This window comes from Phytopseudomonas daroniae, from assembly GCF_004327275.1.
Lineage (GTDB): Bacteria > Pseudomonadota > Gammaproteobacteria > Pseudomonadales > Pseudomonadaceae > Aquipseudomonas > Aquipseudomonas daroniae.
Genome location: NZ_QJUJ01000001.1, coordinates 278,567 through 336,237, shown reverse-complemented (window position 1 = coordinate 336,237; position 57,671 = coordinate 278,567). Strand labels below are relative to the sequence as shown.

General features: G+C 61.7%; 49 protein-coding genes and 3 pseudogenes (2 of these 52 running past the window's edge). 34 read left to right on the top strand and 18 right to left on the bottom strand.

Annotated features, from left to right (window positions below):
- Positions 1-126 (bottom strand): annotated as a pseudogene (locus DNK10_RS01635) (LysR substrate-binding domain-containing protein) (its annotated part extends 303 nt beyond the left edge of the window); the annotation flags it as partial.
- Positions 124-315, bottom strand: a pseudogene (locus DNK10_RS26385) (hypothetical protein); the annotation flags it as partial. The pseudogenes DNK10_RS26385 and DNK10_RS01635, both read right to left, overlap by 3 nt.
- Positions 316-744: 429 nt before the next feature.
- On the opposite strand from DNK10_RS26385, the gene dld reads away from it, so the two are divergent.
- Positions 745-2,436, top strand: a complete 1,692-nt coding sequence (gene dld / locus DNK10_RS01630; protein WP_131190378.1) for a D-lactate dehydrogenase — start codon at positions 745-747, stop codon at positions 2,434-2,436.
- A 341-nt stretch (positions 2,437-2,777) separates the two neighbouring features.
- On the opposite strand, the gene DNK10_RS01625 is transcribed toward dld, so the two are convergent.
- Positions 2,778-3,812: an NAD(P)-dependent alcohol dehydrogenase gene (locus DNK10_RS01625; RefSeq protein WP_131190377.1), complete on the bottom strand. Its 1,035-nt coding sequence runs from the start codon at positions 3,810-3,812 to the stop codon at positions 2,778-2,780.
- 9 nt (positions 3,813-3,821) lie between these two features.
- Complete coding sequence (locus tag DNK10_RS01620) at positions 3,822-4,583, bottom strand: SDR family NAD(P)-dependent oxidoreductase (RefSeq protein WP_131190376.1); 762 nt, start codon at positions 4,581-4,583, stop codon at positions 3,822-3,824.
- Positions 4,584-4,965: 382 nt separating this feature from the next.
- On the opposite strand from DNK10_RS01620, the gene DNK10_RS01615 reads away from it, so the two are divergent.
- The 11 genes and pseudogenes from DNK10_RS01615 (at position 4,966) to DNK10_RS01565 (ending at position 17,481) form a co-directional block, all read left to right on the top strand.
- A complete protein-coding gene (locus tag DNK10_RS01615) occupies positions 4,966-6,450 on the top strand; it encodes an aldehyde dehydrogenase family protein (protein WP_131190375.1) in 1,485 nt (494 codons plus the stop codon).
- Between the two features lie 3 nt (positions 6,451-6,453).
- Positions 6,454-7,968, top strand: coding sequence for a xylulokinase (gene xylB, locus DNK10_RS01610; RefSeq protein WP_131190374.1), 1,515 nt, complete (start codon positions 6,454-6,456; stop codon positions 7,966-7,968).
- 22 nt (positions 7,969-7,990) lie between these two features.
- Positions 7,991-8,662: an HAD-IA family hydrolase gene (locus DNK10_RS01605; RefSeq protein WP_131190373.1), complete on the top strand. Its 672-nt coding sequence runs from the start codon at positions 7,991-7,993 to the stop codon at positions 8,660-8,662.
- A gap of 13 nt (positions 8,663-8,675) precedes the next feature.
- Positions 8,676-9,515, top strand: a complete 840-nt coding sequence (locus DNK10_RS01600; protein WP_131190372.1) for a MurR/RpiR family transcriptional regulator — start codon at positions 8,676-8,678, stop codon at positions 9,513-9,515.
- A gap of 46 nt (positions 9,516-9,561) precedes the next feature.
- Positions 9,562-10,272 (top strand): ribose 5-phosphate isomerase A, encoded by a 711-nt coding sequence (gene rpiA, locus DNK10_RS01595; protein ID WP_131190371.1) that lies wholly within the window; start codon positions 9,562-9,564, stop codon positions 10,270-10,272.
- Between the two features lie 187 nt (positions 10,273-10,459).
- Positions 10,460-11,560 (top strand): sugar ABC transporter substrate-binding protein, encoded by a 1,101-nt coding sequence (locus DNK10_RS01590; protein ID WP_131190370.1) that lies wholly within the window; start codon positions 10,460-10,462, stop codon positions 11,558-11,560.
- Positions 11,561-11,643: 83 nt separating this feature from the next.
- On the top strand, positions 11,644-13,158 hold the full coding sequence (locus tag DNK10_RS01585; protein WP_131190369.1) for a sugar ABC transporter ATP-binding protein: 1,515 nt from the start codon (positions 11,644-11,646) through the stop codon (positions 13,156-13,158).
- Between the two features lie 35 nt (positions 13,159-13,193).
- Positions 13,194-14,192, top strand: coding sequence for an ABC transporter permease (locus DNK10_RS01580; RefSeq protein ID WP_131190368.1), 999 nt, complete (start codon positions 13,194-13,196; stop codon positions 14,190-14,192).
- Between the two features lie 117 nt (positions 14,193-14,309).
- Positions 14,310-15,668 carry a carbohydrate porin gene (locus DNK10_RS01575; protein WP_244216190.1) on the top strand — a complete coding sequence of 453 codons (1,359 nt, stop codon included), beginning with the start codon at positions 14,310-14,312 and terminating at the stop codon, positions 15,666-15,668.
- 181 nt (positions 15,669-15,849) lie between these two features.
- Positions 15,850-16,151, top strand: a pseudogene (locus DNK10_RS01570) (ABC transporter permease subunit); the annotation flags it as partial.
- A gap of 352 nt (positions 16,152-16,503) precedes the next feature.
- Entirely contained in the window at positions 16,504-17,481 is a 978-nt protein-coding gene (locus tag DNK10_RS01565) for a GntR family transcriptional regulator (protein ID WP_131190367.1), read from the top strand.
- A gap of 10 nt (positions 17,482-17,491) precedes the next feature.
- Here the strand turns inward: DNK10_RS01565 and DNK10_RS01560 are convergent, their stop codons facing one another.
- Positions 17,492-19,027, bottom strand: a complete 1,536-nt coding sequence (locus DNK10_RS01560; RefSeq protein WP_131190366.1) for a UxaA family hydrolase — start codon at positions 19,025-19,027, stop codon at positions 17,492-17,494.
- A 231-nt stretch (positions 19,028-19,258) separates the two neighbouring features.
- Here DNK10_RS01560 and DNK10_RS01555 point away from each other — a divergent pair, with 231 nt between their 5' ends.
- The 6 genes from DNK10_RS01555 to DNK10_RS01530 all read left to right on the top strand — a co-directional run bounded on the left by DNK10_RS01555 (position 19,259) and on the right by DNK10_RS01530 (position 25,466).
- Positions 19,259-19,765, top strand: coding sequence for a TRAP transporter small permease (locus DNK10_RS01555; protein WP_131190365.1), 507 nt, complete (start codon positions 19,259-19,261; stop codon positions 19,763-19,765).
- 74 nt (positions 19,766-19,839) lie between these two features.
- The gene (locus DNK10_RS01550; protein WP_207390865.1) at positions 19,840-21,117 is read left to right on the top strand and encodes a TRAP transporter large permease subunit; all 1,278 of its coding nucleotides are present in this window, start codon (positions 19,840-19,842) and stop codon (positions 21,115-21,117) included.
- Between the two features lie 96 nt (positions 21,118-21,213).
- Complete coding sequence (locus tag DNK10_RS01545; RefSeq protein WP_131175967.1) at positions 21,214-22,236, top strand: TRAP transporter substrate-binding protein; 1,023 nt, start codon at positions 21,214-21,216, stop codon at positions 22,234-22,236.
- 197 nt (positions 22,237-22,433) lie between these two features.
- The gene (locus DNK10_RS01540) at positions 22,434-23,351 is read left to right on the top strand and encodes an NAD(P)-dependent oxidoreductase (protein WP_131178892.1); all 918 of its coding nucleotides are present in this window, start codon (positions 22,434-22,436) and stop codon (positions 23,349-23,351) included.
- Positions 23,348-24,196, top strand: a complete 849-nt coding sequence (locus DNK10_RS01535) for a fumarylacetoacetate hydrolase family protein (RefSeq protein WP_131190364.1) — start codon at positions 23,348-23,350, stop codon at positions 24,194-24,196. Before DNK10_RS01540 ends, DNK10_RS01535 begins: the two co-directional genes overlap by 4 nt.
- A 67-nt stretch (positions 24,197-24,263) precedes the next feature.
- Entirely contained in the window at positions 24,264-25,466 is a 1,203-nt protein-coding gene (locus tag DNK10_RS01530; protein ID WP_131190363.1) for an alpha-hydroxy acid oxidase, read from the top strand.
- 128 nt (positions 25,467-25,594) lie between these two features.
- Here the strand turns inward: DNK10_RS01530 and DNK10_RS01525 are convergent, their stop codons facing one another.
- The 5 genes from DNK10_RS01525 to DNK10_RS01505 all read right to left on the bottom strand — a co-directional run bounded on the left by DNK10_RS01525 (position 25,595) and on the right by DNK10_RS01505 (position 31,022).
- On the bottom strand, positions 25,595-26,641 hold the full coding sequence (locus DNK10_RS01525; RefSeq protein WP_131190362.1) for an Ldh family oxidoreductase: 1,047 nt from the start codon (positions 26,639-26,641) through the stop codon (positions 25,595-25,597).
- Positions 26,638-28,158: a tripartite tricarboxylate transporter permease gene (locus DNK10_RS01520; protein WP_131190361.1), complete on the bottom strand. Its 1,521-nt coding sequence runs from the start codon at positions 28,156-28,158 to the stop codon at positions 26,638-26,640. Before DNK10_RS01520 ends, DNK10_RS01525 begins: the two co-directional genes overlap by 4 nt.
- Positions 28,159-28,168: 10 nt before the next feature.
- On the bottom strand, positions 28,169-28,618 hold the full coding sequence (locus tag DNK10_RS01515; RefSeq protein WP_131190360.1) for a tripartite tricarboxylate transporter TctB family protein: 450 nt from the start codon (positions 28,616-28,618) through the stop codon (positions 28,169-28,171).
- A 67-nt stretch (positions 28,619-28,685) separates the two neighbouring features.
- Complete coding sequence (locus DNK10_RS01510) at positions 28,686-29,675, bottom strand: tripartite tricarboxylate transporter substrate binding protein (protein ID WP_165495933.1); 990 nt, start codon at positions 29,673-29,675, stop codon at positions 28,686-28,688.
- A 393-nt stretch (positions 29,676-30,068) separates the two neighbouring features.
- The gene (locus tag DNK10_RS01505) at positions 30,069-31,022 is read right to left on the bottom strand and encodes a LysR family transcriptional regulator (protein WP_131190359.1); all 954 of its coding nucleotides are present in this window, start codon (positions 31,020-31,022) and stop codon (positions 30,069-30,071) included.
- Positions 31,023-31,177: 155 nt separating this feature from the next.
- On the opposite strand from DNK10_RS01505, the gene DNK10_RS01500 reads away from it, so the two are divergent.
- Entirely contained in the window at positions 31,178-32,359 is a 1,182-nt protein-coding gene (locus DNK10_RS01500; RefSeq protein ID WP_131178899.1) for a fumarylacetoacetate hydrolase family protein, read from the top strand.
- An 86-nt stretch (positions 32,360-32,445) separates the two neighbouring features.
- On the opposite strand, the gene DNK10_RS01495 is transcribed toward DNK10_RS01500, so the two are convergent.
- From DNK10_RS01495 to DNK10_RS01475, 4 genes are all read right to left on the bottom strand, one after another.
- A complete protein-coding gene (locus DNK10_RS01495; RefSeq protein WP_131190358.1) occupies positions 32,446-33,855 on the bottom strand; it encodes a M16 family metallopeptidase in 1,410 nt (469 codons plus the stop codon).
- Positions 33,855-35,498 carry a Na/Pi cotransporter family protein gene (locus DNK10_RS01490; RefSeq protein ID WP_131190357.1) on the bottom strand — a complete coding sequence of 548 codons (1,644 nt, stop codon included), beginning with the start codon at positions 35,496-35,498 and terminating at the stop codon, positions 33,855-33,857. The genes DNK10_RS01495 and DNK10_RS01490 overlap by 1 nt, the downstream gene beginning before the upstream one ends.
- Positions 35,499-35,920: 422 nt before the next feature.
- Positions 35,921-36,694: a TerC family protein gene (locus DNK10_RS01485; protein WP_131190356.1), complete on the bottom strand. Its 774-nt coding sequence runs from the start codon at positions 36,692-36,694 to the stop codon at positions 35,921-35,923.
- Between the two features lie 607 nt (positions 36,695-37,301).
- Positions 37,302-38,216 carry an AEC family transporter gene (locus tag DNK10_RS01475; RefSeq protein WP_131190355.1) on the bottom strand — a complete coding sequence of 305 codons (915 nt, stop codon included), beginning with the start codon at positions 38,214-38,216 and terminating at the stop codon, positions 37,302-37,304.
- 159 nt (positions 38,217-38,375) lie between these two features.
- Here DNK10_RS01475 and DNK10_RS01470 point away from each other — a divergent pair, with 159 nt between their 5' ends.
- Positions 38,376-39,023: a TetR/AcrR family transcriptional regulator gene (locus tag DNK10_RS01470; protein ID WP_131190354.1), complete on the top strand. Its 648-nt coding sequence runs from the start codon at positions 38,376-38,378 to the stop codon at positions 39,021-39,023.
- Between the two features lie 6 nt (positions 39,024-39,029).
- On the opposite strand, the gene DNK10_RS01465 is transcribed toward DNK10_RS01470, so the two are convergent.
- From DNK10_RS01465 to DNK10_RS01450, 4 genes are all read right to left on the bottom strand, one after another.
- Positions 39,030-42,578 (bottom strand): molybdopterin cofactor-binding domain-containing protein, encoded by a 3,549-nt coding sequence (locus DNK10_RS01465; protein WP_131190353.1) that lies wholly within the window; start codon positions 42,576-42,578, stop codon positions 39,030-39,032.
- Positions 42,569-43,063: a (2Fe-2S)-binding protein gene (locus tag DNK10_RS01460; protein WP_131190352.1), complete on the bottom strand. Its 495-nt coding sequence runs from the start codon at positions 43,061-43,063 to the stop codon at positions 42,569-42,571. The genes DNK10_RS01465 and DNK10_RS01460 overlap by 10 nt, the downstream gene beginning before the upstream one ends.
- A 510-nt stretch (positions 43,064-43,573) precedes the next feature.
- Positions 43,574-44,023: a MarR family winged helix-turn-helix transcriptional regulator gene (locus DNK10_RS01455; protein ID WP_131190351.1), complete on the bottom strand. Its 450-nt coding sequence runs from the start codon at positions 44,021-44,023 to the stop codon at positions 43,574-43,576.
- A gap of 88 nt (positions 44,024-44,111) precedes the next feature.
- Positions 44,112-45,164: a 2,5-dihydroxypyridine 5,6-dioxygenase gene (locus DNK10_RS01450; protein ID WP_131178908.1), complete on the bottom strand. Its 1,053-nt coding sequence runs from the start codon at positions 45,162-45,164 to the stop codon at positions 44,112-44,114.
- Between the two features lie 318 nt (positions 45,165-45,482).
- Between DNK10_RS01450 and DNK10_RS01445 the strand changes: the two genes are divergently transcribed.
- The 14 genes from DNK10_RS01445 to DNK10_RS01380 form a co-directional block, all read left to right on the top strand.
- Entirely contained in the window at positions 45,483-46,631 is a 1,149-nt protein-coding gene (locus tag DNK10_RS01445) for an FAD-dependent monooxygenase (protein WP_131190350.1), read from the top strand.
- Complete coding sequence (locus DNK10_RS01440; protein WP_131190349.1) at positions 46,628-47,449, top strand: alpha/beta fold hydrolase; 822 nt, start codon at positions 46,628-46,630, stop codon at positions 47,447-47,449. Before DNK10_RS01445 ends, DNK10_RS01440 begins: the two co-directional genes overlap by 4 nt.
- Positions 47,446-48,198: a maleate cis-trans isomerase family protein gene (locus tag DNK10_RS01435; protein ID WP_131190348.1), complete on the top strand. Its 753-nt coding sequence runs from the start codon at positions 47,446-47,448 to the stop codon at positions 48,196-48,198. Before DNK10_RS01440 ends, DNK10_RS01435 begins: the two co-directional genes overlap by 4 nt.
- A gap of 10 nt (positions 48,199-48,208) precedes the next feature.
- Positions 48,209-48,847: an N-carbamoylsarcosine amidohydrolase gene (locus DNK10_RS01430; protein WP_208738773.1), complete on the top strand. Its 639-nt coding sequence runs from the start codon at positions 48,209-48,211 to the stop codon at positions 48,845-48,847.
- A 182-nt stretch (positions 48,848-49,029) separates the two neighbouring features.
- Positions 49,030-50,346 (top strand): MFS transporter, encoded by a 1,317-nt coding sequence (locus tag DNK10_RS01425; RefSeq protein ID WP_131190346.1) that lies wholly within the window; start codon positions 49,030-49,032, stop codon positions 50,344-50,346.
- Between the two features lie 104 nt (positions 50,347-50,450).
- On the top strand, positions 50,451-51,527 hold the full coding sequence (locus tag DNK10_RS01420) for a nucleoside hydrolase (RefSeq protein WP_131190345.1): 1,077 nt from the start codon (positions 50,451-50,453) through the stop codon (positions 51,525-51,527).
- 224 nt (positions 51,528-51,751) lie between these two features.
- The gene (locus DNK10_RS01415) at positions 51,752-52,927 is read left to right on the top strand and encodes an XdhC family protein (protein WP_131190344.1); all 1,176 of its coding nucleotides are present in this window, start codon (positions 51,752-51,754) and stop codon (positions 52,925-52,927) included.
- A complete protein-coding gene (locus DNK10_RS01410) occupies positions 52,924-53,490 on the top strand; it encodes a nucleotidyltransferase family protein (RefSeq protein WP_131190343.1) in 567 nt (188 codons plus the stop codon). The genes DNK10_RS01415 and DNK10_RS01410 overlap by 4 nt, the downstream gene beginning before the upstream one ends.
- Before the next feature lie 90 nt (positions 53,491-53,580).
- On the top strand, positions 53,581-53,985 hold the full coding sequence (locus tag DNK10_RS01405) for a GFA family protein (protein WP_131190342.1): 405 nt from the start codon (positions 53,581-53,583) through the stop codon (positions 53,983-53,985).
- A 158-nt stretch (positions 53,986-54,143) separates the two neighbouring features.
- A complete protein-coding gene (locus DNK10_RS01400) occupies positions 54,144-54,608 on the top strand; it encodes a response regulator (protein ID WP_242674612.1) in 465 nt (154 codons plus the stop codon).
- Positions 54,609-54,725: 117 nt separating this feature from the next.
- The gene (locus DNK10_RS01395) at positions 54,726-55,049 is read left to right on the top strand and encodes a hypothetical protein (RefSeq protein ID WP_131190341.1); all 324 of its coding nucleotides are present in this window, start codon (positions 54,726-54,728) and stop codon (positions 55,047-55,049) included.
- A 678-nt stretch (positions 55,050-55,727) separates the two neighbouring features.
- Complete coding sequence (locus DNK10_RS01390) at positions 55,728-56,411, top strand: 2Fe-2S iron-sulfur cluster-binding protein (RefSeq protein WP_131190786.1); 684 nt, start codon at positions 55,728-55,730, stop codon at positions 56,409-56,411.
- Positions 56,411-57,394 carry an FAD binding domain-containing protein gene (locus tag DNK10_RS01385; protein ID WP_131190340.1) on the top strand — a complete coding sequence of 328 codons (984 nt, stop codon included), beginning with the start codon at positions 56,411-56,413 and terminating at the stop codon, positions 57,392-57,394. The genes DNK10_RS01390 and DNK10_RS01385 overlap by 1 nt, the downstream gene beginning before the upstream one ends.
- 154 nt (positions 57,395-57,548) lie before the next feature.
- Positions 57,549-57,671, top strand: the 5' portion of a protein-coding gene (locus DNK10_RS01380) for a xanthine dehydrogenase family protein molybdopterin-binding subunit (RefSeq protein WP_131190339.1). The gene runs 2,100 nt beyond the window's last position; the window shows 123 of its 2,223 coding nt (coding positions 1-123); the start codon lies at positions 57,549-57,551; its stop codon lies beyond the right edge, outside the window.

The window sequence follows — 57,671 nt, the reverse complement described above, 5'->3', positions numbered from 1 at the left end:
GATGATGGTGCGCATGGGGCTTGGGTGCTGTTGCAGCACCCAGGTCATATCCTGCAGTTCCTCCCAGCTCAGGTGCATTGCGTTGGCCATCGGATGCTGGGCGCCGGCGACCACGCACAGGGTTTCGGGCTCCGGGGTCAGGTCGCCCACTGCCACCGGCAACACCGGCCGTGGCAGGCCAGCCTTGGTGCATTCGCGGTCGAGTACCGCGAGGTCGCTCACCGAAGGCTGCTGCAACACGTAGAACACCGGCTCGCTGCGGTCGAGGTTGAGGGTGAAGGCCGACTGGTTGGTGGTATCCGAGCGCACCCACAGGAACCGTCGAGCAGGCGTCGCACCACTTTCACCTGCACCAGGTCTGCACCAGGTCGCCGATCTGATGGCCGATGAATATTTCTAACCAGTCGGGCTGCTCTAGGAGTTTTCGCTCAGCCTGGATCCATAGTTGACGTTCACGGGTGTCAGCAAACAGCTCAGCGTGTGAAAAACGTCCCTGCTTTGGCACAGCCTAGAGAGCACCAAATTCCTCAATGAGTAGCAATTGCTTGCAGCCTGCGCCTGGAATCAAGTCCGTGGGGCGGGGCTCACTCTGCCACTTCGTGGCTTGTTATCACTTACCGTGCCGTTGAATCGATCATGATTGGTTATCGATTCATGGGAAATTGTCATTGGCGGCTATCGGGGAATCTCACTAAATATGAACATATTTGGCGCTCGACTATAAACAACGGAAGGTCTCACATCATGCAGCAGTCGTTAACCCTTCAACGCTTGGGCGAGCTGGTCGGCAGCGATAATCTGATCACTGACGACTACCAAAAAGCCTATTACTGTAAAGGCTTTCGTTATGGTCGAGGCGAGGCGTTGGCGGTCGTGCTGCCGCAAACCTTGTTGCAGCTGTGGAGCGTGTTGAATGTCTGCCAGCAAGGTGGGGTCATCATTCTGATGCAGGCCGCGAACACGGGTGTTACCGGTGGTTCGACCCCCCAGGGGGACGACTATGACCGGCCGGTGGTGATCATCAGCACCCGCAAAATCAAAGGCATGCAAGTGATCGATGATGCCAGGCAGATTATCGCCTTTCCTGGCAGTACGCTGACTGAGCTGGAGGACGGCTTGAAACCTTACGGCAGGGAGCCGCACTCGGTGATTGGCTCGTCCTGTATCGGAGCCTCGGTAGTGGGGGGCATTTGCAACAACTCAGGTGGTTCACTGTTGCAGCGCGGGCCCGCCTTTACCGAAAAGTCGCTGTTTGCCCGGATCACTGAAGACGGCAATATTGAACTGGTGAACCATTTGGGTATTGAGCTTGGGGATACACCCGAGCAGATGATCAGCAGTCTCGAAACGGGTCGCTATAGCACTGGCACTGCAAGTGACTGGGCTGGGAAAATCTGGGCGGACGATTATTACGCAGTGATCAAGGATGTCGACGCTCAGACGCCGACGCGGTTCAATGGCAACCCTCAATATCTATACGAAAGTTCAGGCTGTGCGGGTAAGGTGATTGTGTTCGCAGTTCGCCTGGCCACCTTCGAAGCAGTGAAGGCGGAAAATACCTTTTATATCGGAACCGATGATGAGCAGGAACTGCTGAGCCTGCGTCGCTTCTTAATTGAAAACCTTGACCATCTGCCAGTACAGGCAGAATACATCGACCGCTCTGCTTTTCGCCTGACCTTGCGTTATGCGCGACATATGTATTTGTCCATCAAGCGTCTAGGTCCGGCTGCATTGCCTGGACTCATGCAGAAGAAAGCGATGTGGGATGCCCGGGTCAAGCGCCTGAAGTTGTTGCCTGCCAACATGATTGATCGGTTGATTCAGTGGGGGAACCGGCTAATCCCAGCCAATGTGGCGCCACGCTTGCTGTCGTTTCACCAACGCTTCGAGCACCACTTGATGATCAAGGTCGACCGGTCTGATACTCAACAGTTGAATACTTTATTGTCATCGTTTTTTGCTGAGCGCAGCGGCGACTGGTTCCAGTGCAGCGACACAGAGCAGGCAGATGCCTTTTTGATCCGCTTCGCTGTTGGTGGTGCTGCGATATTCTATTGTGATTATCATGGTATCGACGGTGACAGTCGGCTGATTTCCCTTGATGTAGCGCTACGCAGGAATGATGATCACTGGATGATCCAGTTGCCTGCGGAATTGAAGGCGCAGGTTCTGGAGGAAACCTGCTGTGGCCACTTCTTCTGCCTGGTGAATCATCAGGACTACATCCTTAAGCCCGGTGTTGACGGCGTGAAGTTCAAGGCAGGCGTGCTCGAGCATTTAGACCAGCGCGGGGCGAAGTATCCTGCAGAGCACAATATCGGCCACCTGTATCAAGCGTCTGAAGAACATCGGCGACACTTCGTCAAGCTTGATCCCACCAATACGTGTAACCCCGGTATAGGTCGAACCAGCAAGTTGAAGCACTGGGCTTGAATCTCCTGAAACAGGCCGTAATGTTGATTGACGCCACCACTTTAATGGGGCTGCGATAGGCACGGATAATGTCGTGCTTGGACTGCTATCGAGCAGTCGCATGATCGTCAAGGGCGTAATGGCTACTTTGCCCGTACAGCCAGTTCGCTGGAGGTACGGGCTTTTTTGCGGTTCACGGAATGCCGGGGGCAGCCTGCCCTTCGGGCTTGGGCTTTTGGGGCTGCGAGATTATCTATATGAGGGGGCAATGCTGAAAAGGCGTTGTCTTCGATACATGATGAGTGCTGGAGCGAGATGCCTCTCATTCGAGGCATCTCGCTCCAGTGGTGCGCAGGTTGTGTTCAGAATGTGATTTGCAGCTTTATGTCCTGCGGATGCGCCCGGTCGGCCCGTTCGAATGCTTCGATCGACCGTTCGAATGGGTAGGTCGCGGTAATGAGTGGCTTTACGTCGATCTTGCCGCTCGCCATCAACGCGATAGCCCGCTCATAGACATTGGCGTAGCGGAACACGGTAACGATCCGGATTTCCTTCACCATCAGGGCGACGATGTCCAGTGGCACTTCGGCCGTCGGCATGCCGACACAGACGATGGTTCCGCCTGGGCGCAGGCAGTTCGCCAAATCGGTAAAAGCCTTTGCGGCGCCGGAGCATTCGAAGACCAGATCGACGCCGCGACTTTCCGTTACCGCCGTCACCTGGGCACTGAGGTCGCTGGTGTCAGGGGAGAGCGCCTCGATTCCGTGGTATTGCGCCACGTTCTTCAGCTTCTCTGCGGCAGGGTCGAATATCAGTACCCGTGCGCAGCCTGCGGCCAGGGCGCAAAGTGCAGTGAGGATCCCGATAGGGCCTGCGCCCATGACCAGGGCCACATCTCCTGGCTGGATACCTGCTTTGGTGACTGCCTGCATGCCGACCGCCAACGGCTCAACCATGGCACCCTCGGCTTGGCTGATGGTGTCGGGCAAGCGGTAGGTCAGCGCCGCGGGGTGGATCACTTCCGAGGTCAGGCAGCCGTGCACCGGCGGCGTTGCCCAGAAGGTCAGCGACGGGTCGAGGTTGTAAAGGCCGATGCGGCTCGGACGGCTGGAAAAGTCCGGCACGCCGGGCTCGATACAGACCCGGTCGCCGGGATGCAGGTCGTTTACCTCTTCGCCGCATTCGGTGATCGTGCCGGCGGCCTCGTGGCCAAGAACCATCGGTGCATCGACCACGAATGGGCCGATACGGCCGTGCCGGTAGTAATGGACGTCGCTGCCGCAGATCCCGACCACGTCCATGCGCACACGGACATCCCTGGGGCCAAGCGTAGTGGGAAGCTCGATCTCACGAAGGGTGAGTTCGCGTGGTCGCTCAAGAACAAGTGCTTGTGCCATCGTTACACCTCATATGCAGGTATAGCCAGCATCGGCTGTGATGATCGAACCCGTCAGCAGGCTGGAGGCATCCGAGGCCAGGAACTGCACCACGGAGGCCACTTCGTGCGGTTGCCCCATCCGCCCGGCGGGCGTCAGGTCGAGCCAGCGCGATATCAGCCCCGGTTGACTTTCCAGTCCATGCAGCAATGGCGTTTCTATATAGGTCGGGGCCACTGCGTTGACACGAACGCCGCGCGTTGCCCACTCCACAGCCAGGGATTTGGTCAGGTGGTGCACGCCAGCCTTCGATGCGTTGTAGTGGCACTGGGGCTGCGGCACGTTGACGACCTGGGCGGACATCGAGCCGATATTGATGATCGAGCCGCGCCCCGCCTCGAGCATCCGTCGGCCGAAGCCCCGGCAGGTACGGAATACGCCGGTCAGGTTGACGGTAATGACCTTGTCCCATTCGGCGTCGCTCATCTCCTCGGCCGGGGTGTTGATCACGATCCCGGCATTGCAGACGAGTATGTCCAGGGCGGGCAGTTTGGCCGCCAGGCTGTTGATCGCGTTGCTGTCGGTAACATCCAGGGCCTCGGCCCGGGCGCTGTAACCCTTGCTGTTGAGCGCTTGTGCGGTGACTTCGGCACGCTCGCGCTGAATATCGGTGCAGATCACTTCTGCACCGGTTGCGGCCAGCCCTTCGGCGATGGCTGCACCGATACCCTGGCCTGCGCCAGTTACCAGTGCGAGCTTGCCGGCCAGGCTTTGTTTTTCGCGGTATTCCATCATCTACCTCTCAGATCAGTGGGCAATGCCGGGGCGGCGTGTGATCCATGCGATCCCTGTTCAGAGGTAGCCACGTGCGTTGATGGGCATGTAGCAGCATGGGGGACTCCTCTGGGGGAATATCTAGTAATGCTACGTTTCGGATTTGAGCATGGTCAAGCCGTCCAGGCTCAAGAAAAAACCTTTCGAGTGAAATTCAGTGCGATTTTTATTCAAATTGTTGAAGTATAAGAAAAAATAATTTCTTTATCATCGTTTTCAGTAGTTGGCTGACGTGTTCATGCTGAAATTGTATTGAGAGGAGTCTTGCAAAAAACTAGTAATACTATATTTTCGGCTCAAACCACTTGGTTCAACCGCAGAGGAAGGCGACGGAGATCCCATGTACAAAAACAATTCTCTCTTCGACTCGATTGCCGCGCTGGAAGGCGCTTTGTTTATCAATGGGCAATTCCGCAAGGGCGCGGGCTCACGCCTGCCGGTAGAGAACCCGGCTACCGGGGACGTGATTGGTCATATCGCGGCTGCGACCCCGGACGAGATCGAGGAGGCTGTTGCTGCTGCGCGCCATGCGTTCCGCCCCTGGGCCAGCGAGCTGCCAAAGACCCGTGCCACTGCCTTGCACCGTCTGGGCGACTTGATTGCTGCGGATGCGTTGAACATGGCGCAGATCATGACGGCTGAACAAGGCAAGCCTGTGAACGAGGCGAAGGGCGAGATCCTCAAGCTGGCCGAGGCCTGTCATTTCTATGCCGAGGAAGCGACCCGCGTGCACGGCGAGATCATTCCGAACGATCAGCCGGGGTTTCAAAGTCTCGTCGTCCGTGAGCCGATCGGCGTAGTGGGGGCGATCACGCCCTGGAACTACCCGGCCGAGCTGGTCGGCTGGAAGTTGTGCGCCAGCCTCGCCTCAGGTTGCACCATCGTTATCAAACCCGCTGAAATCACCCCCTTCACGGCACTGGCGATTGCCCAGAAATGCATTGAAGCCGGTATCCCGGCCGGTGTCGTCAACGTGCTGACGGGCAAGGGCTCGCAGGTTGGCCAGGCGCTGGTCGAGCACCCTGACGTCAGCAAGATTGCCTTCACCGGTTCCAGCGCGGTTGGCCTGCATATCCAGCGAAGCTGCCCGCAGGTCAAGCGTCTGTCGCTCGAACTCGGTGGCAACTGCCCACTGCTGGTGACCGCCAGCGCCGACGTGGATGCTGCGGTCAAGGGAGCGGTACGCCGCAGCTTCCGGAACTGTGGGCAGATCTGCATCGCGATCAACCGTATCTACGTCCATCGTTCGATCTATGACGCGTTCGTCAGCAAGATCGGCGCGGCTACCGATGCGCTGACCGTGCATGACGGCCTGCAAGACCCGGCGGCCGACCTGGGCGCGATGGCCTCGGCCGAGCCGTTGGCCAAGACCCGTGCGCATCTTGAAGATGCGCTGGGCAAGGGCGCGCGCTTGGTGGCGGGAGGCAAGGCGCCAGAGGGTGAGGAATATGCCAAGGGGCACTTCTTCCGTCCGACGGTGGTTGCCGATTGCACCCACGAGATGCTGGTGATGAGCGAAGAGACATTTGGTCCGCTGGTGGGCATTGCGCCCTTCGACGACCTTGACGAGGCGATCAGCCTGGCGAACGACACGCCCTATGGGCTCGCCGCTTATGTCTATGCGCGCGACCTGGTCGAGATCCATACCCTGTCGGCGGGGCTCGACTACGGCAATGTGGCAATCAACAACGTCGACGCCGGCATCATGAATGCGCCCTATGGGGGGCGCAAGCAAAGTGGTGTGGGGTATGAGCACGGTCGCGAAGGGTTGCTGGAGTATTTCAACTTCAAGCATGTCCGTCTGCATCACGGCGTCAGGGGGTGAGCCATGCAGGCACTCCTGGGAATCGATATCGGCACCTCAGGCTGCAAGGCCTTGCTGATGGGCGTCGATGGGGCGGTGATTGCCGCCGATACGGCGACTTATCCATTGTCTCAACCTCGCCCCGGCTGGACTGAACAAGACCCTGAGCTGTGGGTCGAGGGCGCTCGACGGGCTGTTGCGGGTACGCTGGCCAAGGCTCCCGAGGTCGAGTTGCTTTGCGTAGGGCTGTCTGGGCAGATGCATGGGCTGGTGCCACTCGATGCCTCGCATCGGGTGCTGCGTCCAGCGATCCTGTGGAACGACCAGCGTAACGGCGCGGAGTGTGAGCTGCTCACCGAAGCGGCAGGCGGGCTCGAAGGGCTGCTGGCCGCGACCAACAATCGTATGTTGGTCGGTTATACAGGCGGCAAGATCCTCTGGATGCAGCGGCATGAGCCTGAACTGTACGCGCGCCTGGCTACTGTACTCAACCCCAAGGACTACCTGCGTCTGCGCCTGACCGGCGAGGTTGCCAGCGAAGTCTCGGATGCCTCGGGCACCGGGCTGTTCGATGTGCGCTCGCGGCAGTGGGCGAGCGGACTGATCGAGAAGGTAGGGATCAATCCTGCGTTGTTGCCGCCGGTATTCGAGTCGCAGGTGATCTCTGGTCGGATCTCGGCAGCGGGCGCCGATTCGTTCGGCCTGCCGGTGGGTACGCCGGTCGTCGGGGGCGGCGGCGATTCGGTCATTCAGACGATCGGTTCCGGTGTGATCGCGCCGGGCGAGTTGCAGACAACCATTGGCACCGCGGGTATCCTCGCGGCGGCATTGGATGCGCCCCAGAACAACCCGGATGGTCGCTTGCAGATTTTCTGCAACGTCGCGGCGGACAAGTGGCACTGCATGGGCGTTTCGCTGAACGCCGGCGGTGCGATGAACTGGTTCCGCGACAAGCTCTGCGTCGGCTTCGATGGCATCGCGCCTTCGTTCGAGCAAGTCGTTGCCGAGGCCGCGCTCAGCCCGGCCGGGGCCCATGGCCTGTTGTTCCTCCCTTATCTGAACGGCGAGCGTTGCCCGCACCCGGATCCCACGACGCGTGCGGCCTTTGTCGGCCTGAGCGCCTGCCACACCCACGGCGATATGGCGCGTGCGGTGATGGAAGGTGTGGTTCATGCGCTGCTGGACATGCACGCCTTGATGAAGCCATTGGGCATCGATGGACGCCTTGTGAAAGCGTCCGGCGGCGGTGCGCGCTCATCTCTTTGGCGACAGCTTCAGGCGGATATCTTCGGCTGTGACGTGCTCACCACCGAAGGGGCGGCTGAGGGGGCGGCGTTTGGCGCAGCGCTGGTCGCAGGGCTGGGGGTGGGCGTCTGGCCCGATGCCGGCAGTGCGGCGCGCAGTTGCCGCGCTATCACCCGCGAGCAACCCGATGCTTCGACGGCAGAGGTCTTTGCCCAGGCGCACCGCATCTACCGCACTCTTTATCCGGCGCTCAAAGAATCCTTCGTAGAGCTTGGCGCCCCCATTTTCGATTAGTCATTTTTCAGGAGTCTGTTTCATGTCCGTCTATTCCGCGCTTATTTTCGATCTCGATGGAACGCTAATCGACAGCGCGCCTGATATCGCGAAAGCCCTGAATGTCGGCTTCGCCTTGAACGACTGGCCTGAACTTGATCCTGACCATGTCGAGCAGTTCATCGGCAATGGGCCACGGCGACTGATCGTCGATATCCTGGATGATCTCGGTATCGCGTATGACGAAGCGGCGGTAGAGCGTGCTTTCGACGGATACCTGCGCGCTTACCTGGATGATCCGGCGGGGCGAACCCGGTTTTTCCCTTATGTACGTGAAGATCTTGAAGCGCTGCATGACGCCGGTATCCGCCTGGGCATCTGCACCAACAAAAACCATGCGGTAACCGGCAAGGTGCTGGAGCAGCTTGGCTTATCATCGCTGTTCGACGTTGCGCTGGGTGCCGATGCGGTACCGGCTTGCAAGCCGGATCCGGGGCACTTGCTGGCGGTGGCCGAAGCGATGGAACTGGTGGCGGGTGACTGGGCTTATGTCGGTGACACCCGTGTGGATCAGAAGGCTGCCGAGGGGGCGGGGGTTCCGTTTTTCGTGGTGCCCTGGGGCGGCGGCCCCAACGTCGAGACTTCGCAGGAGCAGCGCTTGAGCCGGTTGGCCGATCTGTTGCGACGGGCTCCTGCCATCCATGCACCCCGATAACCAGGTAGGGAATATGACCGTCAGTTTGTTGCAACGCATTCTTCTTGAAAGCAAGAACATGCACCGGGCCGAGCGCCGTGTTGCCAATTTTGTTGCGACTTCACCTTCGAAAGTCCTGCAGATGAGTATGGCTCGGCTTTCGGAAACCTGTTCGGTCAGTGATCCCACGGTCATGCGCTTCTGCCGCCGCTTCGGCTTCGAGAGTTATCAGGAGCTGAAGCTGCATCTTGTGCAGAGCCTCATGCCCGCGGCGCCCTTTGCCTATGAACAGATTATTCCCGATGACAGCATCGACAATATTGTCAGGAAGACTTGCCGCAACTCATTGAATGCGATCCAGAGACTGGCCGAGGATCTGCTGCCTGAGCAGGTTGCAGACGCTGCCCAGTACTTGCAGGCCGCCAGTTGGATCGGGATTTATGCCACCGGGATTTCCGAGGTCAACGCCTTGGACGCGGAGCATAAGTTCCAGCGACTGGGCCTGCGCTGTCAGGCGCTGCTGGGAGCCAAGCGTCAGGAGATGCATGCGCAAAGTGCGCGTCCAAGCGAAGTAGCATTGATCTATTCGCAGTCAGGCCATACCCGGCAAATGGTCGAGGTGGCTACGGCGGCACGCCAGGGTGGGGCGAAAGTGGTGTCCATCGCAGCCGATGATAGCCCGCTTGCACGTGCGTCCGATGTGTTGATCGCGGTCAAGCCCTACGACCACACCGAGCTTATGACACCTCTGGCTTCACGGCTCAACCATCACCTGGTCACGAACATGCTGGTAACCGCCATCGCCATCGCCAGCGGCAGTCAGTTCCCTGACCAGCTGACAGCCCTGGACTCATGGCAAACCGACAAGATTTGATCCCCAATAACCTGCGCGAGAAATCGCGTAACAGAGGAGTAATCAGATGAGCAACCAGCAGAACGAAGCCAAGAAGGTCGCCGCGCGCCGGGTAATCCAGGAGTTCGTGCAAGATGGCATGAAGTTGGGCTTGGGTTCAGGGACGACCTCGCATTTCTTTGTTCGCGAACTGGGCAAGTATGTCGCAGAAGGCTTGAAGCTGACGTGCACCACGACCTCCCGTTCGACGATCGAGGTGGCACGGGAAGTGGGTATCGAGATCACCGACCCGAACGATATCGGCGAAATCGACCTGACAGTCGACGGGCCGGACGAAATCGACCGTCAGTTCAACATGATCAAGGGCGGTGGTGCCTGCCTTCTCTGGGAGAAGATTATCGCGCACGCTTCGAAACGGATGATCTGTGTATGCGATGAAACAAAAATCGTTGATTGCCTGGGGCAGTTTCCCCTTCCGGTCGAAGTCGTACAGTTTGCCTGGAAGCAGACCGAGCGCATGGTGGCTCGGGTACTGGCCGAGCACGGTATTACTGAAGTTTCGATCAAGCGTCGCGTGCGCGATGGACAACCGGTTGTAACGGACAGTGGCAACTTTATTCTGGATTGCCATTGCGGCGCAGTCATCGAGAATCCGGCACCTTTGGAAATCGAGCTTAATCGTATTCCGGGTGTGGTCGAGAACGGCCTGTTTACGCGTGAGGCCGTCGGTATGGTAGTTGGGTGCTTCGACGGTTCTTCTTACGTTCGTATGCGCTAACACTTTAAAAGTTTATAGGTACTTTTAAAGGCAGTTCGGCGGGGCTTGCCATAGCCCTTTTGTAAAAAACTGAATCGCGGGTGTGGGTATTTTGTCTAGTGGCCTTCTTTGGTTGCAGGGCTAGGCCGCGCCTGAGTGAAAGAAAAATACAGTATTAAACCTACAACAATAAGCTGGAGATCATCCCATGACAAAAACAAAGCAGCCTGGAGTGAGTCGTCGTAGTGTATTGGCTGGCGGTATGGTACTAGGGCTTGGCGTTGGAATGGGGGCCATGCTGGGGCGCAGCGCATTTGCGCAAAGCCGCCTCTCTATCCCTTATTCGAACAAAAGCCTCGACTACTACTTCTTCGTCATCCAGGAAGAGGCGGTGAAGCGCGCCGTTCAGGCACATTCAGGCGGATTTCAGGCGACCAATGCCAACTTCGACAACACCCGCCAACTTGAACAATGGCAAAGCCTGCTGTTGTCTGGGCCTTCGGCAATCATTTCGGATCCGATCGACAGTCAGGCCATTGTTTCTGCGATCCGGCGCTACAACCGGAGAAATATTCCGGTGGGCATAATCGACACACCGGCTGATGGTGGGGATGTGGCAATTACTGTCAGCTTCGACAACTTCCAGGGCGGTGTGATGGCTGCCGAGGAGATTGTAAATCGACTGATCAAGAAGTATGGCAGCCCGAAGGGAACGGTGCTGAATTGTTATGGTGCCCTGGCTTCTGTAGCTTGGCGTTTGCGCAAAGAAGGCATGGATTCGGTATTTGCCAAGTATCCGGACATCAAATATTTGGCCCGGCCTACCGAAGGTCAACTTGAAAAGATGCTTTCGGTGACCCTCTCGACACTGTCCGAATATCCTGATCTCGATGCAGTTCATGCGCCTTCGGATTCACCGTCGCGCGGCATCGTTACGGCGCTTCAGCAAAAAGGCTGCTGGAAGAAAGTTGGAGAGGACGGGCACATCATCTTCGTCAATATCGACGGTGAGCCAATCGCCCTGAAATGGATTCAGGATGGCTACATGGATGCCTGCATCTCTCAAGACCCGGTGGCGTACGGTGAGATTGCTGTCGAAATGATCGTCAAGCATTCCCTCAATGGCGAAGCCGTGCCGCTGGGTACCTACCAGAACCCGAAATATTTCTGGGAGTCGGGCGAGATCGTTCAGGGCAAGACTGGCCCGACACTCATCATCCCGGCCTTCGTGATCAATGCTGAAAACGCGAGCGACCCACGCCATTGGGGCTCGGTCGCCGAGACGCAGTGGGGCATACCTTATACCTGATCGTCTTCTGGGCCCCGATTGCCGTTGCAGAGCGACGCTCTGCTTCGGCATTTATCCGACAAGGTGATGGTGAGAATAACAAAATGACCTTACACAAGAAGCGCGACGAGAGTGTGTTGGACGACACGATCCTGAGGGTCGATAACGTCACCAAAAGCTATGGGCCAGTACACGCACTGCGCGGTGTCACGACTGAGATCCGACGTGGATCCATCCATGGCTTGCTCGGAGAGAACGGGGCGGGGAAATCAACCTTGGTGGGCATTATCTCAGGACAGGTCAAGCCCACCTCTGGCCGGATCCTCATGAATGGCCAGCCGCTCGAACACGTAGACGTCAAGGCGATGGAAGAGGCCGGTGTATTCCTCGTCACACAGGAGCCGATGATCATCGGCAACATGAGCGCGGCGGAGAACCTGATGCTGGGGATCTGGCCGACCAGGCACGGGCTCGTCGACTGGAAGACGTTGCGCGCCGATGCGGCCAGGATGCTCGAAGGCTCCGGTATCGAGGCCGATGCGCTGGCCGGGCATCTGGACGCTGTGGCGCGGCGCAAGCTGAACATTCTGCGGGCGATGTTCTCGGGGGGCAAAGTCATCATCCTCGATGAGCCGACTGCTGCGCTGACCGTGACCGACCGGCGCGAGTTGTTTGACTTCATGCAGCGCCTGAAAACGGAAGGTGTGACCTTCATTTTCATTTCGCACTACAACGACGAGATCCTGGAGATCTGTGACGCAGTGACGGTACTGCGTGATGGAAGCCTGGCCGGTGGCTCCGATGATGTCGGCGCCTTGTCCTCGGAACGACTGACGGAGCTGGTGATTGGGCGAGAGGTAGCGCTCTTCCAGCGCAAACGGCGCGATCATTCAGGCAAGCCGCCGGCTGTTTCGCTGCGTGGGGTGGCAGGGAAGTACCTGACGCTGGAAAGCCTCGATATCGGGCCGGGTGAGGTGGTGGGTTTCACCGGCCTGCCGGGGGCCGGCGCGAAGGAAACCGCTCGCGCCATCTTTGGTTTGCATCCTGCCGCCGGAACCATCTCCATCAATGGCGATAGCGCCCGGGCTTTGCCGCGAACGCCGCGCGCGGCCCTGGATGCGGGCATCGCTTATCTCTCCGATGATCGCCGTCGCGATGGTGCCGTCGGGCAAATGTCCATCGGCACGAATATCGCGCTTTCCTCCCTGGCATCGCGGACCAGGCTTGGCTTTATCGACCAGGGGGCCGAAGCCTCGGTCATCGCGCACTATTTCTCAGCGATGGGTGTGAAGGCGCTCAACCCCGACTATGCGGTGGATACGCTCAGCGGCGGCAACCAGCAAAAAGTCTGCCTGGGCCGCGTGCTCGCCACCAAGCCTCGCCTGCTGATGGTCGACGAGCCGACGCGTGGCATTGATATGGGCGTCAAACAGGATGTGCTGCGAATCATCGACGAGCTGAGCAACGCTGGCGTCGCAGTGATCATTGTTTCGACCGATACCGACGAACTGGTTCGCGCGGTCGATCGGGTCTGCATTTTCGAACACGGCAACATCAAGGAAACATTGACGGGAGAGGACATCACCGTCGAGCGCCTGCGCGCATCGGTGCAGGGATGACACATCAGGATAATAACAAGACTGGAGAAACGGGAATGGGCAATGCAACTAGAGTCAGCAACGGGCTGGCGCCAGCCACCAGCAAGATGAACGGCCAGGCCGTGCTCGGCTGGGTTTTACACAATGTCGTGTGGATCTGGCTCATCGCACTGGTGGCAATATTCGGTGCCTTCAACGAATTCTTCCTTACGCTGATCAATCTGCAGAACGTGATGGTGCAGGCGACGGTTCTGGGCACATTGGGATTGGCGGTGGCTTTGCCGCTGCTGGTCGCCGAGATCGATCTGTCGATTCCTGCCAATGCGGGCTTTTCGTCGGCGGTGGGTGCGCTCGCCTATTCCGAGCTGGGTTTGCCATGGTTCGCTGCAGTTGCAATCGGCCTGCTGGTCGGGACGCTGATCGGCTTCTTCAACGGACTGTGCATCACCCGCTTGAAAATGGTTTCGCTGATCGAAACGCTGGCGATGATGATCATTCTGCAGGGTGCGCTGCTGGCGTTGACGCAGGGCAAGACCCTCACCAACCTGTCGGACGGCTACGTCTGGATCGGGCAGGCGACCATCGGTGACTGGCCCCTGATGCCGGTGGTGTTTTTTCTGGCGATGGTCGTGATCGGCGTCGTGCTCAAGCGCACGGTGCTGGGGCGGTCGATCTATGCCGTGGGTGGCAATCCGGTTGCCTCGAACTCCGCCGGGATCCGGGTCGCGCGGGTCAAGATCATTACCTACACGATTTCAGGTTTCCTGGCCGCGCTGGCAGGCTTTCTGCTGGCCTCGTGGCAGATGGCGATCACCTCGAACCAGGGCTCGAGCTATCTGCTCTACGCGATTGCAGCGCCAATCATCGGCGGCATCAGTGTCTTCGGCGGGCGCGGTAACGTGAAAGGTGTACTGGGCGGTGTGTTGCTGCTGACCGTCATCCAGGTGGGTCTGGCCATCGTGAATGTCCCTTCGTTCTATGTCGGCATGATTGGCGGGGTGATGATCTTCATCGCCGTAGCGATCGATGCTTTCCGGGTTCGTTACTTCGGTTAACCCAATCGTTGCCGAGGGAGTTGCAGTAACACCGCGATAGTACCGCTGCGGCCTGTCACGGCAGGGTGCGGTGGTGAGTCGCGCACCAAACACAATAACAACATAGGTCGTCACACGATGAAAAACGCTGATCTGCGCGGCGGGTACGCTTGCGCCTGGTTCAAAGGGACTGTGTTCACCGCCATTGCCCTGACGGGGAGCCAGGCGGCCCAGGCTGCCGGGATGTTCGACCCGGATGCGCCGGGTATGACCGGGGACTGGGGCGGGACTCGCACCGAGCTGCTGGAGAAGGGCTACGACTTCACCCTCGATTACGTCGGCGAGCTGGGCTACAACGTCCATGGCGGTTACAACCACGACCGCACCGCACGCTGGAGCGGCCAGTTCACCCTGGGTGCCAAGCTGGATCTGCAGAAGATCCTGGGCTGGGAAGACACGACCTTCAAGCTGGCCATTACCGAGCGCGAAGGCCGTAATATTTCCAATGATCGCATCAGCGATCCACGGGCGCCCATGTACTCCTCCAACCAGGAAGTCTGGGGGCGGGGGCAGACCTGGCGATTGACCCAGATGTGGATCAGCAAGTCTTTCTTCGAGCGCAAGCTGGATCTCAAGTTCGGCCGCTTCGGTGAAGGCGAAGACTTCAACAGCTTCCCCTGCGACTTCCAGAACCTGGCCCTGTGCGGCTCGCAGATGGGTAACTGGGCGGGCGCCAACACCTGGTACAACTGGCCGATTTCGCAGTGGGCCGGGCGGGTGAAATACCAACTGACGCCGGAGCTGTTCGCCCAGGTTGGGGTGTTCGAGCACAACCCCTCGCTGCTGGAGACGGGCAACGGCTTCAAGCTCAATTTCAGCGGTGGCAAGGGCCTGATCATGCCGGTGGAGCTGGTGTGGAAACCCACCGTCAACCAGCTGCCGGGTGAGTACCGGGTCGGCGCCTACTACAGCACCGCAGATGCCGATGACGTGCGCAGCCGGGAAGTTCCGGGCGATGTGAACACCCCTCTGCGCAGCCGGGACAGCAAGTCTGGTTACTGGCTGGTCGCACAGCAGCAGGTTACCGCTCATGACGGTGACCCGACGCGGGGCCTGTCGCTGTTCGCCAACGTGACCGTGCAGGATCGGGAAACCAGCCAGGTGGGGCATTTCCTCCAGGCGGGGTTTACCTACAAGGGGCTGTTCGATGCGCGTCCCCAGGACGATATCGGCTTTGGTGTCGCGCGGATCCACACCAATTCGCGCTATCGCGACAACCAGCGCGCGCTGAACGCCGCCAACCTGCAGAGCGACTATGACAACCCGGCCTACCAGCCCCTGCAGGGCAACGAATACGACGCCGAGCTGTACTACGGCATCCACGCCACCCGCTGGCTGGTGATCCAGCCGAACGTGCAATACGTGCGTAATCCGGGCGGGGTCAGTGAAGTGGACGATGCGTGGGTGTTCGGGGTGAAGGTGCAGAGCAGCTTCTGATAACCCTCAGGCTTGGGTCAGTTCGATCCAGGCCGTGAAGCTGTTCTGATCTGGATGAGCCTAGGGCGTTGGTGCACCGCAATGGAGGTGTACCAACGCAAGTGATAGATCAAGTGATAGGCCAGTACTGGGTTATGTTGCTGCTGCTTGATCGCCTGTAGCAGGCGTTTCTCGACATCCTGCTTTCGTCAATCTGTTCCGCTCGATCCCCTTTCTGATCCTGATGGTCGCGCTGATCCCGTTCATCCGCTGGATCGTCGGCACCAACTGGCCGCCGTGGTGCCGCTGACCATCGCCGCCACGCCGTTCTTCGCCCGCATCGCCGAAGTCAGCCTGCGCGAGGTCGACCACGGCCTGATCGAAGCGGCCCAGGCCATGGGCTGCCGCCGCTGGCATATCGTCTGGCACGTGCTGTTGCCCGAGGCGTTGCCGGGTATCGTCGGCGGTTTCATCATCACCCTGGTGAGCATGATCAACACTGCCAATGTCGGTATGAGCCGGGCGGAAGGCGATAAGGCGGTAGCTGCCTCTCGTAGGATGGCGGTCACCTGCGCGGCCCGCCCCATCCTACGGGCCGACAAGCCGTAGTGGACGCGGAACCTGAGGAGCGAACCGGCCGCTCCCGCCTTTAAACTGCTGCACAGACTCACCGAGTACGGCGTTTCATCTTCGATGCATGATCGAGTGCGCCTTGAGCAAGAAGGGTGTTGATGCAGGGTACATTGCATGCAAAGTCATGGGGCGTGACAATGGCGAACGACCATCATGTCGATACTCCTGAACAGGTGACGTAATAGAGGGGTATTCACAAACCATTCGCAGTGAAAACAACAAGATGAAAAAGCACCTTAATAATCAGTTGTACGAAGTCATCTCCTCGAGCATCAAAAAGGGTGCATTGCCAAAAGGTACCTTGCTGTTGGAAGGGCCTCTGGCAGAGCTGTTTGGTGTAAGCCGTTCACCGGTACGCCAGGCACTCGTCAATCTGCATGAGAAAGGCCTGATCTGCACCTTCGACGGGCGCGGTTATCTGGTCGGGGCGGAGCCGGGTAAGGTGCTCAGGCGCAAGCTGGAAGCCAGCGATTTCAAACTGAGCGAAGGAAATACCCAGGCACCGCGCAAGACCGAGACCTGGAAGGCGGTCTACAACCAGATTGAGCGCGACCTGCTGCACCAGTCGTTGTTCGGCTCCTACCACATCAATGAACTGGAGCTGTCACGCCATTATTCGATCAGCCGCACAGTGTCGAGCCAGGTTCTGATCCACCTGTCGCTGATGGGCCTGGTGGAGCGCGACGAGCGCTCGCGCTGGCTGCTCGGGCAGTGGGACGAGGAGCGCCTCGGCGAACTGTATGAGATGCGCCGGCATCTGGAGCCCTATGTACTGATGCGCGCTGCAGAGTTCTTGCGACCGGAACAGCTCAAGGGCTACATCGAGCGCTTGCACCAGGCCATGGCCATCTACCCGGACATGGATAGCCGGCAGTTCGATGACCTTGAAAGCGACCTGCATATCGAAACGTTGGGGCGCTGCCCGAACCGGCAGATGCTGCAGGTTTTGCGGCGCACTCACTCCCTGTTGCTGTCGGGCAAGCACATTCTGCTCGACAAGAGCTATTTCCCCGACGAAGAGCCTTTCTTCCGCGAGCACCTGAGTATTTTCGAGCATCTGCAGGCGGGGCGTGCCGATCTTGCAGCGCAGAGCATGGAAGAACACCTGATTGTCGCCGAGCGCAAGGTCAAGCAGCGTTTGGCATACTTCAGGGAGCACAACCGTATTACGGCTGTGCCCTATCTGGAGCTGTTTTCCTGAGGAGAGGCGATCAGGTGACCGCGCCTACCTGCCAGGGGACGAACTCGTTGTCGCCATAGTTGTACTGCTCGCTTTTCGACGGCGTGCCGGAGGCGATCTCGATGAGGATGTCGAAGATCTTCTGCCCGGCCTCGGCGATGCTCAGTTCGCCGTCGATGATGCCGCCGCAATTGATGTCCATATCCTCTTCCAGACGCCGATACATGTCGGTGTTGGTGGCCAGCTTGACGCAGGGTGCCGGCTTGAAACCTGACACCGAACCGCGCCCGGTGGTGAAGCAGATCAGATTGGCACCGGAGGCCACCTGTCCAGTGACGGACACCGGGTCATAGCCGGGGCTGTCCATGAACACGAAGCCGTGCTCGGTGATCGGCTCGCCCCACTCGTACACACCGTTGAGCGAGCTACTGCCGCCCTTGGCCGCAGCACCCAGGGATTTCTCGAGGATGGTGGTCAGCCCACCGGCCTTGTTGCCCGGTGACGGGTTGTTGTTCAACTCGGCACCGTTGATGCGGGTGTAGTTTTCCCACCAGGTCAGCCGGTCGAGCAGTTTCTGCGCCACCTCGTGGCTGGTGGCACGGGCGATCAGCAGGTGCTCGGCCCCATAGATCTCCGGGGTTTCGCTGAGAATCGCGGTGCCGCCATTGTGTGCCAGCAGGTCGGCAGCGTAGCCGAGTGCCGGGTTGGCGGTGATGCCCGAGTAGCCATCCGAGCCGCCGCATTGCATGCCGACCATGATGTGCTCGACGCTTTCCGAGGTGCGTTCCAGACGACCGATGGCTTCCAGCATGCCGGTCACCTGCTCGATGGCGCGTTCGATGCTGGCGCGGGTGCCGCCGACGTTCTGAATGTTGAAGACACGGAAGTTCGGCCCTTCGCTGAGGTTGTAGCGCTTCATCAGTGAAGAGATCTGGTTGGTCTCGCAACCCAGGCCGATGATCAGGGCGCCGGCGATATTGGGGTTGCTGGCATAGCCCCAGATGCTGCGTTCGAGAAACTTGAAGCCTTCCGATTCGGTGTTTATCGCGCAGCCGCTGCCGTGGGTCAGCGCTACCACGCCATCGATGTTGTAGCGCTTGAGCAGCTCCGAGCCGTTGAAGTGCGTGGCCACCGCACGCGACACCGTGGCCGAGCAGTTCACCGTAGAGAGGATGCCGATGTAGTTGCGCGTGCCGACGCGGCCGTCCGGACGGCGATAGCCCATGAAGCGGCGGCGCTGCTCCGATGGCAGCACCAGGGTGCGTTCGATGGCTGGCGGCAGTTCGTTGCTGGCGTGGCTCTGCGGCATCACCACGTTGTGGGTGTGCACATGGGTGCCGGCTGGAATGTCCTGACTGGCGATGCCGATGACCTGGCCGTACTTGAGCACGGGCTGGCCGGCGGCGATGGCGCGGTGAGCGATCTTGTGTCCGGCGGGGATGTCTTCAAGCACCTCAAGGTCGAGGCTTTCGACTCGGCTGCCGCCGGCCAGGGCGCGGCGTGCGACGGAGACCGAGTCCAGTTCGCTGAGGGTGACCACGGTCGGGGTATTGGTAATGAGCTGCATGACAGGGTCTCGTTGTTGTTGTGATTGAGGTGCCGCGATGGTCGCAAATATGTACATTGCATGCAATGTTTTTAAATGCTAACGTGCCTCCCAGAAGGGTCGGTAATGCCCCCCTGATAAGAACAACATCAAGGTGTACTCATATGGTTAGTGCCATGGCTCTGCGTTCAACGTGCCCCCATCGTGAAATAGCCCCAATGCTGGTCGGCCCCTCTCGCCTGGAGGTGGTTCATGGCTAGGTGGGTGGAGTGGTATTTCAACGGCCTCAAGGTATTGGCCGTGTTCTTCCTGCTGGTGATGCTGGTGCTGGTCTTTGGCAACGTCATATTGCGCTATGGCTTCAATACCGGGATCTCGGTTTCCGAGGAGCTGTCGCGCTGGGCCTTCGTCTGGCTGACGTTCATCGGGGCCATCATCGTGCTGCGCGAGCGGCAGCACATGCGCGTCGACACCGCATTGCGCAAGATGCCGGTGTTCGCCCAGCGAGCCTGCCTGTGGCTGGGGCAACTGCTGATGCTGATGTGCTCGATGCTGTTCTTCTGGGGCAGTTGGCAGCAGGTGGAAATCAATATTCATACCCCTTCACCCGCCACGGGTCTGTCCATGGGCCTGTTCTACGGTGCCGGTATGGTCTTCGGCCTGTGCGCCAGCCTGATCCATCTCTATGAGATGTACCGCCTGCTGCGCGGTGAAGGCTTACCCGAGCCGCCGAGTGACCCGAACATCGTGCCTCACTGATTACCGAGTCCGCGCTGCGCCAGCCCGGTGTAGTGCCTAGCGATTAGAAAAATAACAAGCGGAGTGATCTCATGATCATCATTGGTCTGTTCGTGCTGACCCTGATCGGCGCGATGGCTATCGGTGTGCCCATCGCCTATGCCCTGATTCTGTGTGGCGTCAGCATGATGTATTACCTGGATCTGTTCGATGCGCAAATCATTGCGCAGAACCTGATTCACGGTTCCGACAGCTTCCCCCTGATGGCGATTCCCTTCTTCATGCTGGCCGGCGAGTTGATGAACGCCGGCGGCCTGTCCAAACGCATCGTCAATATGGCGATCACCAGTGTGGGCCATATCAAGGGCGGCCTCGGCTACGTGGCGATTCTGGCTGGCATACTGCTGGCCAGCCTGTCCGGCTCCGCCGCCGCCGACGCGGCCGCCCTGGCCGCCTTGCTGGTGCCCATGATGGTGCGTGCTGGGCACAACAAGGCCACCTCGGTCGGTCTGATCGCCTCGGCCGGGGTCATCGCCCCGGTGCTGCCACCTTCCATCGGTCTGATCCTGTTCGGTGTGGCCGGTAATATCTCGATCACCAAGCTGTTTCTCGCGGGGATCATTCCCGGATTGATGATGGGCGTATCGCTCTGCGTGGCCTGGTACTTCATATCCCGCCGCGAGCAGGTGGAGATCAAGGCCAAGGCCACTCGCGCCGAACGCCTCAAAGCCTTCGGCGAGGGCGTCTGGGCGCTGATGCTGCCGGTGATCATTCTGGTGGGGCTCAAGTTCGGCATCTTTACCCCGACCGAAGCCGGCGTAGTGGCAGCGGTGTACGCCTTCCTGGTGTCGGTGCTGGTGTACCGCGAAATGAGTTTCGCCGACCTGGCCCGGGTGCTGCTGGCCTCGGTGCGCACCACCTCCATGGTGATGTTCCTGGTGGCAGCGGCCATGGTTGCCGCCTGGGTGATCACGGTCACCGACTTGCCTAGCGAAGTGATCAACCTGCTCGAGCCGCTGATGGACAGCCCGCGCCTGCTGATGGTGATCATGGTGCTGATCGTGCTCGCGGTAGGTACTGCCATGGACATGTCGCCGGTGATCCTGATCCTCGCGCCGGTGATGCTGCCGGTGGCCGTGGCCGCCGGTATCGACCCTATCTATTTCGGTGTGGTGTTCGTCGTCACCTGCGCCGTCAGCCTGATCACACCACCGGTGGGCCTGGTGCTCAACGTGGTGTCCGGGGTGACCAAGCTGGATCTGCTCGATACCGTGCGCGGCTGCCTGCCGTTCCTGCTGGCCGAGTTGGTGGTGCTGGCGCTGATTACCCTGATCCCCGAGCTGATCACGGTGCCGATGCGCTGGATGTTCTGAACCGTCAGGTCGCCCGCCTGGCGGGCGACTCCCGTATGGGTCGTTGCATGGCCCGCTCAATGCTCTGCTAGAGCGCTTTTCGACAAGAGGTAGATCATGAAAACAATTCCAAAATTGATCGGTGCAGTGTTCTGTGCCAGCACTCTGCTCAGCGGTTTCGTGCAGGCCGAGGAAGAGATCAACAAGCGTACCTTCAAGGTGGCGTTCGTGCAGGCCAAGGATCACCCCCATGGCCTGGGTGCGCAGAAGTTCGCCGAGCTGGTCAAGCAGAAAAGCGACGGCAAGATGAAAGTCATGGTGTTCGCCAGCGGCACTCTGGGCGGCGATGCCCAGGTGATCTCGTCGATTCAGGGCGGCACCGTCGACATGGCCATGGTCACGCCCGGCCTGCTGACCGGTATCAACAAGGGCTTCGGCGTATTCGGCCTGCCCTTTACCTTCAACAACTTCGAAGAAGTCGACGCGGTACTCGACGGCCCGCTGGGCCAGGGTCTGCTGGATACCCTGCCCAACAATGGACTGATCGGCCTGGATTACTGGGATCATGGCTTTCGCCACGTGACCAACAGCAAACGCCCGATCACCAAGCTGGAAGACCTGGCCGGTCTCAAGCTGCGCATCATGCAGATTCCTTCGGCGGTGGAGAGCTTCAACCGTCTGGGCGCCAACGCGGTGCCGATGTCCTTCACTGAAATCTACACTGCGCTGGAAACCCACACGGTCGACGGTCAGGAGAACCCCCTGGCTTCGATCGAGGCGTCGAAGTTCTATGAAGTGCAGAAGTACCTGTCGCTGACTGGCCACTTCTATGATCCGTTGGCGGTGATCTTCAGCAAGAAGGTCTGGGATCGTCTCAACGAGCGTGAGCGCACCATCGTCTCCGAGGCCGCTCGCGAAGCCGGAATCTACGAGCGCCAGGTGTCCCGCGAGTCGAGCAGCAAGGCCCTGGCCTACCTGTCCACGCTGGACAACATGACGGTCAACGAAGTGTCGCCTGCCGAGATCGAGCGCATGCGCGAACACCTCAAGCCGACCATCGAGAAGTACACCGAGGTGTTCGGCGCTGAGCTCGTGGCTGAGCTGAACAAGACTCTGGCCGACATCCGCAGCAAGAACTAAGAACCTGTCTACGATCTGCTGCGCGTCGGCTAAACGGCGTTGAAAATGGCCTCGGAATGCTCATTTACCACTCGTAAACTCCGCTTCCTCGGCCATTTTCGCCACCGTTTATCTCTAGCTCGCGAGATCGTAAATAGGCTCTGAGGCACATACCGCAGCTTGCCCCGGTCTGGCCGGGGCATTTGGAACCCATGCTCATGACGCAAACTACCGTAGGTTTTATCGGCCTGGGCCTGATGGGCCAGGGCATGACCAGCAATCTGCTGAACAAGGGTTTTGCCCTCACTATCATGGCTCACCGCAACCGTGCGCCGCTTGAAGCCCTGGTCGCCCGGGGCGCGGTGGAGGTCGAGGACGCCAGCGCCATGGCCCGTTGCAGCGACCTGGTGCTGCTGTGCCTGCCCGGCAGCCGTGAGGTGCATGCCGTGTTGCAAGGCCCGCGCGGCCTGCTGGCCGGCCTGCAGCCTGGGCAACTGGTGGTCGATTGCAGCACCGGCGACCCGGCGCAAACCCCCGAGATCGCCGCCCTGGTGCGCGAGGCCGGTGGCCGTTACATGGACGCACCGGTCAATCGCACGCCCAAGGAGGCCGCCGAGGGCCGACTCAATGGCCTCGCCGGGGGCGCCGACGCCGATGTCGAGCAAGCTCGACCGGTTCTCCAGACATTCTGTGAAACCCTGCATCACCTCGGCGCGGTCGGCAGTGGTCACAAGGCCAAGGTGATTCACAATTTCATCGCCCAGGGCAACGCCGCGATTCTCGCCGAAGCCTTCTGCGCCGCAGCGAAGAACGGCCTGGAGTTGCGCGCCTTCGCCGACATCTGCCGGCTCAGCGGCGGCTACAGCCGCACCTTCGAGCGCATCATCCCCTTCGTCCTCGAGGGCGATGACAGCGGCCAGAAGTTCGCCCTGGCCAACTGCGAGAAGGACATGCGCTATTACACCGATCTGGCGCGTTCCACTCCCGCCACCGGGCCGGTGGCCGATGCGGTGTACCAGACCTTCATGCTGGCCAAGGCGCTCGGCCATGGCGACAAGTACGTGCCGCACCTGTTCGACGTGCTGGGCGAGATCAACGGCGTACGCGTGCGTGCCCATGAGGAGAGCAAGGCATGAAGCTGTTGCGTCATGGCCAGCCCGGTCAGGAAAAACCGGCAGTCGTTGCCGCTGATGGCAGCTTGCGCGATCTGTCTGCGCATGTGCCGGACATCGGCCCGCGCACGCTCGACCCACAGGTGCTGGATGAGTTGCGAGCGCTGGATCACGCCAGCCTGCCCCGGGTCGAGGACGGCGTGCGTATCGGTACGCCCATCGCCAATATCGGCAAGCTGGTCTGCGTTGGCCTGAACTACGCCGACCACGCCAGGGAATCCAACCTGCCGGTGCCCAGCGAGCCGGTGCTGTTCATGAAGGCCACCAGCGCCATCTGCGGGCCGAACGATACGGTGATCATCCCGCGCGGCGCGCAGAAGACCGACTGGGAAGTGGAGCTGGGCATCGTCATCGGGCGCAGGGCGCAGTATGTCGAGCGCGAGCAGGCGCTGGATCACGTGGCCGGCTACTGCATCGTCAACGACGTCTCCGAACGGGCCTACCAGCACGAGCGGGGCGGCTCGTGGGACAAGGGCAAGGGCTGCGACACCTTCGCCCCCATCGGTCCGTGGCTGGTGACGGCCGACGAGATCGCCGACCTGCGCGACCTGGACATGCACCTGAGTGTGAACGGTGAAACTCGCCAGCAGGGCAACACCCGCACCATGATCTTCGCCATCGATGAGATCGTCAGCTACATCAGCCAGTTCATGACCCTCGATCCAGGCGACGTGATCTGCACCGGTACCCCGCCCGGCGTCGGCGCCGGGATGAAGCCGCCGCGGTTCCTCAAGGCCGGCGACCGCATGCGCCTGAGCATCAGCGGCCTCGGTGAGCAGTGTCAGGACGTGGTTGCCTGGCAGCGCTGATACTGCCGAGAGGGCATCCGAACAAGCGCGTCTCGAGGCGCGCTTTTGGCATTAGCCTGGAGCATTTATGAGACGTTTCTATACGGGCCGCGATTATCGACGCGCCCAAAGCATTGATGAGCTGCGGGCGATGGCGCGCCGCCGGCTGCCGAACTTTTCTTTCGAGTACGTCGAGGGCGGCGCCGACGATGAAGTGACGCTAAGGCGTAACCGCAGCGTGTTCGAGGGCATCACCCTGCAACCGCGCACGCTGATCGATGTCGGCCAGCGTGACCTGAGTTGCCATTTTTTCGAGCGCCCCTCGAGCATGCCCTTTCTGATCGGCCCGACCGGCTTCAATGGCCTGCTGACCGATCGTGGCGATTGGCACCTGGCCCAGGCGGCCGCCCGTGCCGGAATTCCCTTTGTGCTGAGTAATGCCTCGACCATCGCCATCGAAGAAATCGCTGCCATTGACGGGGCGCGCACCTGGATGCAGATCTACCTGTATCGCACCCGCCAGCATGTCGCCGATCTGGTGGCACGCTGCAAGGCTCTGGAACTGGAGGCCATAGTGGTCACCACCGACAGTGCGATTCTCGGTAATCGCGAGTGGGATCGGCGCAACTACCGCCGGCCGCTGAAGCTCGACCTGCGCAATGCGCTGGACGTCGCGGCCCATCCCGCCTGGATTTGGGATGTGCTGGTACCCCATGGCGTGCCACGCTTCAAGAACCTGGGCAATCTGTTGAAGCCGGGGCAGGACTCGGTAAAAGGTGCGGCCAGTGCCATCGGCCAGGAACTGGACGCTACCCTGAGTTGGCAGGATATTGCCTGGTTGCGTGACCTGTGGCCCGGCAAACTCATCGTCAAGGGCCTGATGCATCCGGACGATGCGCCCCAGGCGATCAAGTACGGCGTCGATGGCGTGGTGCTGTCCAACCATGGCGGTCGCCAGCTCGACAGTGCGGTGTCGGCCATGGAGGTGCTGCCCGGTATCGTGCAGCAGCTCAAGGGTCGCGTCAGCGTGTTCCTCGATGGTGGCTTCCGCCGCGGCACGGACATTCTCAAGGCGTGTCTGTTAGGCGCCGATGGGGTGTTCCTCGGGCGGGCTGGCCTGTATGGCCTGGCCGCGGGCAAAGGCCCGGGGGCCAGCCACGCAATCGAGATCCTGCGCAGCGAGATGGATCGCTCCCTGGGGCTGCTGGGCTGCCGCGAGCTGGCGGATCTGACGCCGGAGCTGATTCACGATCCCGTCTGGCGCGGCCTGGCCGAAGCCAGCCGTCGCTAGTTTCCCACTGCCTCGCACCCACCCACGAATCTGCTGGTGCGAGGCAGTTTTTTCTTCCACCTTGTAGCCCACCTTCCCGGACAAGAAAAAGGGGCGGTCATGCCGCCCCTCGGGGTTGGTCGTGCGTTTCAGAATGGATAGTCGTGCCCGGCCTCGCTGGCAGCTGTACGCAACGCCGCCAACACATCCTCCGGCAGCTCCAGCCCCTGCTCGAAAGCCTTCGCCCGCCGCGCGATACCGGCGTGGCCCGGCATGCGCACCGGGTTCTGCGGCAGGCGCGGGCGGCTGTCCAGGCAGGCGCCGACGAAGTGATCCATCTCCGCCTTGAGCTCGTCGACGCCGCCGAACAGCGCCGGGTCGAAGGTCAGCACGGTCACCGCCGCGCCCCATTGCTTGACCCCGTCCTTGCGGCCGAAGCCGCCGAGGCCGGCGGTCAGCGCCTCGACCAGGGTGCCGAGGGCGAAGCCCTTGTGGCCGAACTCCAGGCTGCCCAGCGGCAGGATCGCCCCCGGCGGCGTGCCGAAGTAGGCAGAGGCGTCGCGGGTCGGCTGGCCGTCCTGGCCGATCAGCGCGGCATGTTCCAGTTGGCCGCCGGCCTGGTGGGTCTTATTGACCAGGCCGTTGGTGATGGTCGACATGCTGACGTCGATAAGGATTGGCTTGTCCCCGGTTGGAATGCCGATGCCCAGCGGGTTCGGCGTGTACACCGGATCGAGCCCGCCATGCGGCGCCACCGAGGCCACGGCCGGGTCGGAGGTCAGCACCAGCGGAATCAGATCCTGCTCGGTGTAGCGCTGCAGGTAGGCGGCCAGGCAAGCGATATGGTGCGAGCGGCGAATGGTCGCCACGCCAATGCCGAAGGTGCGTGCGGCCCGGGCGGTGAAGTCCAGCGCCTGTTCGACGCAATACGGGCCGAGCAGGTAGTCGGCGTCGTAGAACACCGCTGCCGGGGTCTGGCGGACGATCCTCAGGCTCTCGGCATTGCCCTTGGCCTGGCCGTTGCGCAGATCCTTGAGGTAGCCCTGGGCCAGTTTCACGCCATGGGTGTGGTGGCCGAGCAGATCACCTTCGACCAGTACTCGGCTGACCACCGTGGCTACGTCGGGGCTGACCTTGGCGTCGAGGAACAGTTGTTCGACGAAGCGCTCCAGCGCTTGGGGGGCGATACGGCTCATTCTATGACTTCCTTCGGAACCAGAGGGGCGTTGCCGCGCTTGCGCCAGAGCCTGGCCAGCAGCGGGAACAGGGCGATGAGCAGGACGAACAGGGCCAGGCAGGCGCTGATCGGCCGCTCGACGAAGGCCAGCAGGTTGCCGTCGGCCTTGATCATCGAGGTCATGAAGTTGGTTTCCAGGATGTTGCCCAGCACCAGGCCGAGGATGGCCGGAGCGAGGGGCACGTCGGCGGTGGCGATCAGGTAGGCGACGATGCCGCAGACCAGCATGATCCACACGTCGGTCAGGCTGTTGTTGATAGCGAAGGCGCCGACGATGCAGAAGCACAGGATGATCGGCATCAGCACGCGCAGCGGTGTCACGGCGAACACGTGGGCGCTGCGGATGGCCAGGTAGCCGATCGGCAGCAACACCAGGTTGGCGACGAAGAAGGCGGTGAATAGGCCGTAGGCCATGGCGCTGTTGTCCATGAAGATGGTCGGGCCGGGGTTCATGCCCTTCATGTACAGCACGCCGATGACGATGGCGGTGATCGAATCGCCGGGAATGCCGAACACCAGCGCCGGCACCCAGGAGCCGGCGACCGCCGAGTTGTTCGCCGAGCCGGCGTCGACCAGGCCTTCGATGTGGCCCGTGCCGAAGGCCTCCGGGGTCTTCGAGCGCTTCTTGCTGATGGCGTAGGCGATCCACGCGGCGATATCGGCGCCGGCCCCCGGCAGGATACCGATGAAACCGCCCACGCCGCTGCCGCGGATCACGCTCTTCCAGTAGCGTTTGAGGTGCATCGGCACCTTGCCGAAGACGTTGCCGTACTGCTTGGGGATGGTCTTTCCGGCGTCGTCCTTGTCGTGGTTGCTATAGAGCTTCATCACCTCGTACATGGCGAAGAAGCCGATCATCACCGGGATGAAGTTGATCCCGGCCATCAGATCCGGCACGTCGAAGGTGAAGCGTGGCGCGCCGGTGACCATGTCCAGGCCGATGGTGGACAGCAGCAGGCCGACCATCAGCGAGAGGAAGCCCTTGAGCGCCGAACCGGTGGAGATGAACACCGCGCTGCTCAGACCCAGCACCGCCAGCCAGAAGTATTCGAAGGAACTGAAGTTGAGGGCGAATTCGGCCAGCGACGGCGCCACCATCACCAGCACCGTAGTGCCGAACAGACCGCCGATCACCGAACAGGTGAGGTTGACGCCGAGGCACTCGCGGGCGCGGCCCTGACGGCCGAGCGCGGCGCAGTCGCTGACGTAGGCGGCCGAGGCGGGCGTGCCGGGAATGTTCAGGTAGGCGCCGGGAATATCGCCGGCGAAGATCGCCATGGCCGAGGTGGTGATGATCGCGGCGATGGCCGCGGTCGGTTCCATGGCGAAGGTGACCGGTACCAGCAGGGCCACGGCCATGGTCGCGGAAAGGCCGGGAATGGCGCCGACGAAGACGCCGAAGATCGCCGCGGCGAGGATCACCAGCAGCGTCTGGAAATTGAGCACCAGCAAGATGCCGTCGAGTAATGCGTTCATGAACTGTGCCTCAGAAGCCGAAAGGCCCGGCAGGGAGCGGAACCTTGAGCATGTGGCCGAAGGAGAAGCTGATCACCGCGGTGGCAGCGACGCTGACCAGAATTGCCGGCAACCAGCGCACGCCGCCCTGGAACAGCAGCACCAGCATGATCAGCAGCATGCTCAGGGCCGCGCCGATCACTTCGCTCAGGTAGATGTAGGCCACCACCATCAGGCAGGGCACCAGCAGGCCGGGGTGGGGCAGGGCGAAGCCGCCGCCGCTGGCGGATGCGCTCTGGCGCATCTTGCGCAGGGTCGCGACGCTCAGCAGGGCGCCGCCGATCACCATGCCGGCGGCGATCAGGCTGGGGAACAGGTTGGCGCCGTACTGCATGCCGGGGACGGCGGGGAAATCCTGTGCCAGCACCCAGACGGTAATGCCCAGAGCGATGAAAACGAGACCGAAGGTTAGATCTTTCATGGGGAATTCTCTTACCGCAGAACGGAGACGAACGACGCCCCGCAGGGCATCGTTGTAAAGGAACGGCTTACTTCTTCATGCCGATCTTTTCGATGATGCCGCCCATGTAGGTATTGTTCTTTTCGAGGAACGTGGAGAAGTCGGCGGCGTTGCGCCACTCGATGCCAAAGCCGAGCTTGTGCATGTAGTCCTGGTACAACTCGGAGTTGTAGGCCTTCTCCAGGGCCGCTTCGAGCGTGGCGACGATCTCCGGTGGCAGGTTTTTCGGCCCGGCGATGCCGCGCCATTCACCCAGCGAGTAATCGCTGCCCAGGCTTTCCTTGAGGGTCGGGATGTCCGGGAAGGCCGGGTTGCGCTCGGGCGAGAGGATCGCCAGGCCCTTGGCCCTGCCGGCATCGATCATCGAGCGGGCTTCGGGCACCGAGGTCGGCACCAGCTGGATACTGCCGGCGGCCAGTTCGACCATGGCCGGGGCTGCACCCTGGCTGGGAACGAAGGTGATCTTGTCCGGCTCGATGCCCTGCTCCAGCAACAGCCCGGCGAAGGCCACGTGCCAGATGCCGCCCAGACCGGTACCGGAGGCCTTGATAGTGCCTTTTGGCTGGGTGCGAATGGTTTCCAGCAGGTCGCTGACGCTGTCGTAAGGCGCGTTCGCCGCCACCTGCACGCCCGGATAGTCATAGTTGGTCATGGCGATCGGGGTGAAGTTCTCGTAGGTCAGCTTGGTCAGCCCCTGCCAGTGCATCATGTTCAATTCGCCAGTGATGAAGCCCAGCGTATAGCCATCCGGCCTGGCGCTGGCCATCACGCTATGGCCGACCACCCCGTTGCCACCCGCACGGTTGACCACGTTGATGGTGACACCGAGCTCCTTCTCCAGCGCCGCGGCGATCCCGCGTGCGGCGGCATCGCTGCCGCCCCCGGCGGCCCAGGGGACGATCAGTTGGATGGGCTTTTCCGGATAGGCTGCCATGGCCATGGGGGAGATGAGCAGCGTGCAGAGCAGGAGGGATTTGCAGGTATGCCGCGAAGCGCGCGCAGCCAGGTAGGAAAGCATGCTTGTCACCTATTGAAATTATTGTCAGTGATCACGCCGATGCAGTGAGTGCCCGGTCGCGATAGCCCATGCCAGAGCGGTGGACATGGCTTGCACACTATTGTCTGGCAAGCCGGGCTGTCTAATGAGGCTTGGTAATCACGCCATAACGAGAGGTTATTCCGAGGTGTTCAGTACCTGGCGCAGTAGGTAGGGTGGGTTAGCGACGCCGGGCACGGACTGACGGGTACCGCTGTCGTGGTGCGTCGCGGATGGCCGCCCCGCGTAACCCACCAGGCGGTGGAAGGTGTTGCACCCATGGTGGGTTACGCCGCCCCGGAAACCGCGAGTTGCCCGACATATGCAACAGGCGGCTAACCCACCCTACGAGAAACCGTTCGACCGCCAGTCGATCTATGGTGTGACAGCAGGATTGTCCAGCACCTGGCGCAGAGCCTCGCAGAACTGCGTTGCATTGGCCGACAGCGGCTCGTCCTTGCGCCGGATCAGGCCGTAGCCGAGCGACGGTGTCTGCAGCGGAGGTTGCAGCAGCACCAACTGTCCCAGGGCGACCTGCTGCAGGACGATGGCCTCGGGCAGCAGGGCCAGGGCCTGGCTATGGCGCAACAGGTGCAGGGTGGACTGTACGGATACCGTTTCCACCCGGTTACCGGGGAAGGGGATACCGGCATCGCCGAAGGCCTGTTCGATCATCCGCCGCAGCGGGGTGTTGGGTGGATAGACCACCCAGGGCCATTGCTCCAGGTTCCTGGCACTGGGGGCTGTCTGTCGGGCCAGCGGATGGGTGGGGTCGGCGCACAGCAGGAAGGGTTCGCTGGCGACCTCCTGGTAGCTGAAGTGCTCCTGCTGGCGCGGTTCGGTAAAGCGTCCGATGACCAGATCCAGCTGTTTGTGCAGGAGCATCTGCAGCAACTGGTCGCTGGTGTGTTCGAACAGTTCGATGGTCAGCAGGGGACGTTGCTGTTTCAGCTGCAGCAGGGTGCTCGGCACCACCTGGGCGGTCGCGGCAACGATGGCGCCGATGCGCAGGTGGCCATAGCCGCCCTGGCGCAGGCTTTCCAGTTCCAGGGCGAAGTGTCGGCAGTCGTTCAGGGTGCGCCTGGCGTAGGCGATGACGATCAGGCCGAGTTCGGTCGCCACCAGTTCGCGGGGTTGGCGGTCGAACAGGAGGAAGTCGAGCATCTGCTCGATCTCGCGCAACATCTTGCTCACGGCCGGCTGGCTGAGCCCCATCCGTTGCGCGGTGGCGTGCATGTTGGTGGTGTCGGCGAGGGTCTCGATCAGTTGCAGATGGCGTAGACGCAGCCAGTTATGCAGCGTGGGAAGCTTGCTCGGGTTCGCTGTCATGGGGTTACCAGGAGGTTCGTGGTGATAACCAAGGCGTATCGAGTGTTGACGATTCGTCATTGGTCACCGATGCAAATGCTTGGTTATGGTCGCACAGCATCAGTCCTGTCCTCCATTGACCCATGCGCCCACCCACATAATAAAAGAGCTCGTATATGGCCCGTCCTGTAATCCTGACCCCCGACAACACGCTGCCTGAAGATGGTCTGACCGGTACTCTGATCGGGCGGATCTGGCTCCCCGGTGCGATTGCGGGGCCTGTCCCCGTGCTGTTGCATGAGCATGGCGTTTTCGACCTCAGCGCACTGTCTCCCACACTCGCCGGACTGTGCGAGCGGGAGAATCTTCACGCGCATGTGCACGATAGCCGCATGCCGCGAGTCTGCAGTGTGGCCGAGTTGCTTGCCAATAGTGGCAGCGAGCGCGATGAGACACGCCCGAGCCTGTTGGCACCAGCCGACCTGCAGGTGATCAAGGCGGCAGGGGTGACCTTCGCGTCGAGCATGGTCGAGCGGGTGATCGAGGAGCGCGCCGGCGGCGATCCGCAGCGTGCCGAGGAAATCCGTGGCCAGGTGCGCGAAATGATCGGCGATAATCTGCGCAGCCTGGTTCCGGGTTCGGAGAATGCAGCGCGCCTGAAGGTTCTGCTACAGGAGAAAGGGCTGTGGTCGCAGTACCTCGAGGTGGGTATCGGCCCGGATGCCGAGGTGTTCACCAAGGCCCCCGTACTGGCTGCCATGGGCAGCGGTATGGACATCGGTATTCACCCGAAGTCAGCCTGGAACAATCCGGAGCCGGAGGTGGTGCTGGTGGTCAACAGCCGGGGTCGAGTGATCGGCGCCACGCTGGGTAACGACGTCAACCTGCGCGATTTCGAAGGGCGCAGCGCGCTGTTGCTGAGCAAGGCCAAGGACAATAACGGTTCCTGCGCCATCGGGCCGTTCATTCGCCTGTTCGACGCCAGCTTTGGTATCGACGATGTACGCAACTGCGAGGTGGATCTGCGAGTCGAGGGCGAGGACGGTTTCGTGCTCAACGGCCGTAGCAGCATGAGTCAGATTAGCCGCGACCCGCTGGATCTGGTGGGCCAGACGTTGAACGCCAACCATCAGTACCCCGATGGATTCCTGCTTTATCTGGGGACACTGTTCGCACCCACTGAAGATCGCGACCAGCCGGGCAGCGGCTTTACCCATAAACTGGGCGATCATGTCAGCATCAGTTGCCGCCAGCTTGGCGGTTTGCATAACCGTGTGCAATACAGCGATCAACTGGCCGCCTGGCAGTTCGGCTTGTTGGCGCTTATCAGAAACTTGGCGGAGCGTCGGTTGCTTTGAGCTCGTCTGCGTACCGTCGGTTAGGCGTAGGCCGGATGCTGAGTCAGCGCCAATGGCGCTGATGAATCGCTCGTAAAATTCTTCTTCTAGTTCGTCCGGGGCCCTTTGCCTCTGCGTGACATCCTGCACAGGCCCAGAGCGACCAGCAGCAGAAACAGCGCCAGACCGGCAGCGCCCGCGTACAGTCCCGTGGTGCTCAGCAGCGGTTTTTCCACCCGCTGGTAGGTGGGCTGTTTCAGGAGCAGATTCAACGCTGCGTCGAGCTGTGCGGTGTGGATCTGGCGCAGCTCCTTGGCCGGGTCGGCGAAACGGCCTTCTTCATAGTCGCTCAGCGAGTTCCAGTAGTAGTCGGCGAGAGCGCTGTTGCCCTGGGCTGTCCAGTTCTGGCGGGCGAGGGCGACGTTGCGCAGGCGCTCGACGGTTTCAGCGTCCAGGCCGTCACGCGCGAGCTTGTGCAGCAGGTCGTGCAGGCGCTGCACGGTTTCCTCGACATCGCTGCGTGCTACCTCGGCATTGATGCTGAAGAAGCTGCTGCCGGCGTAGGCACTACGTTCGACGCTCGGGCCATAGGCCAGGCCGTGCTCGAGACGCAGATCGCGATACACCGCCCATTGCAGGTAGTCGCGCAGCAACTGCCAGGTGGCGTGGTCGAGTACGCCGACCCAGGGTTCGGCAAAGATCAGATGTACCTTCGCCGTCTCACCGACCAGGCCATTTCTCAGCGTACGTTCAGGGTCGGCGTTACCGGTGCTTTCCGGCAGTTCGCGCAGTTCTGGCATGGGGCCGGGCGGCAGTTCGCCGAAGCGGCGTTCGAGGTAGGCGGGCAGGCGTCGATCCAGGTCGCCGACCATGATCAGGGTCATGTTGTTGGCGACGTACCATTCGCTGCGCAGGCGCTCCAGAGCGTCGGTATTCAGATGCTCGAGCGAGTCGGGTTCGGCACAGGCCAGGCCAAGTTCCGCAGCCAGTTGCCCGGTGGCGTCATCAGCGCCGACAGAACTGTCGAGCAGCCGCTGCCAGGCTGCAGGATGTTCACCGTTTTCATGGCTGATCACGCGCTTGGTCGCCTCGATACGCGCTTCGCTCAGCTCGGTGTTGAACAGCGCGGCGAGCAGCAGGTCGAGGGCGGCGCGCTGATTGGCTGCCGGCACCTCGAGGACGAAGGTGGTGTCGCTGTCGCGGGTGTAGGCGTTCCAGTCACCGCCCAGTGCCTGCATGCGTTCTTCCAGCCCGGCTTCGCCGCTGTCGTCGATGCCGCTGAACAGCAGATGTTCGAGCAGGTGCGGCAGCTCCTTGTGGCGGCAGTCGAACTGATCGAAACCGACGCCGACCACCAGGCGAATGGATACATGGCCCCGTTCACTGGTGGGCTTGAGGATCAGCTGCATGCCGTTATCCAGCGGGTAGCCTTCCACCTTGAAGCGATCCGCCGCCAACAGATGGCTGCACAGCAACAGGTTCAGAAGCAGCGTTAGCGTGCGGCCGGTCGAGAGCACTACTCGCCACCTTCTTCGGCGAGCAGGGCGCCGGTTTCATGGTTGCCGAGTACGGCGTAGGCGCTGGCGCAGAACAGAGAATTGAGGCGTTTCATGTCGTCGATCAGTTCCAGATGCAGAGAGCTGGTTTCCAGACTCTTGACCACTTGGTGGTGCAGACGTTCGACATGTGAGTGGGCCACCCGGCGCTCCTGGATACGGAAGCGCCGCTTCTCGCGCAGCAATTGGCGAGCAGCATCGGCGTCAGCGGAAAAGAACACCGACAGGCCCAGGCGCAGGTTGCCCAGCAGGCGCTCGTGCAGTTCGGTGAGCTCTTCCAGGCCGCTATCGGAGAACGCGTGGCGCTGGGAGGTTTTCTCGTCCTGAATCTTGCCGAGCATGCGTTCGATGATGTCGCCGGCGCGCTCCAGGTTCGCCGAGAACTCGATGATTTCGGCCCAGCGCTGGCTGTCCTGTTCGCCCAACTCCTCTTGCTGTACCTGGGCCAGGTAGAGTTTCACGGCGGTGTAGAGCGCGTCGATATCGTCGTCGAGACGGCGCAGATCCTTGCCGAGAATCGGCTGGCTGCCACGCAAGGCGTCGAGCAGATGGCCGAGCATACTGTCGACCAGGTCGCCGATGCGCAGGGTTTCGCGAACCGCGTTGGACAGCGCCAGGCTTGGCGTGGACAGCGCCGTGGGGTCGAGGTGACGGGCCCTGGCGACGGCGTTCATGTCCGGGCGATCCGGCAGTAGCCAGTTGCAGAAGCGCGCCATGAGGCCGAGGGTCGGCAGCATCAGCAGGCAGCGCAGGGTGTTGTAGAGCAGGTGGAAGCCGATCACCAGTTCCGCCGAATGCCACTCGAGGCTGTCCAGCCAGTGCACCAGTGGATCGAGTACCGGAATCACCAGCAGCAGGCCGATCAGCTTGTACAGCAGGCTGCCCAGGGCCACGCGACGCCCGGCCTGACTCTGCATGCTGGCGTTGAGAAAGGCCAGCACGCCGCTGCCGATATTGGCGCCGATCACCAGGCCGATGGCCACCGGCAGGCCGATTACCCCGGAGCCGGTCAGCGTGGCAGTCAGCAACACGGCAGCCAGGCTGGAGTAGGAAATCAGTGCGAACAGCGCACCGACCACGGCGTCGAGCAGCAGGTCACCGGTGAGTGAGGCGAACAGTACATGGATGCCCTTGGCCTCGGTGATCGGCGTGGCGGCGGCGACGATCAGTTGCAGGGCCAGGATCATCAGGCCCAGGCCGATGGCCACGCGGCCGAGCTGGCCGGCGCGGGTCTGCTTGCGGGAGAGGAAGAACACCACGCCGAGGAAGATCAGCAGCGGCGACAGCCAACTGAGGTCGAAGGTCAGTACCCGCGCCATCAAGGCGGTGCCGACGTCGGCACCGAGCATGATCGCCAGCGCCGGGGTCAGCGCCATCAAACCCTGGCCGACGAAGGAAGTGACCAGCAGTGCCGTGGCGTTGCTGCTTTGCACCAGGGCGGTCACGGCGATACCGGCGACGAACGCCATGGGCCGTTTGCCGACGTTATGGCTGAGCATGCGACGCAGCTGCGAGCCATACACCCGCAGGATGCCGGTACGCACGATATGAGTGCCCCAGATCAACAGGGCAATGGCGGAAAGCAGATTGAGCAGAGTCAACATCACGCATCTCCCTGATACGCAGATTCGATCCCGTGACTTGGGATACTGCCGGTGACGGGCCGGTGCAGGCGTCAGTCACATACGGGCATACGGTTTGTCGAACAAGCCTTCAATTTGACTGTAGTTGCAGAGCGATGCAGCGCCTCGGCTGAGTCGAGTCGCTGCGTGGCATGTCGAACGCAGTTCAGTTGTCGGCAGCTGCTGACATCAGCCTCATGCAACGCGGTGATAGGCACTTGGAGGGACGACCGCCGACTAAGTTCGTAGAGGATTTTCGAGCGGGCATGCGGCCTGCCGCCCGGTTCCTGCACAGGCAGGGCGCGGCGCGGCAAGCCGGAGGTCGGTGTGCGCCTTTTCTTATCAGCCACGAAAAACGGAGCCAGTACAGACTCCGTTTTTCATGTTGCATCAGCGTAAGCCGATTACTGGCCAGGAACATCCTTGCGCAGTTTCACCGGCTCTACGTCGTCCAGGCCTTCCTTGCGGCGGCGGGCGGTACGCAGACGGATATTCAAGGCTTCCACGCCCAGCGAGAAGGCCATGGCGAAGTAGACGTAGCCCTTCGGCACGTGAACTTCGAAGCTTTCGGCGATCAGTACGGTACCGACCACGATGAGGAACGACAGAGCCAGCACCTTCAGGCTCGGGTGCTTCTCGATGAAGTCGCTGATGGCGCCAGCGCAGAGCATCATCACCAGTACGGCAACGACGATGGCGGCGACCATGACCGGCACATGGGAAACCATGCCGACCGCGGTGATCACCGAATCCAGCGAGAATACGATATCGATGATGGCGATCTGGATGATGGTACCGATGAAGTGCTTGGCCGCGCCCTTGGGCTGATCCACGCTTTCTTCTTCGCCTTCCAGGCTGTGATAGATCTCGCTGCTGCTCTTCCAGAGCAGGAACAGACCGCCGAAGAACAGGATCAGGTCACGGCCGGAGATGCCCTGGCCGAAGACGTGGAACAGGTCGGTGGTCAGGCGCATGATCCAGGTGATGGAGAGCAGCAGCAGGATACGCGTGACCATGGCCAGGGCCAGGCCGAAGAAGCGGGTGCGCGCCTGCAGGTGTGCCGGCATGCGACTGACCAGAATTGCGATCATGATGATGTTGTCGATGCCCAGAACGATTTCCAGAGCAGTCAGAGTCAAGAAAGCAACCCAGATTTCCGGGTTGGTCAGCCATTCCATTAGAGGTTCCTTGCAGGTGATTGAATGCCTGGCGCTGATGCGGCCAAGAGGCCGAATTCTAGCGCCAGTGGTGTGAAAATTTCGTCAAAATGTTCGCGCGTCAGCTACCAAATAGTGGAAATACACCCAGTACCAGTGCGGTGACCAGGATGGTCATGCACAGCAGTGCTGCCCACTTCAGGGTGAAACGTTGCAGGTCGCGAACTCGATCTTCGCCAGGCCGATCAGCAGATAGGCCGCAGGTACGGGCCGAAGGTATCAGGGATGACCGCCAGCAGGCTCTTGGACATTTATTGCCCACTAGGAAATCTATATCTGGTAGCCCGTAGGTTGGGTCGGGCCGTGCAGGTGAAACCCATCAACTGCCGATGGGTTGTACCCATCCTACGACCTACTTGCGTACTCGTGAAGTTCGGGGTGAACGACATGCGTGGGCTGCTACAAGGCGTAAGCAGATGTAGGGTGGATGACGCTCTTTTCATCCACCAGCCCGTAGGATGGGTGAAACCCATCAATTTCCGATGGGTTTCACCCATCCACGACCGTCCGCTTGCGCCACTTTGCTGCCTAAATACCAGAAACCTGCCTTGAAGATCATGAACAGGTTCTAAAGCACGCGCTCCAGGAGATAGAGCATCCCTACCAGCGAAGCGGCGGCGAGCAGATGCTGCAGGGTGATGATGCCCGCCATCAGATTTCCATCGCCGCCCAACTGGCGAGTGAGCACGTAAGAGGTTGGCGCGGTAGGCAGGGCGAAGAACAGTACCAGCACGGTGCTCTCCATCGCAGGCAGTTGCAGTGCATAAGCGACAGCGAAGGCCAGCAGCGGCATCAGCAGCAGGCGCAGCAGGCTGTTCCAGGCCAGGGCTGGAACTTCGCCGCCCAGCTGTTCCGGTTTCAGCGCCGCGCCGACGCACAGCAAACCCAGTGGCAGGCTAGCGGCGGCGAGCAGGCTCAACAGGCGGTCGCTGCCGCCAGGCAAACCCAGGCCACTGAGGTTGACCAGGGCGCCGGCCAGACAGGCGAGGATCAGTGGGTTGCGGATGATCGGCAGCAACAGGCTGCGCACGCTGACGCCGCGCTCGGCGGTCAGTGACCAGACCGACAGTACGTTGACCGCTGGCACCATCAGCGCCAGCATCAGCGCGGCCAGGGTCAGGCCTGGCTGGCCGAACAGGCTGCCCACTGCAGCCAGGCCCAGGTAGGTGTTGAAACGCAGGATGCCCTGGCTGAATGCGCCGAAGCGCGACGCCGGCCAACCACGCAGACGGCGTACGATCAACAGTGCCAGCCAGGCGATACCCAGGCCGAGCAGCACGGCCAATGCCAGACGCGGCAGTTGCGGGTTGTCCAGTGGCGCGGTGGCCAGGCTGTTGAACAGCAGGGCAGGGAACAGAATGAAGTAGTTGAGACGCTCGGCGCCGGGCCAGAAGGCTTCGCTGGGGAAGCCGCGACGACGCAGTTCATAGCCGCTGACGATCAGCGCGAAGAGTGGCCAGAGGGCCAGAAGCAGGTCAGTCACGGGAGCCCCCGGTGGTGGTGGGCGCCTATCTTCGCCAGCGTTTGCCGATCATGCAAGCCGTCGAGGCGGTGGGGTAGACGCGTCGTAGCCAGGTGAGCGTCTTGGAGCGGATGTTGCCGATGACGCATACTTCGCTTCCCTTTCCTCTGCGGAGTACCCATGGACAAGCCCAAGAGCGGCACCCGGGTCGCCCAGGCCGATCGCAGCCGTGCGGCGATTCTCAAGGCCGCCGTCAGCCTGTTCAGCCGCCAGGGCTATGCCGGAGCCCGCACCGAGCAGATCGCCAGCCTGGCCAAGTGCAACGAGCGGATGATCTATTACTACTTCGGCAGCAAGGATCAGCTGTTCGTCTGCGTGCTGGAGTCCATCTACGAGCGTTTCAATCGCGCCGAGGCGCGTCAGTGCTTCGACCTGAGCCGACCCGAGGAGGCCGTGCGCCAGATGGTTACCTTCATCTGGGGCTATTACCTCAAGCACCCGGAGTTCATCACCATCCTGGGCACGGAAAACCTGCTCAAGGGCGTGCACGCGCGCAAGTCCGGCAACCTGCGCGCGCTGTCCGGCAAGGCCGTCGGCGTGCTGCAGCCGATCATCCGGGCAGGGCAGGAGCAGGGGCTGTTCCGTGAGGATATCGAGCTCAACCACGTCTACCTGATGATTGCCTCGCTGTGCTACTTCTACAACTCCAACCTGCACACCCTCAGTTGCTTTCTCGACGACGGCCTGGCCACTGCCGAACAGAAGCAGCGCTGGCTGGATTTCATCTGCGATCTGGTGCTGCGTGGCCTGCGCCGCGTGCACGGTTGACGGTGATCAGTGGCTGCCGGGGTTGGCGCGGACATGGGCAACTTTCTCGGTCAGGCCGTTCCAGGCCGGGCGTTCGCTGGCGAAGCGGTGGCGTAGATAAGCGACCAGCTCCGCCACCTGGCGATCACTGAAGCTGTCCTTGAAGGCCGGCATGTAGCCCAGCTCCGGGGTGGCTGGTTTGTCGATGCCATGCAGGATGACGTTCAGCAGGTTGTCCGGTATCGCGCTATGCACGTTGCTGTTGACTGCCATCGATGGGCTCACGCCGAACAGCTTGGGGCCGAGACCATCGCTGTGGCAGGCCTGGCAGGCACCTTCGAAGGTACGCTGGCCGCGGGCCAGCGCCAGGGCATCGGGTGCATTGGCGGTGCTTGCGGTCGTTGTCTGCGGTGCGGGCGCATCGAGCGATATCAGGTAGTTGGCGATGGCCTGCACATCGCTTTTGGGCAACATCGCCAGTTCGCTGACCACTGGCCCCATGGGCCCTGCTGCCACGCCATGTCGCTCGGAAAAGCCGCTACTCAGGTAGTCGCTGAGTTCGGTCTCCGTCCAAGGTGTGGCGTTGCTGCGCAGGCCGCTGAGTGCCGGTGCTTCCCAGCCGTCGACCATGCCGCCGGCGAGAAACGACTGACCGCCTTTTTCTGCCCCCAGCAGGTTGCGTGGCGAGTGACAGGCCGCGCAGTGGCCCAGGCCGTTGACCAGGTAGGCGCCACGGTTCCATTGCTCGCTGCGCGTGGTGTCGGCCTGGTACTCGCCACGCCCGAGAAACAGCGCGTTCCAGCCGGCCATCAGTGGGCGGATGTTGAACGGGAAGCTCATCCGGTTGGCCTGCGCCGGCTGCTTCACCGGTGCTTGCGACATCAGGTAGGCGTATAGCGCCTGCATGTCGGTGTCGTTGATGTTGCGAAACGCCGTATAGGGAAACGCCGGGTACAGGTGGCGGCCATCACGGCTGATGCCCTCGCGCATGGCCCGTTCGAAGGCGCCGAAGGACCAGGAGCCGATACCCGTTTCACGATCCGGGGTGATGTTGGTGCTGTACAGCGTACCGAAGGGCGTATCCATGGCCAGGCCGCCGGCGTTGGTGACGCCGTCCGGGGCGGTGTGGCAAACCGCGCAGTCGCCAGCGGCCGCCAGCAGGCGACCGCGCTCCAGGGTGGCGGCAGACCAGGTTGCCGATGCCGCTGGCGCCACTGGAGCGATTTCCGCACGCCAGGGCAGGGCGGTAGTCAGCAGCCCCAGCGTCGCGCCAAACACCCCGGCCAGTCCGCCGAGCCACCATTTGCCGCGCTTGCTGGCGGCGGATGAAGCTGGCGTTGCAGTGCCGCCTGCTTCGCCACCATTGAGTGCGGCGCGAACCCGCTCGGCGGTGATCGGCAGCTCGCGAAAGCGCAGGCCGGTGGCGTCATAGATGGCATTGGCGATGGCCGCCGCGCTCGGCACCGAAGCCGATTCGCCGCTGCCCATGGGCGGCTCCGTCTGCCTTGGCATCATCATCACGTCGATGGCGGGCACTTCGGGAAAGGTCAGGATCGGGTAGGTGCCCCATTCGGTGCTGGCGACCCGGGATTCCTCGAGCTGCACCTGCTCCTTGAGTACCCGGCTGGTGGACTGCACCACATTGCCGTGGATCTGATGACGCACGCCCTCGGGGTTGATCATCATGCCGGCGTCGTGGCCGATCACCACGCGGGTAACCGCCACCTCGCCGGTGCGCTTGTCCACGGCCACATCGGCGACCCAGGCCGCCCAGGCGGCGCCGAAGCCGGGAAACTTGCTGTGGATATAGCGGGCATAGGCGAAGCCGCGACCGCGCAGCACGTCACCCTCGGCAGGCGTCTGCTGTGGTTGGGTTCTGGGTTGCCAATCGGCGCGTTCGGCGGTGGCCTGAATCAGATCCCTGGCGCGAGGGTCGTCCAGGTGCTGCAGCCGGTATTGCACGGGGTCTACCCCGGCGGCGAATGCCAGTTCGTCGATGTACGACTCGTGGGCGAAGCTGTTCGGCATGGCGGAAACGCCGCGCATCCAGGATGCACGCACCAGCGGCGCCATGTCGTTGATGGTAACGCGCATGTGCTCATAGTCGTACGGCGGGATCGAGGTGCGGTCACCCATCTCGAACATCATCGGCAGCGGTTCGACACGGCCGGTGAGCAGCAGCGCCAGGGTCGGCGCACCGTTGGACGGATAGCTGGTCTGGAAGTCATAGGCGCTGATGCTGCCATCGGCGTTCAGGCCGCCGTCCACCTCCATCAACTGGGCCGTGCCCTTGGGCTCCCACAGGTGTTCCTGCTCTCGGGTCAGTTGAACCCGTACCGGCTTGCCCACCGCGCGTGACAGCAGCAGGGCGTCGGCGCAAACATCGTCGGCGCAGTTGCGTCCATAGCACCCCGCAGCTTCCATGCGGATCACTTCGATCTGGTTTTCATCGCACTCCAGCAGCCAGGCCAGATCGGCGCGCAACAGATGAGGATTCTGGGTGCCGGACCAGACCCGCGAGTGCTGCTCGCCGTAATCGGCCAGGGCGCAGGATGGGCCGATCGAGGCGTGCAACTGGTACGGCCACAGGTAGCTGCGGGTCAGCCGCTGATCGGCACTGGCCAATGCCTGCTCGACATCACCCTTGTCCAGCACGGTGCGGGCGATGCGCGGGTTATCGCGGATCGCCTGGGCCACATCGCGCATGTCGGGCAGCTTGTGCGTCCAGGGCTTCCACTCGATCTTCAACTGCTGCGCGGCGCGGATGGCCTGTTCCTCGCGCTCGGCGACCACGCCGACGAAGTCGCGAATCACCACCACGGCGACGATGCCGGGGATGTCGGCGATGGAGTTTTCGTCGACCGCCAGCAGGCTGTTGCCGACGAACTCGCCGCTATCGTAGCCGGCGTACGGTGGGCGCACCACTCGGCCATGCAGCATGCCGGGCAAGCGCATGTCGTGGACGTAGGTGAGTTCACCGGTAGCCTTGGCCGGGATATCCACACGCGCGGCGCCCTGGCCGACCAGGCGATACTCGTTCGCCGGTTTGAGGGGGGCGTCGCCGCTGATGTGCAGGCGGATGTGCTGGCCGGCGACCAGTTCGCCGAAGCTCAACTGGCGGCCGTCAGGGTGGCGGAAGTAGCCGCGTTCCAGGGTGAGCTGCTCGCTGTTCGTCTGCCAGCGCTCGCTGGCCAGTTGGTTCAGGTGCCGCCGTGCTTCGGCAGCGGCATTACGCAGCGGTACGGCGCTGATCTGGATGGTGGCGCTGGCGATGGTAGCGCCCTGGTTGGGCGCGCGTTCGGTGTCACCGAGCACCATCTCCACCTGCTCCAGATCCAGGTTCAGTTCCTCGGCGACGATCTGCGCCAACGAAGTGCGGATGCCGGTACCCAGGTCGACGTGGCCGTTGAAGGCATACACCTGGTCTTCGCCCGTGATGGCCAGGAACAAACCCAGCTCCCTGGGCTTGGCTTCGGCACTCTGGCCTTTGGGCATGGGCCCGGAGGGCGGCTGGATGGTATCGACCACCAGCAGTACATCCTGGCGTTCGAGCCATTGGTCACGAGTCAGGCGCATGGGGTTTCTCCGTGCGGGGCGGCGGGGCGGCCAGCGGCGCGCAGGGCCGCGCGCATGATTTCGACATGGGTACCGCAGCGACACAGGTTCGCCGAGAGCTCGTTGCGCAGTTCTGCGTCGCTGGGATTGGGGTTGCGATCGAGCAGGGCCTTGAGGGTCATGATCATGCCGTTGAGGCAATAGCCGCACTGCGCTGCCTGCTCGGTGATGAAGGCCTGCTGCACCGGATGGGGACGCTCGCGGCAGCCCAGGCCTTCCAGGGTGGTCACCGAGCGGCCTGCGGCACCGGCCACGGGGAACACGCAGGAGCGAGTGGCGCGACCATCGACGATGACCGTGCAGGCGCCGCATTCACCGAGGCCACAGCCGTACTTGGGGCCATTGAGGGCAAGGTCGTTGCGCAGGATGTACAGCAGCGGAGTCTGGGGTTCGGCGCTCAGTTGCACCGTTTTCCCGTTCACCTGCAGGGTCAGGTTCTTTTCCATGGGATGCCTTGCTACGTCGTCGGCCCATGTCCCGTCGTTACCGTTGTACTCAGGGAAAGGGTTTTTTGTTCATTAAGTGCTTACTACATGAAACTCTGATCATGTAGGCAAGGAACGGGCCAGCGGCGAGGCGGCAGAGGGATAATGGCCGGCGGGCGTTTACTCATGGACGTCCGCAAGAAGGCGCAAACGGCCATTCGTGGACGACGCTTCACCTACGCGGCCCGACCCGTCCACCGCTCTGCGATCGCAATGGTGGATGAAAAGAGCGTCATCCACCCTACGTCCGCTATCGACTTGTAGGTCGTAGGATGGGTGAAACCCATCGGAAATTGATGGGTTTCACCCATCCTACGGGCTACATGAAACCCTGATCATGTAGGTAAAGAACGGGCCAGCGGCGTGACCTGGACGGACGAGCGGCAGAATGCGTGAAACCACGCCGCATGGCATGGCACTGATCGATGGGGTTGGCTGCTGATACCGCGCCGCGGATTGGTGCGGCGGGGGTCAGTCGCTGCTGTCGTTCATCTTGCGCAGCAGGTAGAGGATGGCGATACGTTCGCCCGGGTTGAGGCTGCCCATGGTCAGCTCGCTGATCTGCTGGGCACAGGGAATCATCTCGGTCAGCAGGGTCTGGCCGGTGTTGGTGAGTTCGACGATGACCTTGCGACGGTCGTCCGGGTCTGGCGACAGGGCGACCAGATCACGAGCTTTGAGGCGCTCGACGATGCCGCGGATGGTGGCCTGATCGACGGCGGTGGCCTTGATCAGTTCGGCCTGAGAGCTGGGGCCGTGATCGCGCAGGGCACACAGGGTGACGAACTGGATGGAGGTGAGCTGGGCGTCGCAGGCGTTCTGCTGGAAGATCGCCGTATGGCGCTGGTAGGCCTTGCGCAGCAGATGGCCGATCTGCTCGGTCACCTGATAGCTGTCTGCTGGGAAATCGTCGGTCGACATGAGAGAGGTTCGGTTCGAGGCGCAAGGTGCCGAGTATAACCGCGTAGCGTTGTTACCGGGGAGCGGCTCCCGCCGCCCCCGAAACGGATCAATGGGCTCTGGAGGCTTCGGGATACACCACGTCGCCGGCCAGCACCACGGCCCGGTCATCCAGGTAGATGTCGCAGTTGCGCAGCGGGATGTCCAGGTGGCACGGCGTCTTGCGGGTGCCGCCCACTTCGGTGTTCGGGCCGGTGGAGAACAGGAAGTTGCCGTAGAAGGCGCGAGCGTCCATGCACATGCCGTCGTTGCGATCATGCAGGCCCATGGCCGTCCACTGGGCACGGGGCTGGAGGCCCCAGCCGATGTGGGAAATACCGTAGACCTCGGGATCCTTGAAGTACTTCAGGTAGTCGCGCAGGTACTCGGCTTCGAAACCGCCGTGGATGCCGGTGATGAAGCCCTTGTCGATCTCCAGGGTGATGCGCTCGCGGCAGTAGTTCTTGAACGGCAGGAGGATGTCGCCGACGTCGAGCACCAGGGTGCCCTGGGCGCTTTCCTCGTTCGGCCAACTGAACAGGAAGCCGCTGGGCCAGTGATCCCAGCGCCCTGGTTCGTCGGCGAAGCCGTATTCGGTGACAGCCGGGTACTGTCCCAGATCGGCATGGAAGTCGCTGCCGGCAGCGGATTTCACATGCAGGCTGCGAGCCTGCTTGAGCAGGGTTTCGCTGGCCAATACGCGGCGCTTGTCCTCCTCACTGGGCAGCATGCGTGCCAGCACTTCGGGCGGCTCCACCGCCAGCAGGATGCGGGTGCCGGTCTTGAGTATCTGCTCCTGCTCCGGCGAGTGCAGAAGCATCATGGTATCGACGACCAAGTCGGCGGCCTCCAGGGCGCGCTGTGCGGCCAGATTGCCGGTCAGCGCGGTATCGCCGCAGTAGGCCGTCATGTCGTTGCCCATCGCTCGCGGATGGTTGAAGGACGGCAGTTCCACCGCATACACCTTGGCCTTCAGGCGCTGCGCGGCATCCATGGCGGCGCGCACGGTTCGCGGGTTCGAGTAATGGCTCTTGAGAATGGCGACGCTCTGGGTCGCGTCGACCCTGGACAGGGTCAGCACCTGTTCGAACATCTGGGTCAGTTCGCTATCGCTTACCGGCATGACATGCCTCCTGGTGGACGTGAATAGGTTGCACCGGGTTGGTGCCTTGCGCTGCTTTTCGGTGCGTATTTATAGAGCATGCACTCTATTTGTCTAGATCAAACACCAAGCTAAAGCAGTTGGCAAGGTTCTTGGTATTGCGTTACCTATCTACACATTTACTGGCCTGTGATGTTGTTTGTCTATTTTTAGCATTCGAACAGCTGTTTTTAAAAAATCGCAAAAGGCCTCTTCACTTTTAAAAAATATAGTGCATACACTGTAATTGTCTGGCGGGAACATCCCGCATGGTCGTACCCAAGAAGAGGAGACATGCCCATGGGGGCTCAGCAGAAAATTGCCATCGTCGGTGCCGGCCTGGGAGGCGCGGCTGCCGCCACCTTGTTGCAGCAGGCAGGGTTCGAGGTCACCGTCTACGAACAGTCACCGGAGTTCTCCCGGCTGGGGGCTGGCATTCACGTCGGGCCGAACGTGATGAAGATCTTCCGGCGCATGGGCCTGGAGAAACCGCTCGAGGAAATGGGTTCGCATCCTGATTTCTGGCACAGCCGCGATGGCGAGAGCGGTGACTACCTGTCGCGCATTCCGCTGGGCGAGTTCGCCCGTCGCGAGTACGGCGCGTCCTATATCACCGTTCATCGTGGCGACATGCATGTCTTGCAGATGGACAGCATCGCGCCGGGCTCGGTGCAGTTCGGCAAGAAGCTGGAGCGCATCGTCGATGAAGGCGATCAGGTGCGCCTGAGTTTTACCGATGGCACCGAAGCCACCGCCGATATCGTCATCGGTGCCGATGGCATCCACTCGAAAATTCGCGAGGAACTGCTGGGCGTCGAAGCGCCCATCTACAGTGGCTGGGTGGCGCACCGCGCGCTGATCCGCGGCGACAGCCTGGTGCGTCACGCCGATCTGTTCGAGCCCTGCGTGAAGTGGTGGACGGATGATCGCCACCTGATGGTCTATCACACCACCAGCAAGCGCGATGAGTACTACTTCGTCTCGGGAGTGCCACATGAGGCCTGGGACTTCCAGGGCAATTATGTCGACAGCAGCCAGGAGGAAATGCTGGCCGCGTTCGAGGGCTATCACTCAACGGTGCAGAAGCTGATCCGCTCCACCGAGGACATCACCAAGTGGCCGCTGCGCAATCGCAACCCGCTGCCTCTGTGGAGTCGTGGTCGCCTGGTGTTGCTGGGCGATGCCTGCCACCCGATGAAACCGCACATGGCACAGGGTGCCGGCATGGCGATCGAGGATGCGGCGATGCTGACACGCTGCCTGCAGGAAACCGGATTGTCGGATTTCCGCACGGCTTTCGAACTCTATGAGGCCAATCGCAAGGAGCGTGCCTCGCGCGTGCAGGCCGTTTCCAATGCCAATACCTTCCTGCGTACCCAGGAAGATCCTGCCTGGGTCTATGGTTACGACCTCTATGCCCAGCCGCTGAAGAGCGGGGTAGCGGCATGAGCACCCTGATCGGCGGCGGCAACGTGCAGGCCAACGGCATTCGCCATCACTACCTGCGTTACGGCGGGCAGGGCCCGGTGCTGCTGCTGGTGCCTGGCATCACCAGCCCGGCCATCACCTGGGGGTTCGTCGGCGAGGTGCTGGGGCGTCAGTTCGATACCTATATCCTCGACGTGCGTGGCCGTGGCCTGTCGTCGAGCGGCCCGCAACTGGCCTATGACACCGACACCTGTGCCGCGGACATTCTCGCCTTCGCCGCGGCGCTGGGGTTTACGGGTTATAGCCTGCTCGGGCACTCGATGGGCGCGCGCTTCGCCGTTCGCGCCGCTGCGCTCGGTGCTCCAGGGCTGGAGCGCCTGGTGTTGATCGACCCGCCGGTCTCCGGCCCAGGCCGGCGTGCCTACCCGAGCAAGCTGCCCTGGTACGTCGACTCGATCCGCCAGGCCGAGCAGGGCATGGATGCCGAGGCGATGAAGGCCTTCTGCCCGACCTGGAGCCAGGCGCAACTGCAACTGCGCGCCGAGTGGCTGCACACCTGCTTTGAACCGGCCATCGTGCAGGCCTTCGAGGAGTTCCACACGGTGGACATTCACCAGCATCTGCCGGCCGTGCGGCAGCCCACGTTGCTGATGGTCGCGGGGCGTGGTGGGGTCATCGAGCCGGCCGATGAAGCCGAGCTGCGCGAACTGAAAACCGACTTGCAGGTCGCTCGTGTAGCGGATGCAGGACACATGATCCCTTGGGACGATCTCGAGGGGTTCTTCGCTGCCTTCGGCGACTTTCTCGGTCAGCCGATTAGCCAGGGGATTCAGCCATGAACAGGCTCTACCGTATCGGCCAGATCGTGCCGAGTTCCAATACCACCATGGAAACCGAAATCCCGGCGATGCTGATGGCGCGCCAGGCCATTCGCCCGGAACGCTTCACCTTTCACTCGGCGCGCATGCGCATGAAACAGGTGAAGAAGGAAGAACTGGCGGCCATGGATGCCGAGTCGGATCGCTGCGCTTTGGAGTTGTCCGACGCCAGGGTCGACGTACTGGGCTACGCCTGCCTGGTGGCGATCATGGCCATGGGGCTGGGCTATCACCGCCAGTCCGAGCGGCGTCTGCGCCAGGTAACGACCGACAACGATGCCAACTCGCCGGTCGTCACCAGCGCCGGCGCCCTGGTCGAAGCGCTCAAGGTCATGCAGGCCAGGCGTATCGCCATCGTCGCGCCGTACATGAAGCCGCTCACCGAACTGGTGGTCAACTACATCCGCGAGGAAGGTTTCGAGGTGGTCGACTGGCGTGCCCTGGAAATCCCCGACAACCTCGATGTGGCCCGCCATGATCCGGCCAACCTGCCAGGCATCGTTGCCGGCATGAACCTGGAGGGGGTCGACGTGGTGGTGCTCTCCGCCTGTGTGCAGATGCCATCGCTCGCGGCGGTCGCCAAGGTCGAGGCGCAAACCGGCAAGCCGGTGCTGACCGCGGCCATCGCCACCACCTACGCCCTGCTCAAGGCGCTGGATCTGGAGCCGGTGGTGCCGGGTGCCGGCGCGCTGTTGTCCGGCGCTTATTGAGGAGATGGCCATGCAGGAGCAAAGCCTGAGCGACAACTACCAGGGCGTATGGGGGCAGCGTATCGGTTTCGGCAGCCGTCCCGCCCTGCTGATGATCGACTTCATGCAGGCCTACACCACACCGGGCGCTCCTTTGTATGCGCCGGGCGTGGTCGAGGCGGTGGAACAGTCGGTAGCGCTGCTGGCCGGCGCCCGCCGCGCCGGTATTGCATTGGTGCACAGCAATATCCGCTACCGAGCCGACGACTGTGCCGATGGCGGCATGTGGGTGCGCAAGGCGCCGGTGATGAAGGCCATGGTCGAGGGCAACCCGTTGGCCGAGTTCTGCCCGCAGCTGGCGCCGCAGCCAGGCGAGCAGGTACTGACCAAGCAGTACGCCAGTGTGTTCTTCGGCACGAGTCTGGCTTCTCAGTTGCACGCGCAGGGTATCGACACACTGCTGCTGGCCGGTTGCTCGACCAGCGGCTGCATCCGCGCCAGCGCGGTGGACGGCGTGCAGCACGGCTTTCGCACCATCGTCGTGCGCGAGTGCGTAGGAGATCGGCACCAGGCTCCGCACGAGGCCAATCTCTTCGACATCGACAGCAAGTACGGTGATGTGGTCGGGCTGCAGGAGGCCCTGGCTTACCTCGATCAACTGTCTGCGTGAATACCCAATAAGGAATCTGCGGTACGCCGCTTTTTCCACTGGTCATCCTCGTGCAGGATGGCCGCCGCGCCCATGGTGTGGCACTGACGCTGCCTTGGAAGGTCACCAGTTGGTGGCGCCTGGGTGCGTCGACAACTGCTGGCTTCAACAAAAATCACAAGTCACCGCCAGGAGACAACGCAATGTCTTACGTACCCACCACCAGCACGGCCCTGGGCAGTGCTACCGACAGCACTCGCGAGCTGTACCGCAAAGTGACCTGGAGGCTGATCCCCTTCCTGTGTTTCTGCTATCTCGCTGCTTATCTGGATCGCATCAACGTCGGCTTCGCCAAACTACAGATGCTCGGCGATCTGCAATTCAGCGAGGCCGCCTACGGGCTGGGCGCCGGTCTGTTCTTCGTCGGCTACATCCTGTTCGAGGTGCCCAGCAACCTGGTGCTGGAAAAGGTCGGTGCCAAGGTCTGGATCGCCCGGATCATGATCACCTGGGGCCTGCTCTCGGCCTGCACCATGTTCGTCACCACCACCACCCAGTTCTACATCATCCGTTTCCTCCTGGGCGCCGCGGAAGCCGGCTTCCTGCCCGGGGTGCTGTACTACCTGACGACCTGGTACCCGACTTACCGACGTGGCCGAATCATTGCGCTGTTCATGATCGGCCTGCCGCTTTCCAGCGTCATCGGCGGGCCGCTTTCCGGCTGGATCATGAACCACTTCGATCAGGTGCACGGTCTGCGCGGCTGGCAGTGGCTGTTCCTGCTGGAGGCCATTCCCAGCGTACTGTTGGGTATCCTGACCTTCTGGGCGTTGCCCAATCACTTTAATCAGGCCAAGTGGCTCAATGCCGATGAAAAAGCGCAGCTGGCCAGCGACCTGGCAGCCGACGATGCGGAAGGCAAGGGCAGCAAGCACAGCTTCCGTGACGGCTTCTTCAACCTCAAGGTGTGGATGCTCGGTGGCATCGACTTTTCCATCCTGCTCAGTGCTTATGCCATGGGCTTCTGGATGCCGACCTTCATCCGCAATACCGGTGTCATCGATACCTTCCACATCGGTTTGCTGACGGCAATACCAAGTCTTGCCGCACTGGCTGGCATGCTGTTGATCGGCGCCAGTTCCGATCGCCATCGCGAACGCCGCTGGCACATCATCGTGCCGTTCATCATCGGCGCCATCGCCATGGCCAGCAGCACCGTTTTCAGTCACAACCTGGTGATGACGGTAACCCTGTTCGCCATTGCCTCGGCAGCGATCATCGGCGCCGTGCCGGTGTTCTTCAGCCTGCCGGCGACCTTTCTCAAGGGCACGGCGGCGGCCACCGGTTTCGCCCTGGCCTGCTCGCTGGCCAATATCGCCGGTCTGGTGAGCAACTCGCTGATGGGCCTGGTTACCGACCTGACTGGTACCAGCCACGCGGCGCTGTGGTTCTTCGCCGGCTGCCTGCTGCTCAGCTGTTTCCTGGTGATCGCGCTGCCGGCCAAACTGGTCAATCGCTGAGTAATTGTTCGACTGCAGTCATCCCTGACATAGATGATTGCAGGCAGCCTTTGGATCACGTTCTAACCCGCTACCCAAAATGATAAACCGTCAGGTGAACTCCAATGCGAAGCCTTTTCAAACGCTGTGCATCCGTTATTGTTGTGGCCATGTCGGCAAGCTCGCTACAGGCCACTGAGAAAGTAATTTTCGATACCGATTTCAATGTGCTTAACGATGATGGTCAGGCTTTTATCATGCTGGCCCAACTGCATGCGCAAAAACGTATCGACCTGCTGGGTATGACGCTGGTCAGCGGTAATGCCTGGGTAGACCAGGCGCAGGTCGATGCCCTCAAAGCTGTCGAGCGTATGGGCGTGGAAAAGGAAATCGGTGTATATACCGGAGCGGCGTACCCGCTGCTGCACGACTTCGCTACCTATCCACAGGAACAGGCGCTCTTCGGCGCCGGTTGGCCCGGGGCGTTCAAGAGCGCGCGCCCCACTTCCGCCGATCAATTGATCGCACCACCCGACGGCCTGGCAACCCATACTCAACTGCGCAAGGAAACCGCACCGCAGTTCATCATCGACAGCGTCCGTGCCAACCCTCACGAAGTGACCCTACTGGCCGTTGGCCCGCTGACCAACCTTGCGCTAGCGATCCGTCAGGCCCCGGACATCGTACCGTTGATCAAACGCATTGTTTACATGGGGGGCGCCATCGATATTCCGGGCAATACCACTCCGGCTGCCGAATTCAACTGGTGGTTCGATCCGGAAGCAGCAAAGATCGTCCTGCGCTCGCCGATCGAGCATGTGATATTCCCGAACGACGTCTGCGAAAAGGTCATTTTCGATGCGTCTGTATACAATCGCATCGTGGCGAAAAAAGGATCGATTCCCGATCTCTACAAGCATGAGTTTGGCTCACTGTTCGATAAGGACCCCGGCTACCAAAGCTTTACCTGGGATAGTTTGCCAGCATTGTTCCTTGTCAATCCGCAGATGGTCACCGAGTCTCGCGAGATGTGGGTCGACGTCGATGTTCAGTTCGGGCCAAATTATGGCCGCGCTCTGGGTTACAAGAAAAACGCGCCAGTGGCTACCCAGAAAGCCAAGGTAATCTTCGCCATCGACCAGAAAAAATTCTGGGATGACTATGTATCGCTGGTGACTCTGCCGACACCGATCAAGCCATAACCAAGTCTGTTGTTAGGGTTGAATACGCCGCGGCCAATACCAAACGGCTCTCAATAGCGACATCCCAGATCATTTTCTGCGCCAGGACTCAAGAGTCGCCGATGCCACGCGTTCATCGCGTACGCTTCGGTGGGTACCGACGGATATACCCGGGCCGGTAGTTGAGCCCTTAGTCGACTCCTCTCTTTTTTCGCAGGGTGGGGGAGCATCAGGGGAAAGTACCCATGACGGATATACAGGCACTACTGGCAGCCTGCGCACAGGTCGAACAGGAGCAGGACGAGGCTGTGCTGGCCACCGTGGTCAAGGTGGAAGGCTCTGCCTACCGACGGCCCGGCGCGAGGATGTTCATCTCCTCGCTGGGCGCCACCGAAGGCACCATCAGTGGCGGCTGCCTGGAGTCGGCCGTGGCGAAAAAGGCCTGGTGGCTGACCGAGCGCGGGCAGCCGGTGCTGCAGCGTTACAGCAGCACCGCCGGCGAGGACGAGGACGACGGGCTGTTCGGTCTGGGCTGCAATGGCACCCTGTACCTGCTGCTGGAGCGGCACAGCCGTACCCTGCCGGCGCCCGCCATCGAGCTGTTACGCGAGGTCGTGGCCCAAGGCGAGCCCGGAGCCATGGCGCGAGTCATCGGCTGTCCCGCGAGGAGCGGCGTGCGGCTGGGGCAGTATCTGAGTTGCGCGCCTGGCCGGCATTGGCGCAGCGACTTGCCGGATGGCGTGGCCGCGCTGCTGCGCGCCGACCTGCAGCGCACCCTGGACGACCGCCGCAGCGCGTTGTGCCGCTATCCGCTGGCCGACGGGGAGCTCGAGGTGTTCTGCGAGTACCTGGCGCCGCCGCGCCGGCTGTTGGTGTTCGGCGGCGGCCACGATGCCCAGCCGTTGGTGGAGATGGCACGGCTGATGGGCTGGCAGGTCACGCTGATCGACAGCCGCCGCCACTACGCTCGCCACGAGCGTTTTCCCGGGGCGCACGCGGTGCGCTGCATCGAACTCGACGAGTCGCTCGACTGGCCGGCCCTGGCCGACGGCGCGGCGGTGCTGATCATGAGTCACAGCTACCGCCAGGATCGCCACTGGCTGAAGGCGATGCTCGACTGTCGCCCCTGCTACCTCGGCCAGTTGGGCCCGCGCAGCCGAACCGAGCGGCTGCTGGCCGAAGTGTGCGACCAGGGGGCGCCGCAGCCCGGCCTGGAGGTGCTGCACTATCCCATGGGCCTGGACATCGGTGGCGACACGCCGCAGAACGTGGCCCTCGCCGTGTTGGCGGAAATCGCCGCAGTGGGCAACGGACGCCAGGGCGGCCTGCTCAGCGGGCGTAGCGGCAGCATTCATGACCGGGAAGCCGAGCATGGCGCCTGTGCCGTCGCCATGCGTGCGCAGCGACGGAGCAGCCGTTGAGCGGCGTGGCCGCGCTGGTGCTGGCGGCCGGCCGGGGCCGCCGCTTTGGCGCTGACAAGCGCCTGGCCCGGCTGGAGGATGGGCGAACCCTGCTGGCGGCCACGCTGGCGCTGGCCGGCGAGGCGTTCGACGAAGTCTGGGTGGTGCTGCGGGCCGAGGATCCGCCGACGCTTGCAGCCGGTTGCCGGGTCGTGCGCTGTGCCGATGCCGACGCCGGCATGGGACACAGCCTGGCGGCAGGGGGCCGGGCCGTGGCGCAGGGCTCCACGGTCGAGGCGCTGGCCGTTCTGCTCGGCGATATGCCGTGGATCAGCCCGCATAGCCTGCGTCTGCTGCAGACCCGCAGCGATGCCCGGAGCATCCTCTTGCCCGAGTACCGTGGGCAGCGTGGACATCCGGTGATCTTCGGTCGCCGCTTCTGGCCAGCCCTGGCGAACTGTCGCGGCGACCAGGGTGCGCGTGGCCTGTTGCTGCAGGAAGCCAGCGCGTGCCGCATCCTGCCGGTGGACGATCCGGGTGTGGTGCGCGACGTCGACCATCGCGCCGACCTGCTCCGGGGATGACCGCGTGCATGAAGTGTTCGCAGGCATGGTGCTGCGTCGTATCCGGGTGCACCATCAGCGGATGGGGTCGGTACAACGGAGGAGATGATGATGCTCAGTATCCACAGTGGCGGCTGTCAGTGCGGTGCACTGCGTTATCAGTTTCAGGCACCGCTGACCGATATCGCCCATTGCCACTGCTCGATCTGTCGGCGCAGCACCGGCGGCATTCTGGTGACCTGGATCACCGTCCCGCTGGCGCGCTTTGTCTGGCTAAAGGGCGAGCCCGCCCGCTACGCTTCATCGCCAAGCTGCACACGGTATTTCTGCCCGACGTGCGGCGCTCATCTGGCCCTGTTCACTGCGCTGAGCCCGCAGTCGCTGGATGTCACCATCGCGACGCTGGATCACCCTGAACAGGCGCCGGCGGATCGGCATATCTGGACGCAGAGCCGACTGCCCTGGCTGCAGGTGGACACCCACTTGCCGGAAGAAGACCAGGAACGCATCGAGTGAGCGTGCCGCATGTAAAGGCGCCTCCTGATGTTCAGCGTGAAGCCCTGGAGTCCACCGGCGACATGACGCCCAGGAGATGATCGACAACCTGTAGAAAGGCTCGGAGCTTGCCGCGTACCAGCCGACGCTGGCGAACCACTTCCGTCAATCGAAATGACGTGGATATTTATGAAATCTTGCCCTTGGCTGTCGGTCAGAGCCTGACTCCCACCGCTACTGCCCGGATCCAAGCGATGCCACTGATAGTCATAGCCGAAGACGAACGCTCCATCAGAGAGCTCCTCGTGGAGATCTTCGAAGAACAAGGTCATCAGGTGAAAGCCTTCCCCTGTGCCGACGACGCCTGGGAGTTCCTCGCCAGCTGCGACGGTCAGGTGCAGATGGTGCTGACCGACTTCAGCATGCCTGGCGATATCGACGGTATTTTTCTCGCCCATCTGATCCGTGATCGCTTCCCGGATCTGCCGATCATCATCTCTTCCGGTTTTCTGGAAGAGACGAGCGATTTCGAGGGCTTGAACGTGGCGGTGATTCCCAAGCCGTGGACGGTTAGCCAGCTACTCGCCATATGCGCGGCGATGATCCCCGAAAAAACACCCCAGACCGACATTCGGCAGGCGTAAGCGATTCGAGCAGCGAGCTGCGATGTCCTGCGTACAAAAACTCCCATCATGTGACTGCGCAGAAACCTCGGTGGATATGTAAAATCCCCGCCCCGTTTTACTGCTGGAGATGTCACGTTGGCCATTCACTACTCGCCTTCCCAGAACACTGTCGCTTGTGGCCGCACCGGTTCGAGCCTCAGCGCTACCCAGGATCAGACGCAGGTTTCCTGCAAGCTTTGCCTGCGCTCGCTGGAGAAGGACGCTGCCCCTGCCGAGGCCGTCAATCGCACGCCAACCCTGGCCGAGCTGCGTGCAGCCGCTCGGGCGGCGAAAGCTGCGGCCAAGCAACCTGATCCGAAAACTGCCCTGAGCGTACGGGCAGCATGGCGGCAGAAACTGGAGCAGATGCCAGGCCGCAACCGACTGCCACGCGGTGCGGCTCGTCAGGCGTACGTTTAATCGGTGCCGCTGTCAGGGCCGCGAGACGAATATGCTCCGGTCTTGGCAGCCTATCTCTTCAGTGGTTTTCAGTTGCCCGATCCAGCACTTGGTTCTGCCGGATAAGTCCCGCCTTTATTGCCTGATTCAGTTACCGGCACCAAGTTGAGTAATCACCCGGTGTTTGGCAAAAAATCTATATTCAAATCTTCATGTAGGTAAGTTTGCCGACGGAATCGTTAGTCTCACCGGTTAAATAAGGGCAGAGCTTACGTGTTTCTGAAGTAAGTCGATCATTGCCCAATACTGTCTCGATTGCTGTTGGTCAAATTGATGATCAGGCATTTATGAGTCTCGCTCATCAGGCTTTGCAATATTTCCTACTAATCGCCTGTGGTCGCAGGTGTTAGCTTCAGCTGTTGTTCGCATACCGTCTTGGTTAAGCGAATAAGTTCGCATCCGTGAACACCAATGTTTGGCGAAATAGATCGACTGCAGCCGGCTATAGTCATGTGGCAACAGGAGCGATTAACAATTCGTAGCGCACAGAATAATCCTTGCCCTGAAAAACAGTGAACTGAAGCGAGAGCTGCAGCTACCAAGTTCAGTGCCTGGTGTAGTGACAATAAAACGAAATGAGTCGTGGCAGCCTGCGGTTTTCAGGGGCCTGCCAACATGAGCGACCTTGAGGTGACCGTGATGAAAGATCAGAAGACCTTGCAGAGCCCGGTGGTGGAAGTGGATCCGGTAGCGTTGGCGGTAAAGCCGACGCGCCGCAGTTTTCTCAAGTTCGGTGCCTCGGGCATCGCCGCGGCAACGCTGTCCGGCTTGTTGCCCGGCAGCGCCCTGGCGGCAGACCGGGAAGCTGTACCCGACATCGAAGACAAGTCGGTTCCTGGCGTTGGCGAGCAGCGCATTCGCCTGACGGTGAATGGCCAGGTGCACGCGTTGAACGTGCCGGCCAATGCGATCCTGCTCGATGTGTTGCGCGATCGTCTGCAACTGACCGGTACGAAAAAGGGGTGTGATTACGGCCAGTGCGGTGCCTGCACCCTGTTGGTCAACGATGTGGCGATCAACGCCTGCCTGTCGCTCGCGGTGCAGCACGACGGCGACAGCATCACCACCATCGAAGGCCTCGCCCAGGGCGACACCCTGCACCCGGTACAGGAAGCCTTCTGGGAGCACGATGCTTACCAATGCGGCTACTGCACCTCCGGGCAGATCATGAGCGCCGTGGCGATTCTCAAGGATCCGAACATCCCCAGCGATGACGCCAGCGTCCGCGAAGCCATGAGCGGCAACATCTGTCGCTGCGGCGCGTACAAGAACATCCTCAGCGCGGTGCAGTCCGCGCGTTCGAAGATGGGAGGGGCGGTCTGATGCGCACTTTCAATTTCGTACGTGCCGAGTCGTCCGCACACGCCATCGGTTCGATGACCGGCGACCAGCCACGAGCCTACCTGGCGGGCGGCACCACGCTGCTCGATCTGGTCAAGCTGGACGTGATGAAGCCCGAGCAGATCGTCGACATCAATCACCTGCAGTTGAAGCAGGTCGAGCGCCTGGCCGATGGTCGGCTGCGTGTCGGCGCGCTGGTGAGCAACACCGATCTGGCCAATCACCCGCTGGTACGCGAGCACTATCCGGTGCTGTCACAGGCCATTCTGGCTGGCGCCTCCACGCAGCTGCGCAACAAGGCGACCACCGCCGGCAACCTCATGCAGCGCGTGCGCTGTAATTATTTTCGCGATGGTTCCTCGGCCTGCAACAAGCGCGAGCCGGGTTCGGGTTGCGCGGCCATTGGTGGGTTGAATCGCAGCGTGCATGCCGTGCTGGGTACCAGCGAACATTGCATCGCCACACACCCTTCGGACATGTGTGTGGCGATGGCCGCCATCGGCGCACGGGTCACGGTACGCGGCGCCACGGGCGAGCGGGAAATCCCGTTTGGCGACTTCCATCTGCTGCCCGGTGACACGCCATGGCGCGAACATGCGCTGGAGCGCGGTGAGCTCATCACCCATGTAACGCTGGACGCGCCGCTGGCCGGTAGCCGCGGCGCCTATCTCAAACTGCGCGACCGCGCCTCTTACCAGTTCGCCCTGGCCTCCAGCGCGATCATCCTGGTGCTCGACGGGCAGCGCATCGCCGATGCCCGCATCGCCCTGGGCGGTGTGGCCAGCAAGCCGTGGCGGGCCACAGAGGCCGAGCGGGCGCTGATCGGCCAACGGGCGACGGCGGAGACGTTCGCCCGTGTGGCCGAACTGGCGTTGAAAGGGGCGCGGGCATACGAGCACAACGCCTTCAAAATTCCACTGGGGCAGCAGGTGGTTGTGCGCAGCCTTCGCGACCTGACGGCTTAGACCCTGTTCACGATCTGCTGCGCGTCGGCCCTACTGCGTTAAAAACAAGCTCGGAATGCTCATTTACAGCTCGTAAACTCCGCTTCCTCGCTTGTTTTTGCCTTGTATGGCTCTAGCTCGCTAGATCGTGAAAAGATTCTTAGGAGCTTTTTTCATGAGCGAGAAAATCATTGGCGTCGCCCAGCGGCGCGTCGAAGGCTGGCAGAAGGTCAGTGGTGCGGCGCTGTACACCGCGGATCATCACCTGGACGGCCAGCTGTATGCCTATGGCGTTTAC

What these genes read in the sequence shown, in the direction of transcription:
- dld (WP_131190378.1), top strand. Translation starts at nt 745, where the DNA reads ATGCAGCAGTCGTTAACCCTTCAACGCTTGGGCGAGCTGGTCGGCAGC.
- DNK10_RS01625 (WP_131190377.1), bottom strand. Translation starts at nt 3,812, where the DNA reads ATGGCACAAGCACTTGTTCTTGAGCGACCACGCGAACTCACCCTTCGT.
- DNK10_RS01620 (WP_131190376.1), bottom strand. Translation starts at nt 4,583, where the DNA reads ATGGAATACCGCGAAAAACAAAGCCTGGCCGGCAAGCTCGCACTGGTA.
- DNK10_RS01615 (WP_131190375.1), top strand. Translation starts at nt 4,966, where the DNA reads ATGTACAAAAACAATTCTCTCTTCGACTCGATTGCCGCGCTGGAAGGC.
- xylB (WP_131190374.1), top strand. Translation starts at nt 6,454, where the DNA reads ATGCAGGCACTCCTGGGAATCGATATCGGCACCTCAGGCTGCAAGGCC.
- DNK10_RS01605 (WP_131190373.1), top strand. Translation starts at nt 7,991, where the DNA reads ATGTCCGTCTATTCCGCGCTTATTTTCGATCTCGATGGAACGCTAATC.
- DNK10_RS01600 (WP_131190372.1), top strand. Translation starts at nt 8,676, where the DNA reads ATGACCGTCAGTTTGTTGCAACGCATTCTTCTTGAAAGCAAGAACATG.
- rpiA (WP_131190371.1), top strand. Translation starts at nt 9,562, where the DNA reads ATGAGCAACCAGCAGAACGAAGCCAAGAAGGTCGCCGCGCGCCGGGTA.
- DNK10_RS01590 (WP_131190370.1), top strand. Translation starts at nt 10,460, where the DNA reads ATGACAAAAACAAAGCAGCCTGGAGTGAGTCGTCGTAGTGTATTGGCT.
- DNK10_RS01585 (WP_131190369.1), top strand. Translation starts at nt 11,644, where the DNA reads ATGACCTTACACAAGAAGCGCGACGAGAGTGTGTTGGACGACACGATC.
- DNK10_RS01580 (WP_131190368.1), top strand. Translation starts at nt 13,194, where the DNA reads ATGGGCAATGCAACTAGAGTCAGCAACGGGCTGGCGCCAGCCACCAGC.
- DNK10_RS01575 (WP_244216190.1), top strand. Translation starts at nt 14,310, where the DNA reads ATGAAAAACGCTGATCTGCGCGGCGGGTACGCTTGCGCCTGGTTCAAA.
- DNK10_RS01565 (WP_131190367.1), top strand. Translation starts at nt 16,504, where the DNA reads ATGAAAAAGCACCTTAATAATCAGTTGTACGAAGTCATCTCCTCGAGC.
- DNK10_RS01560 (WP_131190366.1), bottom strand. Translation starts at nt 19,027, where the DNA reads ATGCAGCTCATTACCAATACCCCGACCGTGGTCACCCTCAGCGAACTG.
- DNK10_RS01555 (WP_131190365.1), top strand. Translation starts at nt 19,259, where the DNA reads ATGGCTAGGTGGGTGGAGTGGTATTTCAACGGCCTCAAGGTATTGGCC.
- DNK10_RS01545 (WP_131175967.1), top strand. Translation starts at nt 21,214, where the DNA reads ATGAAAACAATTCCAAAATTGATCGGTGCAGTGTTCTGTGCCAGCACT.
- DNK10_RS01540 (WP_131178892.1), top strand. Translation starts at nt 22,434, where the DNA reads ATGACGCAAACTACCGTAGGTTTTATCGGCCTGGGCCTGATGGGCCAG.
- DNK10_RS01535 (WP_131190364.1), top strand. Translation starts at nt 23,348, where the DNA reads ATGAAGCTGTTGCGTCATGGCCAGCCCGGTCAGGAAAAACCGGCAGTC.
- DNK10_RS01530 (WP_131190363.1), top strand. Translation starts at nt 24,264, where the DNA reads ATGAGACGTTTCTATACGGGCCGCGATTATCGACGCGCCCAAAGCATT.
- DNK10_RS01525 (WP_131190362.1), bottom strand. Translation starts at nt 26,641, where the DNA reads ATGAGCCGTATCGCCCCCCAAGCGCTGGAGCGCTTCGTCGAACAACTG.
- DNK10_RS01520 (WP_131190361.1), bottom strand. Translation starts at nt 28,158, where the DNA reads ATGAACGCATTACTCGACGGCATCTTGCTGGTGCTCAATTTCCAGACG.
- DNK10_RS01515 (WP_131190360.1), bottom strand. Translation starts at nt 28,618, where the DNA reads ATGAAAGATCTAACCTTCGGTCTCGTTTTCATCGCTCTGGGCATTACC.
- DNK10_RS01510 (WP_165495933.1), bottom strand. Translation starts at nt 29,675, where the DNA reads ATGCTTTCCTACCTGGCTGCGCGCGCTTCGCGGCATACCTGCAAATCC.
- DNK10_RS01505 (WP_131190359.1), bottom strand. Translation starts at nt 31,022, where the DNA reads ATGACAGCGAACCCGAGCAAGCTTCCCACGCTGCATAACTGGCTGCGT.
- DNK10_RS01500 (WP_131178899.1), top strand. Translation starts at nt 31,178, where the DNA reads ATGGCCCGTCCTGTAATCCTGACCCCCGACAACACGCTGCCTGAAGAT.
- DNK10_RS01490 (WP_131190357.1), bottom strand. Translation starts at nt 35,498, where the DNA reads ATGTTGACTCTGCTCAATCTGCTTTCCGCCATTGCCCTGTTGATCTGG.
- DNK10_RS01485 (WP_131190356.1), bottom strand. Translation starts at nt 36,694, where the DNA reads ATGGAATGGCTGACCAACCCGGAAATCTGGGTTGCTTTCTTGACTCTG.
- DNK10_RS01470 (WP_131190354.1), top strand. Translation starts at nt 38,376, where the DNA reads ATGGACAAGCCCAAGAGCGGCACCCGGGTCGCCCAGGCCGATCGCAGC.
- DNK10_RS01465 (WP_131190353.1), bottom strand. Translation starts at nt 42,578, where the DNA reads ATGCGCCTGACTCGTGACCAATGGCTCGAACGCCAGGATGTACTGCTG.
- DNK10_RS01460 (WP_131190352.1), bottom strand. Translation starts at nt 43,063, where the DNA reads ATGGAAAAGAACCTGACCCTGCAGGTGAACGGGAAAACGGTGCAACTG.
- DNK10_RS01455 (WP_131190351.1), bottom strand. Translation starts at nt 44,023, where the DNA reads ATGTCGACCGACGATTTCCCAGCAGACAGCTATCAGGTGACCGAGCAG.
- DNK10_RS01450 (WP_131178908.1), bottom strand. Translation starts at nt 45,164, where the DNA reads ATGCCGGTAAGCGATAGCGAACTGACCCAGATGTTCGAACAGGTGCTG.
- DNK10_RS01445 (WP_131190350.1), top strand. Translation starts at nt 45,483, where the DNA reads ATGGGGGCTCAGCAGAAAATTGCCATCGTCGGTGCCGGCCTGGGAGGC.
- DNK10_RS01440 (WP_131190349.1), top strand. Translation starts at nt 46,628, where the DNA reads ATGAGCACCCTGATCGGCGGCGGCAACGTGCAGGCCAACGGCATTCGC.
- DNK10_RS01435 (WP_131190348.1), top strand. Translation starts at nt 47,446, where the DNA reads ATGAACAGGCTCTACCGTATCGGCCAGATCGTGCCGAGTTCCAATACC.
- DNK10_RS01430 (WP_208738773.1), top strand. Translation starts at nt 48,209, where the DNA reads ATGCAGGAGCAAAGCCTGAGCGACAACTACCAGGGCGTATGGGGGCAG.
- DNK10_RS01425 (WP_131190346.1), top strand. Translation starts at nt 49,030, where the DNA reads ATGTCTTACGTACCCACCACCAGCACGGCCCTGGGCAGTGCTACCGAC.
- DNK10_RS01420 (WP_131190345.1), top strand. Translation starts at nt 50,451, where the DNA reads ATGCGAAGCCTTTTCAAACGCTGTGCATCCGTTATTGTTGTGGCCATG.
- DNK10_RS01415 (WP_131190344.1), top strand. Translation starts at nt 51,752, where the DNA reads ATGACGGATATACAGGCACTACTGGCAGCCTGCGCACAGGTCGAACAG.
- DNK10_RS01405 (WP_131190342.1), top strand. Translation starts at nt 53,581, where the DNA reads ATGCTCAGTATCCACAGTGGCGGCTGTCAGTGCGGTGCACTGCGTTAT.
- DNK10_RS01390 (WP_131190786.1), top strand. Translation starts at nt 55,728, where the DNA reads ATGAAAGATCAGAAGACCTTGCAGAGCCCGGTGGTGGAAGTGGATCCG.
- DNK10_RS01385 (WP_131190340.1), top strand. Translation starts at nt 56,411, where the DNA reads ATGCGCACTTTCAATTTCGTACGTGCCGAGTCGTCCGCACACGCCATC.